Genomic DNA, 57671 nt, shown 5'->3' with positions numbered 1-57671 from the left:
TCCGCGTAAATGATCAAGGCGTGATTGAAGATGCTAAGTTCAAGACTTATGGCTGCGGCTCAGCAATTGCCTCTTCCTCACTGGTAACCGAGTGGGTTAAGGGTAAGACCTTGGATCAGGCTTTAGAGATCAAGAACTCTTTGATTGCTGAAGAGTTGGCTTTGCCACCCGTGAAGATTCACTGCTCTATCTTGGCTGAAGACGCTATCAAGGCAGCGGTTGCTGATTACAAAGAAAAGCATCCGGCTCAATAAAAACTATGGCAATTACCTTAACTGACAAAGCAGCTGCACACGTTAACCGCAATTTAGAAAAGCGCGGTAAGGGGTGTGGTTTGCGTTTGGGTGTGCGCACTACAGGTTGCTCTGGTTTGGCTTATCAATTGGAGTATGTCGATGAGCCTGCCGCTGAAGATCAAGTATTTGAGTCTAATGGCATCAAAGTATTTGTTGATCCAAAGAGCTTGGCGTATTTGGATGGGACAGAGCTAGACTTTGTACGTGAGGGTTTGAATGAAGGCTTTAAGTTTCAAAATCCTAACGTAAAAGATGAGTGTGGTTGTGGCGAATCTTTCCGCGTCTGACGATTACTTTCGCTTCTTTGGTCTAACTCAGCAATTCACAATCGATTTGCCTGCTTTGGATCAGGCTTATCTGGCAATTCAGAAAGAAGTTCATCCTGACCGCCATGCACGCGGTAGTGATTCAGAGCAGCGCTTGGCAATGCAAATGGCGACCTTGGCAAATACTGCTTTTCAAACTCTCAAGAACCCAGTGCAACGTGGCCTTTATATCTGTCAACTGAATGGTGTAGATGCCAAACTTGAAACGAATACCGCAATGCCGGCTGCCTTTCTGATGAAGCAGATGGAGTGGCGTGAGAATCTTGATGAGCAGGCCGAAGATTTGCAAGCCCTAGAGGAACTCATGGATGAGGTCCAATCTTCTAAGCAGGAAACCCTCTCTGAAATCGCACAAGCGATCGATGGCGCTAAAAATTACCAACGTGCAGCTGAACTTTTAAGAGGCCTACTCTTTATTGATAAGTTTGCTGTTGAGCTTGATGACGCTATTGCGGCTTGGCCTAGTTTGCACTCGCATTAAAATTGAACTTTTATGGCTTTATTACAAATCTCTGAACCCGGAAAATCGCTAGCGCCCCATCAGCGTAGGATTGCGGTTGGGATTGATTTGGGGACCACCAATTCACTCGTTGCTATCGTACGAGACGCTTTGCCTAAAGTGTTGCCTGATGCCCAAGGAAGAGAATTGCTTCCTTCGGTTGTGCGCTACCTACCAAATGGTAGAACAGAGGCTGGCTTCGAAGCGCTTGAGAGTGTCGTGATTGATCCAAAGAACACGATTGTTTCTGTAAAGCGTTTTATGGGGCGAGGCGTGCAAGATGTGGATCATATCGAGAGCACCCCTTATGATTTTGTTGACCAGCCCGGCATGCTCAAATTGAGAACTGCTGCTGGAGATAAAAGCCCCATCGAGGTTTCGGCAGAAATCTTGGCGCGTCTGCGTCAGCTAGCGGAAGATTCTGTATCTGATGAGATTGTTGGTGCGGTGATTACAGTACCTGCTTATTTTGATGACGCGCAACGCCAAGCTACTAAGGATGCGGCTAAGTTGGCGGGTATTGAAGTTCTGAGGTTGCTCAATGAGCCTACTGCTGCTGCCATTGCATATGGCTTGGATAATGCTTCTGAGGGTGTCTATGCTGTTTATGACTTAGGTGGCGGCACCTTTGATATCTCCATTCTGCGAATGAGTAGAGGAGTCTTTGAAGTTCTTTCGACTGGTGGCGATTCGGCTTTGGGGGGTGATGACTTTGATCACCGCTTGTATTGCTGGGTCATCGAGCAGGCAAAACTACCTCCACTCTCTATTCATGATCATCGCACTCTTTTGCAAGCGTGTAAGCATGCAAAAGAATTGCTGAGTCATAACCCCTTAGCCCGCGTTCATGAGACTTTGGCAGATGGTACGGTAGTCAATGTTGGTGTTAGTCAGGCGCAGTTCTTCGAAATCACCCAGAACCTCGTTGTGAAGACTTTAACGGCCTGTAAAAAAGCTTTACGTGATGCAGGCTTGAAAGCTGAAGATGTTAAAGGTGTGGTGATGGTGGGAGGCTCCACTCGCATGCCAAATGTGCAGCGTTCTGTCGGCGAGTTATTTGGTGCGCAACCACTCAACAATCTCAATCCTGATCAAGTAGTTGCGCTTGGTGCCGCCATGCAAGCTGACTTACTAGCGGGCAATCAAAGCAAAGACGATGAATGGCTCTTATTAGATGTCATTCCACTTTCCCTTGGTGTTGAAACTATGGGCGGTTTAGTTGAAAAAATTATTCCACGCAATACACCAATTCCAGTAGCTAGAGCCCAAGATTTCACCACCTTTAAAGATGGCCAAACTGCATTAGCAATTCAAGTAGTGCAGGGTGAGCGCGAGCTTGCCCAAGACTGTCGCTCATTAGGTAAGTTTGAATTACGTGGTATCCCAGCAATGGCTGCGGGTGCAGCACGTATACGGGTGACTTTCCAGGTGGATGCGGATGGCCTATTGTCTGTCAGCGCGATGGAGCAGGGCTCTGGCGTTCAGGCTTCAATCGATATTAAGCCTTCTTATGGCCTGACAGATTCTGAAATTACGCGTATGTTGCAAGATGGCTTTGCATCAGCTAAAGAAGACCTCTTGACTCGATCATTGCGTGAAGAGCAAGTGAATGCACAGCGTTTATTAGATGCAGTGCAAACAGCGCTTGATGCCGACCGCGCATTACTGAATAAAGAAGAGCAGGTTGTAATTGACCAAGAGATGGCAACTCTGCAAAAGATTTTGAACGAAGAAAAAGAGAGTGCAATTTTACGTAAGGCAGTTGATCATGCTGCTAAGGCTACCGATGAGTTTGCACAAATGCGTATGAATGCCAGCATTCAGAAAGCATTGTCTGGTAAGAATGTTGCAGAGATCTGAAACAATAAATACATAATCAACATCCTATAAATAGAAAAGAATCATGACTCAAATCGTTGTTTTACCTCATAGTGAGTATTGTCCAGAGGGTGCCGTTGTTGAAGTAGCGCCAGGCACATCGATTTGTGAAGCGCTATTAGAGAATGACATTCCAATTGAGCATGCTTGTGATATGGTCTGTGCTTGCACAACTTGTCATGTCATCGTTAAAGAGGGCTTTCAGAGTCTGAACTCACCAGATGAGAACGAAGAAGATATGCTTGATCGTGCTTGGGGCTTAAATCCCCAATCCCGTTTATCTTGCCAAGCCATTGTTGCTAAACAGGATCTCGTGATTGAGATACCGAAGTACTCAATTAATCATGCTAAAGAGAATCATTAATGCACCAAATTGGAGCAATATGGCTCTTAATGAGGCAATCAGTAGAAAGATGAGATTTTGAGAAGACTAATATTAACTTGTAGTTTGTTCTTTAAGTAGTACCTCCAAAATCTCTTTCAAGCCATCCTTCGGGGTGGCTTTTTCTTTAGGGCTTCAGTTTTTTTGACGTACCTAATAAAAAGTGTTGTTTGATAACTTGGGTGACGTTTTGACGTATGTGTTTTTTGCGCTCAAGAAGACCAACTTTCCTGTAGATGGTTTTTCCTGGGAGCTCCTGAATTCTGAGTTGCCGATCGTTGGCCCATGAAATATTGGCTAACTGAGGAACGATAGAATAGCCAAGACCTTGTCTAACGAGTTCAATAATAGCCTCTACAGAATTTAATTCCATGCCATCTTGAATGGATAGCTTATTGGACTTGATAGTTTGGTCGACAAGATGGCCGGTCCATGTATTTCTCTCAAAGCGAATAAATGGCAGATTAGGATCGATATTTTTAAGATCTTTTTTTCTGCTAGGCGTGGTGTTTGGATAAATCAAAATCATGGGCTCCTTGTAGAGCTCAGTCCATTGGAGGTTTTGGGGTAGGGTATAGGGTGATTCAGTCACAATTGCTGCATCAAGAGTGCCTTCAAGAAGCTGATCCAAGAAGTTGCTTGATAAGCCTGCAATTAATTTTATCTCTAGCTCTGGATAGTTGTGTTTTATCTCATTTAGAGTTTTTCCAAATGCGCCCATTAATGAAGAAACCAAAGCACCTAAGACAATGGTTCCGCTGAGATTAGATTGTATATTTGAGCGAAGAGCCTCATAACGAGCCACAATTTCTTGGATAGGCTCAATCAAAGATCTACCGTGAGTATTTAAGGCAAGAGAGCGTTTGGTTCGATCAAATAGCTCTAGCCCTATTTCTTTTTCTAGCTGTTGTATCTGCTGGCCTGCTGCAGCCGCGGTAAGCCCAATTTCTCGAGCAGCAGCTGCAACACTTTTATGACGAGTTATCGCCAAGAAGTTTTTGAGGGTTTTGATACTAGACATGAGTTTTATTATAAATAATTTCTTTATCTCAAAGAAAAATTAATTCGATTTATTTTTTACTATCTATCCATATAATGTGAATATGTCTAATACTGATCTAAAAGTACGGGTATGGCGCGGCTCCCAAGAAGGGGAGTTTGTTGAGTACTTAGTCCCACGTAACCCCAATCAAACAGTTTTGGATGTGGTGACTTATATCCAAAGAAAGCTGGACCCCACCCTGAGCTATCGCTTTGCTTGCCGAGTTGGCATGTGTGGTTCATGCGCAATGACTGTTAATGGAGTAGCTCGTTGGACTTGCCGTACTCACGTCTCGAAAATTCTTGAGGGAGATTCATTAGAAATTGCCCCTCTAAATAACTTACCTGTTATTAAAGATCTCGCAACGGATATGCGAGAGTTTTTTAATAAGTGGAAAGGGGCGGTTGGATTCTTTAAAGGAGACAAAACACGTCTTGACGATTTTGCAAAGGTAGAGCCAAGTTCAAAAGAGCGCCAACTAGCCAATGCTGGAATTGAGTGCATCGGTTGCGGTGTTTGTTATGCTTCTTGTGAGGTAGTTGAATCTAGACCAAATTATCTTGGACCAGCAGCGCTCAATCGTGCTTGGACCTTAACGAATGATGTGAGGGATATTCAACAGCTAGAGCGTATGAGTGCAGTAGCAGGGGATGCTGGTTGCCACGCATGTCATACGCAAGGATCTTGTACTGAGCGTTGCCCCAAGGCTATCGAGCCAACTGCAAGTATTGCTGGCTTGAAAAAGCTGGTTTCCAAGGCTGCAATACGTGGAAGTAAGTGGGGTAAGTTATGAGCGCTGGAGTATTGCAGGCAAAGCTTTGGTATGCACAGAGAATTAGCGCCATGGTGCTTGGGATTTGTGTTGCGATTCATTTGCTGATTATTTTTTATGCCATTAGAGGTGGCTTAAGCGCTCAGGAGATACTGGGTCGCACTCAAGGCAATGTACTATTTGCTATTTTTTATGAAGTGTTTGTCCTCGCATGTTTTGTCCATGCACCAATTGGTCTTGCCAATATATTGCAGGAGACCTTTCCAAAGAGTGGTTTGGCTAGACCTTTGTCTTGGATTTTGGCTTTGCTAATTTTGGTTCTAGGCACTATGGCTGTCATTGGTGTTTTTACAGGAGGTCAGGTATGAGCTCCAGACCAAAATTAGATTACCGCGCCAAAACCCACTTATCTTATTTTGCTTATGCATGCCATCGCTTTTCTGGCTTGTTATTGGCATGCTTTATTCCACTGCACTTTCTGATGCTTTCTCAATCCTTGCGAGGTGCAGAGGGCTTTGAGAAATCGCTTACTTTGACTGACATGTGGGTATTTAAGTTTGGCGAATGGGCCCTAGTGATTATGCTGGCCGTTCATTTGGCAGGCGGTATACGTTTGTTAATGATTGAGTTTGGACCATGGAAGGGTTTGCGTAAGGGCTGGATTCAGCTCTCTATTTTGTTCGCGATTACTTGCGGAATCCTATTTTTATATTTTGCTAATTGATTAGGTTGATATGCAATTACAAATGGATTTAGTCGAAGAGGCTTGTAAGGAGCTCTATATTCGAGCCTTGAAGGTTTTGCCTGATGACATTAAGGCCGGTATTGATAGACTGGATAAAGCTGAGACAGATGGACGTGCTCAGGTGGTTCTAAAGACAATGATCACTAATATCTCAGTGGCAGAGCGTGAAGATAATCTCCTTTGCCAAGATACAGGCCTGCCGATCTACAACGTGAAAATTGGTAGTAATGTGCAATTTGATGGCATGGCATTAAAGGCAGCTATTCGTAAAGGTTGCGAATGTGCCACTCGGGAGTATCCACTCAGATCCTCAGTCGTACATCCCATTACTCGCAAAAATAATCACACCTCTTGCGGCATTGATATGCCAGCAATTCACTTTGATTTTTTTGATAAAGCAGAATCAGTTGAAATTGAAATGGTGCCAAAGGGAAGTGGTTCGGAAAATAATTCCTTTTTAAAAATGGCAATACCTGCAGATGGCATTAATGGTATCAAGGCATTTGTGATTGAGAGTATTGTTTCTGCTGGAGGTAAGACATGCCCACCAACCATTGTCGGTGTTGGGATCGGGGGCACCTCTGATCAATGTGTAGCCATGGCAAAGCGCGCGGCAACTCGTGAGTTGGGTAGCGTGTGTAGCGATGAAGAAGGGGCTAAGCTGGAGAAGGAGCTCAGCATTGCTGTAAATCAACTCGGAATTGGTCCACAAGGTCTAGGTGGTGATGGAACTGCATTTGCAGTGCAGGTTGAGCTGGCTCATACGCACATTACATTGAATCCCGTGGCTGTCAATATGCAGTGCCATTCAGCACGCAGAGCACGTGCAACTTTTACGCCTGCTGGCGTTACCTACGGATTTTAGGAAAACGACGATGGCACACTACAACCTTGCAACGCCAGTGAGTGAAGCGGATATTCGTAAGCTTCGCATCAACGATACCGTGACTTTACAAAATACATTGTTTGGTATTCGTGATGCTACTCAAATTCATATGTTTGATCATGGGCGTAAGACGCGCTTTGATTTGAGTGGTCATGCAGTTATCCATACTGCACCGAATGTTCGCAAAGTACCCGTGAGTCATGAGTTTCCTGCGGGATATGAGCCTATTTGTATTGGTACAACCACTTCAGATCGTATGGAGCGTTTTACTCGCCCTTTGATGGCTGAGAATGGTGTTCGTATGATTGTGGGTAAAGGGGGTATGCGTGAGGGCTCGGCAGATGCATTCAAAGAGCTGGGCGGGGTTTATTTAGCGATTATTGGTGGTACCGCTGCCCTAGAAACAACTTGGATCGAGCAGATTGAAGATGTTGATATGGATGATCTTAATCCAGAGTCTTTATGGCGCTTCAAGATTGGGGATTTTGGCCCACTACTAGTTGCAATGGATAGTCATGGTGGCAGCATCTATCAGGAAGTAAAGAGTGATGTTGCTAGTAAAAAAGAAGCGGTACTTAAAAGCCTTGGAATTATTTCATGAGTACTATTCCAACAATCGATACGGATATTTTGATTCTGGGTTCTGGCGGTGCAGGTCTCTTTGCTGCCTTGCATGCTCATCAAGCAAACCCTAACCTAAATATCACGATTGCTGTCAAAGGTTTATTAGGTAAATGTGGTTGTACACGAATGGTGCAGGGTGGTTACAACGTCGCTTTGGCAGAAGGAGATTCCGTAGAGCGCCATTTTATGGACACGATCGAGGGCGGTAAATGGCTCTCTGACCAAGAGCTTGCGTGGACACTAGTCAGTAAAGCAGTTGAGCGAATTCATGAGCTAGAAAATGAACTCGGTTGTTTTTTTGATCGTAATCCGGATGGTACGGTTCATCAAAAGGCATTTGCTGGTCAAACATTTGATCGCACTGTTCACAAGGGTGACTTAACAGGTATTGAGATTATTAATCGCTTAGCTGAGCAAGTATGGGCTAGGGGAATCAACCGCCTTGAAGAGCATCGCGCAATTGAATTAATTCATAGCAAAGACGGCAAATCACTTGCAGGCGTTTTGATGCTTAATATGCAAACTGGTCAATTTGTATTAGTGCGGGCCAAAGCAGTTTTACTGGCTACGGGTGGCGGCCCCACAATGTACAAGTACCATACTCCATCAGGTGATAAGAGTTGCGATGGTTTAGCAATGGCGTTGCGTGCTGGGCTCATTTTGCGGGATATGGAGATGGTGCAATTTCATCCAACTGGCTTATTAGCTGGGCCTGGGACTCGTATGACGGGGACAGTCATAGAGGAGGGCTTGCGTGGAGCTGGTGGCTATTTACTGAATGGCAATCAAGAGCGCTTTATGGGCAACTATGATCCACGCAATGAACGCGCTACAAGAGATATTGTTTCTAGATCCATCAATTCAGAAATCCGCGCTGGACGTGCAACCCCCAATGGTGGTGTGTATATCCAAATGAGCCATTTAGGCCCAGAGAATGTGCGAAAACTATTTAAGGGCATGGTTGAACGTTGTGCCGATAGTGGTTTTGATCTGACCAAAGATTTGGTAGAGGTTGTGCCAACAGCCCATTACATGATGGGTGGTCTAGTTTTTAAGAAAGATTGCAGCACTGATCTTCCTGGTCTATTTGCGGCAGGCGAAGATACTGGTGGGGTGCATGGTGCTAATCGTTTGGGCGGTAATGGTGTTGCCAACTCAACAGTATTTGGTGGCATTGCAGGGGAGTCAATGGCCCATTGGGTTTCTTCACGGCAGCTGAGCGAATGTAATATGGATGAAGTAGCGGCAAGTATTCAAGAGCATGAAGCGCCATTGAAGAAGATACCCGGTGATATTGAGGCAATCCGAGATGAGCTCGCAGAGTGTATGTGGGATGATGTTGGCATCTCTAGAAACAAGGAAGGCTTATTGCGTGCGCGCCAAACTCTCAAGCAATTGGCTGCCAAATTAAACCAAATTGGAGTGGGCGATATCCAACGGGAATACAGTAATACTTGGCAAGATTGGATGAATTTACAAAATCTGATTCTGGTGAGTCAGGCCGTCACTGAGGCGGCTATAGCTCGCGAGAATTCTAGGGGCGCTCACTATCGCGATGATTTCCCGGAGCCGGGATCTCTTGAAGACTCTTATTACACAGCCGTTCATTTCAATCATCAAGACTTAAAAATTGAAAATCGTCCCGTGCAATTTACGATGATTAAGCCTGGCCAAACTATTCTTGTTGAGGCTTAGTTATTTTTGAGTTCATAGAACCGCTGCCATTTTTTTTAGCTGCAATAGTTATCTTTGGCGCATATTTTATTTTTGGAGTATCTGGGTTCGGATCATCTATTGTTGCAGTTCCTTTACTTGTCCAGATTTACCCACTAAAGTCCGTAGTGCCGATGATGGTCATGATTGATATTTGCGGCTCTTTATATCTAGGTAAGAAAAATTCAAGTAATGCGGATATGAAAGAATTGAAGTGGTTATTTCCCTTTACATTGATAGGTATTGTTGTGGGGGGTCTAGTTTTACTTCAAGCTCCGAGTGCTCCTCTATTAGTTACCCTTGGGGTCTTTGCGGCAATCAATGGTGCGCGAGTGCTTTGGCAAAGAAATCGAGAGTTACATAAAGCAATTAATAGATGGTGGGCCGCTCCATTTGGATTTTTTGGGGGGATATTTACAGCGCTTTTTGCAACAGGCGGAGCTATATACGCATCCTATCTTGGGCTTAGGATCGCCGATCCTAGAGCACTGAGGTCAACGATGGCATTTGCTATTTTTATTCTGACTTTTTTACGACTTTGTCTTATGGTCGCTACCGGGCTCTTATTAAGTTGGCCAGTATTTGGATTGGCAATCTGTTTGATGCCTGCAACTTTTTTAGGTATATGGGCTGGTTCTCATATGCATGCGAGATTAAGCAATTCAGCAATGCGAGTAGCTTATGGTTCCATACTACTTTTTTCAGGAACTACATTACTGATGCGTCAGCTAGTTTAGAGTGCGCTACCTAGGTTTAGGTGCAAAGTTAGGAACCCTCATTTAAAGGGCTCCTGAGCAAAACTTATTGGGCGGCAATATTACGAGCCTTGATCACTTTTTCCCAGGCTGCAGACTCATTTTTGATTTGAGCTTCTAACTCTTTAGGCGTATTTGCAATTGGAGTAAGACCATTAATGTCTAAGCTCTTACGCATTGCATCTGATTCAAGTGCTTTTTGAGTCGCAGCATAAATTTTATCTATGATAGCCTTCGGAGTCCCTGATGGTGCAGCTAATGCGTACCAGCCAACATTCACAAATCCAGGTATAGCTGCTTCAGAAACAGTTGGAACATCGGGTAACTGAACCACTCGTTTACTGCTTGTTATTGCCAAAGGCTTAATTTTTCCTGCTTTAGCAAATCCAGCTGCTGCCGGTAAGTTTCCAACCATGAAGTCAATTTGACCGGAGACCAAGTCATTGATGGCCGGAGCCTCGCCTTTGTATGGAACGTGCGTTGCAGCAATTCCAGCTGAGTATGTGAAATTTTCACCTGCCATATGGACTTGGCTGCCAATCCCTGCTGAGCCAAAGGTTAGATCTTTGGTTTTTGCTAATGCAATTAGCTCTTTTAAATTAGTTACTGGTAAATTTGGGCTAACTGATACCAGCATTGGTCCGCCTGCAACAGCAGTAATGTAGGTTAGATCAGTAGCATAATTTAAAGGAAGCTTTTTATATAAAAATGGATTTACAGTCGGCATGCTGCCAGATGAGAGCAACAGCGTATAGCCATTAGGAGGTGAGTTGGCAACTATTTCAGCACCAATATTGCCGCCTGCACCACCTTTATTTTCAACGATCACATTTTGACCGAGAATGGTAGTCATTTGCTGCGCCAAAATTCTTCCAAGAATATCGGTAGTGCCTCCAGGGGCAAAGGGAATAATTAATTTCACTGGTTTATCTGGCCAGCTCTGAGCTTGAGACGTTGAAGGGGAAATCAAACTTACCAATACCCCTGCGCCGATTAACAAGGACTTTATGGTGGTAATAAATTCTTTCTTAAACATCATGCTCCTCCTATTTTTATTCATGTTTTTTATCTTATCTCTTATTTCATTTTAAGGACATCATTTAAATGAAATAAGCCTATCTTTTTCTTAAAAATGGTACCGCTACTTGCAAGTGATCTAAATCATCTATATGATATGGATATGTCTACTATTTTGATCTCTGAGTTCATCACTAGTCAAGCCCTAGATACCCTGTGCTCTAGGCACGACGTCATTTACGAGCCTGACTTATATAAGGATAGGCCAGCTCTGATTGCTGCTGTGCAAAATATTGATGCGCTTGTAGTTCGCAATCTGACCCAGGTAAATGAGGAAGTCCTGAATGCATCTCCAGTATTGAAGGTTGTGGGACGTCTTGGAGTTGGACTAGAGAATATTGAACTGCCAGCTTGCGCCAAACGTAACATTAAAGTGATTCCTGCTACAGGCGCGAATGCTGAGTCGGTCGCTGAATACGTAGTTGGGGCTGCAGTCGCATTAACTCGTGGATTTATACCTGCAACGATGGCAACCCTTAAGGGCGAGTGGCCACGCCCTCGCTTTTCCGGATATCACGAATTTTTGGGTCAAACCTTAGGGATTGTCGGTTTTGGCAGTATTGGTAGGGTGGTAGCTAAAAAAGCACATGCCTTTGGTTTGCAATGTATCGCTTACGACCCGATGTTGTCTGACGATGCTGTAAAACTTGAGGAATATTCAGTACCCCTACTCACACTAAGTGAATTACTCTCTAGAAGTCATGCAGTTTCTTTACATCTTCCGTATTTACCTGAAACCAAGAATTTATTTAATGCGGTAACGCTTGATCAGATGAAAGAGGGTGCCTGTCTGATTAATACGGCTCGCGGTGGGATTGTTGATGAGTTGGCGCTTGCAGATCGACTTCGCTCAGGACGTATCGGCGGTGCGGCAATCGATGTTTTTTCTTCCGAGCCTGCTAAGGATTTAAGCCATTTCGAGGGAATTGAGAACCTCATTCTGACACCGCATATTGCGGGTGTAACGCATGAAAGTAATGAGCGTGTTAGCCAAATGATTGCCGATGAAGTGAATCGGTATTTAGGAGCTTTGAAATGAACTTGTCCTATGAAAAGATGGTTCAATTAGCGTCTTCAGGTCTACAAGCCGCTGGGATAGGGGGGAAAGCAGCATTTGAAACTGCACAGTTTTTAGCTCTTGCGGAATTAGATGGTTTGGCTTCCCATGGTTTAGCTCGAGTTTCTCAATACGCGGGACATGCAAAAAATCGTCGTGTAGAGCTTGATCCTAAAATTAAAGTGCGTCCTTTTAAGGCCTCTGCTGCGCTAGTGGATGCTTGTGATGGACTTGCATTTCCAGCCTTACGCTTTGCAACCGATTTATCAGTAAATCTAGCCTCTAAAACTGGTGTGGGCCTAGTTGCCGTAACCAATAGCCATCACTTTGGGGTTGCCGGGCATTTTGCCGAAGCTGCTGCTCGAGCAGGTTATATCTCGTTATTGTTTGGTAATACGCCTGCTGCCATGCCGATGGTTGGCGGAAGTAAGGCTTTGTTCGGCACGAATCCATTAGCGGCAGCTTTTCCGATTGACAATCAAGACCCCTTGGTAATTGATATGTCTTTGTCTGCGGTTGCTCGTGGAAAATTACTGGTTGCTGCCAAAAAAGGGGAGTCTATTCCTGAAGGCTGGGCTCTAAATGCTCAAGGCAAGCCGACTACTGATCCCAACGAAGGGCTGAAAGGTTTGATGGTTCCGCTTGGTGGTGATAAAGGGGCGCTATTGGCACTCATGATCGAATTATTAGTTGTTGGTTTGTCGGGCAGTAGATTTTCTTATGAGGCGGATTCATTTTTTGACGCCAAGGGAAATCGACCACGTATTGGCCAGCTCTTATTGACTTTTGATCCAGGATTAGCAGGTAGACAAGTATTTGCAAACAAGATACAAGGCTTTTTAAAAACTTTAGCGGCAGATGCTGGTACTCGTATCCCAGGACGTAGGCGTTTTAAGCAAAGGGCGGCGGGCTTTAAAGAGGGCGTCAATGTTTCTGATGTTGTTTTAGAAGAAATTCAGACTGGCATTCGTCAGTCATGGAATGGGTAGTATTCAAACAGGATTTTTAAGGAGAAAGAAATGATTCATTTTGTCGTGCATGAACCAGGAGACGTAGTTGGCGTTGTCGTGGTAGAGGGCGTAAAGGCTGGTACTGATTTAATTGGTTGGGTAATGGATGGTGATAGTACTGTCAATATCAAATCTGAGAGTGATATTCCAATTGGCCATAAGATTGCTCTGCAAGACATGAAAACCGGCGACACCATCATTAAGTATGGCGTAGATATCGGTAAGGTAGTTGCTCCTATCAAAAAAGGTGAGCATACCCATGTTCAAAATGTTAAGACTAAGCGTTGGTAATCGATACGAGTATTCACTACGATATTAAGAGAGATAAAAAATGATTAATTTAAAAGAAGCAACTTTTATGGGCTACCGCCGTGAAAATGGACGTATGGGTATTCGTAACCATGTCGTTATTTTGCCGTTGGATGACCTATCGAATGCAGCCTGCGAAGCAGTTGCTAATAATATTAAAGGCACCATTGCCATTCCACATCCTTACGGTCGCCTTCAGTTCGGTGCAGACTTAGAGCTTCACTTCAGAACCTTGATTGGCGCTGGCTGCAATCCTAACGTAGCTGGCGTAGTGGTGATTGGTATTGAGCCACAGTGGACCAAGATTGTGGTTGATGGTATTAAGGCTTCAGGTAAGCCAGTTGAAGGTTTCTGGATTGAGGGTAATGGCGATACAGCAACTATTGCTAGCGCTAGCAAAGCTGCTTACTCCATGATGAAGCATGCCTCTAAGCAACAGCGAGTCTCTGCTCCTTTATCAGAGCTATGGGTTTCTACTAAGTGCGGCGAATCTGACACTACTTCTGGTTGTGCATCCAATCCAACTGTAGGAAACGCTTTTGATAAGCTCTATGACATTGGTTCAACTTTGGTATTTGGTGAAACTACTGAGCTAACAGGTGGCGAACACTTAGTTGAGGCACGTTGCCGTACACCAGAGGTTAAGAAAAAATTCCGCGCCATGTTTGATCGCTATCAAGATGTTGTTGAGAAGAATAAAACGAGCGACTTATCCGATTCACAGCCAACTAAAGGCAATATTGCTGGTGGTCTTACCACCATCGAAGAGAAGGCATTGGGCAATATCCAGAAAATTGGTAAGAAATGTGTTGTGGATGGGGTGCTTGATAAGGCTGAAACTCCAACTATTCCTGGCTTGCATTTCATGGACTCATCTTCAGCAGCTGCTGAGATGGTGACTTTATGTGCTGCTGCAGGTTTTGCTGCTCACTTCTTCCCAACTGGGCAAGGTAACGTGATTGGTAATCCAATTCTTCCAGTGATCAAGTTGTGCGCTAATCCAAAAACTGTACGAACAATGTCTGAGCACATTGACGTTGATGTTTCTGGCATCTTGCGTCGCGAAGAAAACTTGGACACAGCAGGTGAGAAGCTTCTCGATGCACTGATCCGCACCGCAAACGGTGAATTGACGGCAGCTGAAATTTTGGGCCACCGTGAGTTTGTAATGACCCGTTTATACGAGTCTGCATAAGAAATAAAGTATGAAAACCCTGACCGCTTATGAAGAAGTTAAGCAAAAGATCACTGCAGATCTGGTCAGGGGGCGTTATCCGATGGGGCAGGCCCTGCCTGCCGAGAAGGATCTAGCCAAAGAGTTAGATGTATCTATAGGAACTCTGCGCAAAGCGGTAGATGAGTTAGTTGCAGAAGGAATTGTTGTTCGCCGTCAAGGTAGGGGAACCTATGTAGCTGAACATGATGCAAAACGCCTACTGTATTATTTTTTCCATGTAGTCCGTTGGGATGCTGATAAAAAAACATATCCTCGTGTTGAAACAGCCTCTTTTGGATCATCACAAGCAAGCAAGGAAGAGTCTCTTAAGTTAAGCCTTAAAGAAGGTGCCCCCGTTTGGCGAATTGTTACTCGCCTCTATTTAGAGGATGAATGCGTAATGATTGATCACATCACTTTAGATAAGAGGCGTTTTAAGAATCTTACCCGTCCTGATTTTGACAAGCGAGAAGGCAGTATTTATCAGCTTTATCAAGTCCGGTACGGTCAGTCGGTAGTTAAAACAAATGAAAGATTGCGGGCTGGGTTGGCTGGCAGACAAATGTCTACTTGGTTAAAGTTAAAGCCGGAGTCACCTGTGCTTCATATACGTAGAGTGGCCTTAGATATTCAAGATGAGCCGATTGAATGGCGTATTTCTACGCTTAATACTTCTCATCATGAATACTTCAATGAGCTAATTACTTAGCCTTTACGTTCTTTAATTCTTTAGCCCAATTCATTAGGTTTTCACTGAGATTGTGTATTTCATGATCCCAGCTTAAGCGGTTTGGAAAGTATGACCTTAATTCTTCCCCAATTCCGCAGCCCCATAGCTGAAGATTGGGCTGTTGCTCACACCAAGCAATGGCTTGTAAAAGATGATTCTTCAAAAATTCTTCCCCGTTCGCTTCAATGGTGGCCCGATCCATTGGGCAGCCATCAGAAAATAGAATCAGCGTCTTGTGGGTATATCGATTATCACTGCTATTTTGTAAACGTTCAGTCGCCCAAATGAGAGCCTCACCATCAATACTCTCTGTATAAATTTCAGGACGTAATAAAGCTGCTATGCCAGCTCTGGATCTTCTCCAACCGGTGTCGAAATCTTTAAAAATCCAATGAGCTCGTTCATTGAGGCGACCAGGGTTTGGGGGTTGCCCATTTTTACGCCACTCTTTAAAAGGTCGTCCACCCTGCCATGAACTGGTGCTGTAACCAAGCACCTCCGTTTTAATGCCCGCTTGCTCCAATATTCTCACCAAAGAATCTACACATACTGCAATTTTGACGCGTTGCTCTTTCATGGATCCAGAGCAGTCGATGAGAAGCGTTATTCTAGTATTGATTTTGCTGTTTGTTGCAAGTTGCTTGTAGAGAGGCGATTGGAGCGGGGAGGTCGCAGCACGCGTAAGATAACGACGATCCAGCAATCCCTCTGCCTCAGTGGTTTGCCAGCGTCTTGGTAGTTGGCTAGAAAAGATTTTCTGATAGATTCTAATGAGCTTAGCCCAAGGAATATTTTGTTTCGCGATTTCTTGATTTAACTCATCTTGATAGATCGCCAATTGCGCCGACCGAATTTTTACCTTTGCTTCGTCTTCAGTGTCATAGCTAGAGTTGTAGATATGATATTTTTCTAGTGATTTTTTCAGTAGATAACGCTGCTCACTTAAGTGATTTGCTGGACTCTTAAAATCGGTTGCAATTTTCCCGGCATGAGGGGGCACCCATTCAATTTTGAGATGAGTAGCGCTTTGATTTTTACGTTTAGTGCGGATACTCGGATTATTACGATATTCATCAGCAATCAATCCAGAAACTAGCTTAATGATCTCGTAGCTTACCTGCGCATACGCTTCTTGATTATTGCGGTTTGCTTTGAGTTTGACTAAAAGCGGGCCCATGTTTTCTGCTATACCGGCTCTCGTAGCCTCCACAATATCTTGCATTAGCTGTGGCATTGGTTGACTGTTGAGTTTCATCCACACGGTAGAGAAGATGGTGGCTAGTAGCAGGCCAATACTTCCTTCAACGCCACCACTAGCAATAAATTGCTGTATCCAAGCTATAAATTGAGTCTGAGTATTTTGGCGGCATCCCTTGAGCTCCTCAGGACAGTTACTTTCAACGCGGATTTGTTCTAGAACCTCAAATATCAGAGATTCAATCATTCCTTCCGGGGCGAGTGCAGCATGTAAGCTCGCATCTGAATTACGCAAACGCAATCCAATACCATCCAATATGCCTCGAGGATAAGCCCAGGATGCTTTTAGATTCTCAAGATTGAGGTGTGGAGCGATTGACTCGAGCGGTGCTGCATTGTGAAAGAGTTGCCAATCCCGAATCAGCGCACTTTTTTCTCTAGACAATGATCTAATCATTGCCCCATATTGCTGTTGTTGCTCGAAGTCTTGATGGGTTTGGGTTTTCAAGATAAGCTTGATTGCGCTAGTTTGATTTATTGCTGATTTCAAGCTCGCTAGCAAAGCAGCGTTGGTAGTATTCGGCCACCAAAGCTTTTTCCTCTGATTCACATTTATTCAAAAATGCAAGCGAGAATGCAATCTGCAAGTCTTTAAAGATGCGCCAGTTTTCTCCCCAGGTAATTAGTGTTCTAGTGGACATTAATGTAGAAATATCACCCGCAGCAAAACCATTTCTAGTGAGATTGGCAAGGCTAATCATTGCCATTGCCTGGGCATCAGAGAGTTCGGGTACTTTGGCGAGCAAAATCTTTTGCTCTTCCTGTGGTTCTAGGTAGTTCAATGCTGCAACGATATCCCAGCGATCCATTTGACCGTGATTTAGTAATTGTGTGCCTTGATATAGACCATTCCAGTTGCCTAGTCCAACGGTATTGCTGGTAGCAAAGATTCGAAAGGCTGGATTGGGATTGATCACTCTGTTTTGATCGAGTAGGGTGAGGCGACCTTCGCGCTCTAGCATTCTCTGAATAACAAACATTACATCTGGCTGGCCTGCATCATATTCATCGAGGATGAGTGCAACAGGGCGTTGCAAACTCCATGGAATGAGCCCCTCTTGAAAGCGGGTAATTTGTTTGCCATCTTCTAAGGCAATTACATCCTTGCCAATCAGATCCATCCGGGTGATTTGGCCATCTAAATTAATACGCAAGCAGGGCCAATTTAGGCGAGCAGCCACTTGCTCTATGTGGGTTGACTTGCCAGTGCCATGCATGCCTTGCAGCATGACTCTTCGATTGAAAGCAAACCCCGCCAGAATCGCTAATGTGGCCTCTGGATTCAATTGATAGCTTGGGTCAATGGTGGGCACTAGCTCTGTAGCTTCGATAAACGCAGGGATCTCAAAATCTGCAAAGCCACGACATTCCGGAAAGGCCGCATGTAAGGAAACCTGCTTTTCAGGCTGTAAACCCATTAAATCAATTGAAGAAGTGCTTTCAGCCATTTCCTTGCCTTTAAAAGTCTTAATACGTTGTCAAATATATTCCATATTGGGGTTTATATGCTTGACTTTACCAAAAATACGCGATTATTATTAATATTGTAGAACAAAATGTTCCGTTTAATTGAATACCTAGGAGAGCTTTATGTCTAAGTCTGGCGCTAATTTACCTACCGGCCCGCAAAAAATGACCCCTTCTGAAGCATTTGTGGAGACGATGGTCGCCAATAAGGTGAAGGATATATTTGGAATCATGGGCTCTGCATTTATGGATGCGATGGATATTTTTGCTCCAGCAGGTATTCGTTTGATCCCTGTTGTTCATGAACAAGGTGCGGCGCATATGGCTGATGGCTATGCTCGCGTTAGTGGTAATCATGGTGTTGTGATTGGACAAAATGGTCCCGGCATTAGCAACTGCGTTACAGCAATTGCGGCTGCTTATTGGGCACACAGCCCAGTAGTGATCATCACACCTGAAACAGGAACAATGGGCATGGGCTTAGGCGGGTTCCAAGAAGCCAATCAACTGCCAATGTTCGAAGAGTTCACAAAATATCAGGGCCATGTAAATAATCCTAAGCGCATGGCTGAATTTACTGGCCGCTGTTTTGATCGCGCTCTATCTGAAATGGGCCCAACCCAACTCAATATCCCGCGTGATTATTTCTATGGTGAAATTGAAGTAGAGATTCCGCAGCCGAATCGCCTCGATCGTGGTCCTGGTGGTGAAAAGAGTTTAGATGAGGCAGCTGAGCTCTTGGCTAACGCTAAGTTCCCAGTCATTATTTCTGGTGGCGGCGTAGTAATGGGTGATGCCGTTGAAGAGTGCAAGGCATTTGCTGAGCGCCTTGGTGCTCCAGTAGTGAATAGCTATCTACACAATGATTCTTTCCCGGCAAGCCACCCACTGTGGTGCGGCCCTCTCGGTTATCAGGGTTCTAAAGCTGCGATGAAGCTGATCTCGCAGGCAGACGTGGTGGTTGCACTTGGTTCACGCCTTGGGCCATTTGGTACATTGCCACAACACGGTATGGACTACTGGCCTAAAAATGCAAAGATTATTCAAATCGATGCCGACAACAAGATGCTCGGCTTAGTGAAGAAAATTTCTGTAGGAATTTGTGGTGATGCTAAGGCTGCTGCAGTTGCATTAACCAAGCGTCTGGAAGGTAAGACCTTAGCCTGTGATGCAAGCAAGGCTGAACGTGCAAAAACGATTGCAGCAGAAAAAGCAGCATGGGAAAAAGAGTTAGATGATTGGACTCATGAAAAAGACCCATTCAGCTTAGACATGATTGAAGAGCAGAAAAAAGAGGTGACTCCAACAGGAGGTCATTACTTGCACCCACGTCAAGTTTTACGCGAGCTTGAAAAAGCAATGCCTGCTGACGTAATGGTGTCCACTGATATTGGTAATATCAACTCCGTTGCCAATAGCTATCTGCGCTTTGAAAAACCACGTAGCTTCTTTGCTCCAATGAGTTTCGGTAACTGTGGTTATGCATTACCAACTATTATTGGGGCCAAAGCAGCGGCGCCTGATCGTCCCGCAATTGCTTATGCCGGAGATGGTGCATGGGCAATGAGTATGGTGGAGATTTTGACTGCTGTGCGACACGATATCCCAGTTACTGCGATTGTTTTCCATAATCGTCAGTGGGGCGCTGAGAAAAAGAACCAGGTAGATTTCTATAATCGCCGTTTTGTAGCGGGCGAGCTGGATAGCCCAAGTTTTGCGGGTATTGCGAAATCCATGGGCGCTGAAGGCATCATAGTGGATCAACTTGATCAGGTTGGTCCAGCCCTCAAGAAGGCAGTTGATATGCAGATGAAGGAAGGTAAGACTTGTGTCATCGAGATTATGTGTACTCGTGAACTGGGCGATCCATTCCGCCGCGATGCCTTATCTAAGCCAGTACGTTTCCTGGATAAATACAAAGATTACGTATAAGACGTTATGAGCATAAAGAGAGAGTCCGGTTTAACTGGACTTTTTCTTTTGCGCTAGACTATTTCTATCCATACTTTTCTAGGGTCAGACTGATGAATAACCTAATAATAAAAGTTTGTAAATGTTTCTTGGTATGTTTTGGATTAGTTTTGCTTTCAAGTAATGTAATGGCGCAGGCCTATCCGATTAAGCCGATTCGCTTAATCGTGCCATTTCCTCCGGGAGGTCCAACTGATATTGTTGCTCGACCACTAGCCTTATTGCTTGGTGAAAGTCTTAAGGAACAAGTAGTGATTGAGAATAAGGGCGGAGCTGGTGGGTCAATTGGTGCGGATCTCGTTGCTAAGTCTGCTCCCGATGGTTATACCTTGTTCATGGGCACTGTCGGTACAAATGCAATTAATGGCAGCCTTTACAAACAGTTGCCGTATGACATGACAAGAGATTTCACGCCTATCGCTTTAGTGGCGACCGCTCCTGTAGTGATTGTGGTGAATTCGAGTGATCGTATTAAGACGCTTGCTGAATTGATTGCAGAGGCTCGATCAAAGCCCGAGACAATTGCCTATGGAACTGCTGGAAATGGAACTCCAGGACATTTAACTGCAGCGCTATTTGAATCTACTACCCAGATTAAATTGAAGCATATTCCCTATAAAGGAAGCGCTCCTGCTGTAACTGACCTCATTGGTAATCAAATCCCATTGATGTTTGATCCAATTCAGTCTGTATTGCCGCATATCACCTCAGGCAAGTTGCGTGCCTTGGCAGTGACGAGTAAAACCCGTTCACCTTTGTTGCCAAATACGCCTACTGTAGCTGAGTTGGGTTATCCGCAATTTGAATCAACTGCATGGTGGGCTTTATTTGCTCCGGCTAAATTACCAGAGCCAATTACAAAAAAACTGAGAGCTGATACTGAGAAGATTGCACAATCAGCCGCATTCAAGGAGCGCCTGGGTAATTTAGGTGTTCAACCAAATACTGACTTTAAGGAAAGCTTAGCCAACTTCCAAACTAGTGAGATTGCTAAGTGGGCTAGAGTAGTTCGTGATTCTGGCGCTACTGTTGATTAATAGTAAATAAGAAAACAAATGAAACTGAATGCAGAAGAAAAGGCAATGCTTGCTGGTGAGTTTGGTCCAGTAAGGCAGATAGCAATTCAACATCAAATTAAGGTCGGTGAATTTTTTGGAGCCAATGACTTAGTTCCTGTATCTCAGGCTCACATCATGGCTGATACCGAGAGTTTGGGTGAGGCTGGTGTTGAGTGGTTAGAGGGCCTTGCAAAATATTCCACTGCAGATCGAATGGTTCGCATTCCAACCATCACCGATCCAAGAGGTACCGATTTCACTAAAGCAAAGCAATTGGGTCAAACTGAAAAAATGCTTGAGTTGGAGAGACGGGCGATCGATGCTTTTGTAAAAATGGGGGTATCAATGACGGATACCTGTATTAACTACCAAACAATTATGGCTCCAGTTTATGGTGAGCATTTAGCATTTGGCGATACAGGTGTTGTGATCTACTCAAATAGCGTTTGTGGTGCGCGCTCCAATTTTGAGGGTGGCCCTTCGGCATTAGCAGCAGGTCTTACCGGCAGAACTCCGCGTTATGGCTATCACCTAGATGAGCATCGCAAGCCAACTCATCGTTTCAAAACTTCATGGACCCCTCAGACTTTAAATGAATGGGGCGCACTGGGTGGATTGATTGGTAAAAAATCAGGTAACTATTGGTCAGTGCCTGTACTTGAAGGGATTGAAGGTCATCCTGGATCCGATGCCATGAAGCATTTTGGCGCAGCTATGGCTAGCTTTGGTTCTACAGCCTTATTTCATGTACTTGGCGTGACTCCTGAAGCCTTGCGCTCGCGCGATCTGGAATATTTACATCTCCCAGAGGCTCTCATTACTAAAGAAGAGGTAATGGGGCTGCAAAATTCATACAGGATTGCAGAGGAGATTGATGTAGTTGTATTTTCAGCTCCGCAATTAAGTTTGATGGAAATGAAGAGTATTGCTGAGTTATGTAATGGCAAGAAATTTATCAAGCCTTTACTTGCTATGACCAGTCCTCAGGTAAAGCCTGACTCTGATCGTATGGGCTATACCGAAATGATTGAGAATGCTGGTGGAACAGTATTTTCTGGCATGTGCTTCTATCAGTCTTACGCCAGAGAAATTGCCGAGACAAATGGATGGAAGGTGTTGGCAACGAATAGCGCAAAGATAGTTAATATTTTGGGCGGCTATGGCTATACACCAATGTTGGCATCGATGGAAGATTGTGTGCAAGCTGCCGTAACCGGGAGATTAAAGTGAGTGGAAAAATATATAAAGCGAAACACGCTCAAGGTCAGAGTATCGAAGGTGAGTGCCTCAGTGCATCTGATGGATTTTCAGCTCGTTACGATTTAGATCGTCTGAAGGGGGTATTTTCACGACCTGCTCATAAACTATTTGGCCAGTCCTATAAAGATAAAATTTTGGTGCTAGATGCCGCTAAAGGTGGCGTAGCAAGCGCCTGGATGCTTTATGAAATGAAGTCTAGAGATCTTTGCCCATCAGCGATTATTTTCAATGCTGTAAATCCAATCTTAGCTCAGGGCGCAGCCCATGCTGGCATCCCCATGTTAAGTGGTTTTGATTGTGATATTACACAGGCTATTGCTAGCGGAGCAAGATTGCGAATTGATACTAAGAACCAAACAGTCGAAGTACTCTGGAGTTCTTAAAAAATGGAGTGGTATTCAGATAAGCCTGGCCGGATTCGACCAGGCTTATTTTTTAATACAGTGCCAATCGTAATAAAGCAGATTGGTTCTTCGTCATTTGTAAGTTTAAATAGTGATCTAACTCGGTCACTTTGTAGAGCTCGGCCACTGGATAATCCGGAGCCAAATCCAAAAGCGTAAGCGCTCAATAGAATATTTTGAATAGCGCATCCAAGAGATATCAGCTTTTCTTGCTTGCTGATATCTTCATTACTTTCTTTGTAATTTGCTATGGCTAGCAAGAGCAGTGGGCCTCGAGAAGCTTTATCAAGCGCCTCTTGTTGTTGTGTTGGAGTAGCTGCTTGATCTCGGTCTAATAGACACTGACGGAAGACCTCCCCAAGTGCAGAACGACTACCCTCTTGAATCTCAATGAATCGCCATGGCACCATTCTGCCGTGATCAGGGGCCGCATTAGCCGCCAAGAGAATAGTCTCTTTTTGGGATGTACTGGGCCCAGGACTACCTAGTCTTTTAGGAGATACATGGGTTCTGCCATTGATGAGCTGTTCGGCAAATTGATCCATGAGCATCGGTTGTGCTTAAGAGACTCTTTGATAGTACAAATTTTGGGGATGATTTGCTTCTGCAAAAAACATCCATCTTTCGGCAAGTAAGCCCAGGTAGTTAATGAGCAATGCCAATGTAATCACTAAGAAATTAGGTGAGGTGATCGCATAGGCCATCAAGATCATGGGGATGACATAGGCACAAAGCAAAATAATCTTGCGTATATTGGCAATCACTTTATCTGTTTGATGATGAAAGAATTCGCGAGTGTTAAAACTGCCACCCATGAGTCCCATCGAAGTTTGGCGAATATTATTACCCTTAATTCCAGTCGCCGTCGCCAGGTTCGATTTTGGCTTCAGCTTACGATTGCGGCTCCAAATCCAAAGCTTCAGACTCAACGATAGAAACAACAATACAAAAGCAATGACAGAGAGTGGGGCATCAATCAATTGCGCTGAGGTATCGCCCCATAGCGCAATTAGTAGTTCTAACAAAATCCAGCCAGAAGTTGCGCCCAGCAGAATAAAGTTAGTTAAGGTGGAAGGATGCGACCACTCTTGAATGAAGCGAATACATTGATAGATTTTGGCGGTACATACCCAAAGGACTATCGTAGTAAATAGCAGGACAATCCATAGCCACTGTGGTACTTCGCCAAAGCCTGCATAAAGGAAAATTACCACCGTTACAGCCATGACTGCCGGTAGGGCGATCACCTCTCTTGATAGCCAAGAAGTTCTCCACATCATGGCAGCGCGCCATGCTCTCTCAGGGTGGCCCAGGTGAAAGAATGAGGCAATCAGACTTAAAGCTAGGATAGCAAAAGCAACTGGTAGAGCTAGATTGGTGAGAAATGCATTGGGAATAGATTGATTATGCAAGTTTGCTAGCGCTATAAAAAATAGCAGGCCTTGAGCCATTCCGACCAAGGTAGTAAAGAAAATAATTGAAAATTGTGGACGCATTATTTGTCATTCCTTGCTGCATCAATTGTTTCCATAATGGAACGCGGTAAATAATGATTGGCTGGTTGGGTTTCCCATTCAGGCATGAGTGCATAGCCGGAGCGCTCCTCGATCGCTTTACTGGCGTCAGATTCTGGATCATGGACATCGCCAAAAATACGTGCGCTAGTAGGGCAGGCTAGAACGCAGGCAGGCTTCTTCTCAGCCTCTGGCAAAGTCTCGCTATAGATTCGATCTACGCAGAGAGTGCACTTGGTCATCACTTGACGCTCTTCATCGAGCTCGCGAGCGCCGTAAGGGCAGGCCCAAGAGCAATAGCTGCAGCCGATACATTTCTCATAGTCCACCAGAACAATGCCATCCTCTTTGCGTTTATAGCTTGCACCTGTCGGGCAAACCGGAACGCAAGGAGGCTCTTCGCAATGTAGACAGGACTTTGGAAAGTGAACTGTTTGTGTGTTGGGGAAAGTGCCTGCTTCGAAAGTTTGTACTCGATTGAAGAAGGTTCCACTTGGACTGGCGCCATAGGCATTCAGATCAGTCAAAGGGCCTGCTGAGCCAGAAGTATTCCACTCCTTGCAAGAAGTAACGCAAGCATGGCATCCCACGCATACATTCAGGTCAATAACGAGAGCTAGCTGTTTATTTTTTTTACTCATTTTGTCTCTCCCGATTTTTTGAGAGCCATTCCGGGGACTTCAAATGCTTTTACTTGTGGCCAAGTTTCTTTTGGTTCATTTTCATCGGCTGGAGCCAGTCGCACACGGACGTCATACCATCCAGCCTGTCCAGTAATCGGATCGGAATTGCTTACAGTAAAGCCTCCCAATGGAAGCTCTTCTGAGATCAGGTGGTTTAGCAGAAATCCTTTTTTAGATTCATCTGCATCGTTGCTCAAGCTCCAAGCGGATTCTGCTTTACCAATCGCATTCCAGGTCCATACTGTTCCTGGGTCAACTGCCTCGGAATGTCTTGCCATGCAGCGAACTTTCCCCCATTGAGACTCAATCCACATCCAGGCGCCATCAGCGATACCACTCTTGAGTGCAGTAGCGGTGTTGACGTACAAATAGTTATGACTATGGATTTGTCTTAACCAGGCGTTTTGTGAGTCCCATGAGTGGTACATTGCCATTGGACGTTGGGTAATGGCATTGAGGGTAAATTTCGTGAGATCAGTAGCCTCATCTTCAAGTGGTGGATACCAGAAAGGTAGTGGATCAAAGTATTTATAGATACGCGCCTTCAGATGCTCTGGAGGTTGTGCGCCTGGACGTTTTCCGGTGGATGCCAATCTAAAGCGCTGCAGGATATCCGAGTAAATCGCAATCATGATTGGATCGTTCTTTTGGCGTAGGGCGTTCTCCTTTGAGAAGTCTAAATAGCCCTTGTTCCAGTTACGCATATATTGATGCTCGGGAGGCATGTGATATTGGTGAACGCAATTATTCTCAGCATATTTTTGCCACTGGTTTGGATTAGGTTCACCGCGTAGTGGTTTATCACCATCTTTGCCACGCCAACCACTTAAGAAGCCAATACCTGAGTCAGGAGTGGTTTGGAAGCGGGTAATAAAGTCTGGGTAATCTTTAAACTTGCGATCCCCCTCTGGGGTAGTGAATGCAGGAAACTTTAAGCGAGAAGCCAGCTCAATCAGTACTTCCTGAAATGGTTTGCACTCGCCTAGGGGTTCGAGAACGGGAATGCGAACAGAATCAACAGGACCATCAAATTCAGAGATTGGTCTATCTAGCATGCTCATCACATCATGGCGCTCAAGGTAGGTGGTGTCAGGTAGTACTAGGTCTGCAAAATCCACCATCTCTGATTGGAATGCATCGCACACAACGAGGAATGGAATCTTAAATTCGCCATCATCACCTTTTGCATTGAGATGTTCGCGAACCTCCATGGTATTCATGGTGGAATTCCAGGACATATTAGCCATGAAGATCATCAGCGTATCAATGGAATACGGATCACCTTTAACAGCGTTAGTAATCACGTTATGCATTAAACCGTGCGCAGCTAAGGGATGCTCCCAGGAATATGCTTTATCAATACGCAGTGGTTTGCCATCAGAGTCCAACGCTAAATCTTCTGGCTGTGTTGGCCATCCCAGCGGAGGTTTAGCCAGCGGGGTGTTTGGCTTGATATCATTTTCAGAAGAAGGCGGTTTCGCATTGGGCGGCACCTGTCTTGGGTAGGGAGCTTTGTGTCTAAAACCACCCGGACGATCAATGGTTCCTAAGAGTGACATCAGTACCGCTAGACCTCTAGTTGTCTGGAATCCATTGGAGTGAGCAGATAAGCCGCGCATGGCATGGAAAGCAACTGGCCTACCAGTTACAGAGTCATGCTTTTCACCCCAAGAATCAGTCCATTGAATAGGTAACTTAAACTCTTGACCGAATGCAGTGTCTGCCATTTCAAGGGCAAGCTTACGAATCCGTTCTGCTGGAATACTGGTAATGGCAGCAGCCCACTCTGGAGTAGTTTCGCAGACTTGTCTTTTTAGTAATTCAAATGCAGGAGCAACTTTTTTACCTTGATGTGGGCCTGGGCCCATCACATATTCACCAAGCAGGGTAGGTGAGCTTCCTGGTGCAAAGCAGGGTTTCGCACTTTGGGATTTTTCATCCCAGATATATTTGTTATGCGGTAAATCTGTATTCAGTGGATCAGAGTCAGGGTCGTACAGAAACAAACCTTCTTCCGGTCCCGAATCCATACACACTAATTGCGCTGAGTTACTAAAGCGCTTTAAGAATGGGGCGTCGTATTTTTCAAGGCGAATAAGCTCATGCATCAAGGCCATAAACAAAGCGCCATCAGTACCCGGTTTGATCGGAATCCATTCATCGGCAATAGCAGAATATCCAGTTCTCACTGGGTTGATTGAGATAAAGCGACCACCAGCCCGTTTGAATTTCGATAAAGCAATCTTCATTGGGTTGCTGTGATGATCTTCTGCCGTTCCAATCATGACAAACAATTTCGCTTGATCTAAATCTGGGCCGCCAAACTCCCAGAAGCTTCCGCCAATCGTATAGATCATGCCGGCCGCCATATTGACAGAGCAGAAGCCTCCATGAGCAGCATAGTTCGGCGTGCCAAACTGCCTTGCAAATAAACCGGTAAGAGCTTGCATCTGGTCGCGACCAGTAAAGAGGGCAAATTTCTTGGGATCAGTGGTGCGAATTTTGGCAAGACGCTCAGTCAGAATATCAAATGCTTTTTCCCAGCTAATTGGTTCAAACTCACCATCACCTCTTTCGCTGCCAGCCTTACGAAGTAGCGGCTGCGTGATGCGTGCAGGAGAATTCTGTTTCATGATTCCTGAGGCGCCCTTAGCACAGATAACGCCTTGATTTAAAGGGTGCTCAGGATTGCCATCGATATAAACTAATTTTCCATCTCGTAGATGCGCTCTAATTCCGCAACGACAGGCGCACATATAGCAGGTAGTTTTTTTGATCTCCGTTGCTGGTGCTTGCTTGTTAATTGGGTCATGCACGGGGTCGCTAGAAAATATTTTGAACATAGGCTTCTCAACTATTGAGGGTTTTTAGCAAGCAGAATGGCCATCGCTGTAGATGCCACTCTAGAAAAAACAGAATCAGACCTGGATGTCAGTGTGATTGGAACTTGTGCGCCAAGAATGGTTCCTGCGCATTCCGCCCCAGCCATATAGACAAAGGATTTATACAGAATATTCCCAACTTGTAAATCTGGCATCAACAAAAGATCGGGATCCCCAGCGACCTTTGAATAAATCCCTTTAGTTCTTGCTGACTGTGCTGAAATTGCATTATCAAATCCAAATGGACCTTCAATAATCGTATCCGGAAAAATCGGATGGGCAATATGCTCATCAACGATCTCTTTTGCATCAGTGGTGGAGGACATGGCTGGGTTGATTACTTCGGTAGCAGCGATAATTGCCACTTTGACATTACTAATACTTAACCTTTTTAGGGCATCCAAACTGTTGGCTAGTATTTCTCTTTTGAGTTGAGCATTTGGCGCAATGTTGATAACGGCATCAGTGACGCCAAGTAGCTTGTGGTAACGAGCTAGTTCAAATAAAAAAAGATGACTGACGCGTTTATCAGTGCGTAATCCATCTCGGTGCACAATTGGTCCCATCAGATCTTCAGTATGAAGAGATCCCTTCATCAGAACTGCTAGCTTTCCTTCTTTCACCATCTCAACTGCTTTCTTGGTTGCTAAGATGGGATCTTTCGGTGTATCGACAATCTGTATACCATCTAAAGAGAGTTCTTCAATGGCTGCAAGTTCTTCGATTTCTTTTTTCGGGCCTATCAGGATTGGAGTACATAATTGTCTTTTAATGAGATCAAAAACAGTTTCTAGTGCTGGCGCACTTAGAGGGTAGACCACCCCAAGCGGTAGATCGCTCTTAGCTTCCTCAATCATTTTTTCTAAGAGCGGATATTTCACGTTTAGGTTTGTCCTGAGGTGACTCTAATGCTGCGCTAATTAGGAGAGGGTTTGGGAAATACGCTCAGAAGCTTCTTTAAGCTTGGGAATATGTTCCATTGCCTGATTCAAAGGAAGTCTTGCTGTTGCTGCATGAACTGCTATCGCAGCTACTATCTCACCTAATGAGTCTCTGACTGGCACTGCTACACAAGAAACTCCCAATACATACTCTTCGTTATCTACCGCATAACCAGTGCTCACAATTCTCTCCATCTCCGATTCCAGTAGATGGCGATCAGTAATGGTTCTGTGGGTAAATTGTTGAAGTGGAAGATTTTCTAAAATCTTGGAGCGCTCATCTGCGGGCTTGTATGCGAGTAGTAGCTTTCCGCTGGCGCTGCAGTGTGGGGGCAGTACTGTGCCTGGTGGCAGGTGAAGACGCAAGGCCCAGTCAGCCTCGACTCTATCTAAATAAAACAGTTCGCCACGTCTCAATACAGCTAGGTTACAGGTTTCGCCCAGATCAGCCACTAAGCCACGCAGGATGGTATGACGAATAGCGGAAACGCTGTCATGTGTCAGGGTAGACATTGCTAGATGAGACAGTCGCTCACCTGGTGAATAAGTTCGCCCTCCGGGCTCTCTTGCCACTAAACCAGCCTCTTCAAAAATAGCTAATGTTCTATGTAAAGATGCTTTTGGCATTCCGGTAATTTGCATGAGTTGGGCTAGGGTGGCAGGTTGCTGCAACGCTGCCAGGGCCTCCAAAATCACCACGCCTTTGAGCATGGAAGAGTTTTCGCTAGAACTATCTCTTTTAGCGATATCTGGCTGTTCGATGTTGTCTAGTTCAAGCATGGGTCTTAAATCTCATGAAATGTTTCATTTTGTTCATTCTAATAGAACAAGGTTGAATTTTCCAGGGAAAATGTTAGTATTTTTACTTATACGAAACAACTTGTTCCGTTTAATAAGATCATTTATGCTGACTAGAATAGCCAATAAGAGCTAATATCAGTCTAAACAGTAGTTCTAAAACAGGAGATTGGGTATGCGTAGAAGCAATCTATTAGTTGCTGTTCTGTCAACAACCATTGCCTTTATGGGATCGCTTGGCTGGGGGCAATTTGCTCAAGCACAGTCATGGCCCAATAAGCCCATTAAATTTATTGTTCCCTACCCACCGGGTGGCGGTACTGATGTGATCGCACGTATTGTGCAGGAGCCATTAAGTCAGGCCCTTGGTCAGCAGGTCATTATTGACAATCGCGGCGGCGCTGGAGGTTCCATTGGAACGGACATTGCAGCCAAGGCGCCATCAGATGGTTACACCGTTTTATTTACCCTTTCATCTCACACTATTAATCCTGCAATTTATCCAAAGCTTGCTTTTGATACTGAGAAGGATTTTTTACCGGTATCTTTGGTTGCATCTTTGCCGCAAATCTTAGTAGCCAATCCAGATTTTCCTGCCAAGTCTGTCAAGGAAGTAATTGATATGGCGAAGGCAAAACCAGATTCCATTGCATATGCTTCAGTAGGCAATGGATCGCCTGGTCATTTGGCTGGCGCCATGATGGCTGGATCAGCCGGTGTTTCGATGATGCATATTCCTTATCGCGGGGGTGGGCCTGCTGTCACTGATGTTATGGCTGGTCAAGTGCCGCTTCTTTGGGTTTCTATTCCTGCTGCGGCTAACTATGTCAAGGCGGGCAAGCTGCGTGCATTGGCAGTGTCCACTGTGAAACGCTCCCCGGTTTTTCCAGATGTACCAACTATGGCTGAGTTAGGTTTTAAAGATTATGAAGTGGATTCTTGGTATGCCATGTTTGTTCCGGCTAAAACACCACAACCAATCATTGACGTCTTATACAAAGCCACAGTAAAGGTGTTGGCCGAGCCAGCAGTAAAAGATAAGCTCATTGCTCAAGGTGCCGAGGCAGTTGGTAGCACCCCTGCGCAATTGGGTGCAATCGTTAAAACTGAATTGGTTAAGTGGAAAAAAGTAACCAAGGATGCGGCGATTAAAGCTGAGTAAGCTTGAGAATTGCAGTAAATAAAAAACATAAGAGTATTGATGATGACGCCAGTAGAAGTAATTGTTGAACGTGGACGTGTAGCCCAAAAGATATTTGAGGGCTACACGCAAGCTCAGGTGAACTTGGTAGTTGAGGCGGTTGCCTGGTCGATTCTTGAGCCAAGTCGAAATCAAGAGTTGGCAGAGCTTGCCGTTCAAGATACTGGCTTAGGAGATGTAGCAGACAAGTTCAAAAAGAACTTCAGAAAAACCTTAGGCTTGGTGCGTGACTTAAGTTATGCCAAAACAGTAGGCGTTATTTCTGAAGATTTAAAGACCGGCTTGACTGAGTACGCAAGGCCTGTAGGCATAGTTGCGGCGATTACGCCATCAACGAACCCTGGCGCCACACCCATTAATAAGATCTTAAATGCTTTAAAGTGCCGTAATGCAGTAGTAGTCGCACCATCGCCTAAAGGTTATTCGACTTGCGCACGTTTGCTGGAGTTTGTGCATCAACAATTAGATCTAGTCAAAGCGCCGAGAGATTTAGTGCAGATGCTGCCATCACCGATTACCAAAGATTCCACTAATGAATTAATGCGTCTGGCAGATCTCGTTGTGGCGACGGGATCGCAAGCAAATATTCGGGCTGCTTATACCTGCGGCACTCCTGCCTTTGGTGTTGGAGCTGGTAATGTTCTAGTCATTATTGATGAGCATGCCGATTTCACTAGTGCCGCTAATAAAATATTGCAGTCTAAAACGTTTGATAACGCTACTAGTTGCTCTAGTGAAAATGGGGCAGTAATTTGCTCTCAAGTTTATGCCAAGGCTATTAGTGCGCTTGAAGCGGCAGGTGGCTTGATGCTAGATGCTGCAGATAAGAAGCGTCTTGAGAATGTGATGTTTCACAATGGTAAACTCACTTCAACATTGACCGCTCAGAGCCCAGCTGTGATTGCTGAGCGTGCGCAATTACAAAATCCAAAGGCAAAATCAACTAAATTCTTTATGGTTGAAGAGCAAGGATTTGGGCTATCGGTCCCTTTTTCTGGTGAGAAATTAAGCCCAGTCCTGACAATTTGGAAGGCTGCGGACTTTGAGGCTGCTAAGGAGTTGATTGCCAATGTATATGCTTATCAAGGAGCTGGACATTCCGTTGGCTTGCATACTGCGCAGAGTGGTGAAATCCTAGAATCAAGAGCTGCTGCCCTTGCGCAGCAATTGCCAGTCGCCAGAATTATTGTGAACCAGGCTCATGCGATTGCTACTGGTGGTAGCTTTGAGAATGGTCTACCGTTTTCTTTATCTATGGGTTGTGGAACATGGGGTAAGAATAATTTCTCAGAGAATATGAACTATCGCCACTACCTCAATATTACGAGAGTGGTTAGACCAATTCCGGAGCATGTTCCCAAGGTTGAGGATTTGTTGAAAGAGTATTTCAGTCGCTATCCACAGGCTTAAGCTGAATATGACTGCTTTAAGTAAGAGCTTGGGTGAGGTACTGTTGCATTGGGAAGCGGTTCAACCTGATAAAGCATTTCTATTTGCCCCAGAGATTAGTGCCGTCCTGACTTATGGACAGCTCGCAAAAGAAGCGCGCCATTTTTCAACATGGTTAGAGCAAGAGCAAATTAGTGCACAAGGTCACGTTGGCCTCTTCATGCAAAACGGGCGCCAAACGAGCACAGTTTTTTTGGCAACTATGGCATGTGGGCGCGTCATTACACCTTTAAATCTATTAGCGCCAACTGATCAACTGGCCTGGGTGTTAGATCACAGCGATATCGAGGTATTGTTTTACTCTCCTGACAAGAAGGTAGGTTTATTTCTAGCGCTTGAAAAGACTAAAAGAAAGTTCAAGGTTATTGAGCTCGATCCAGATTCGGCTGAAGGACCGTTTATGCAATGCGCTTCTGGAACATTGCCCTCAGTTCAATCTTCGCAAGCTGCGCTCTTGATGTATACCTCAGGTACAACGGGAACTCCCAAGGGGGTATTGCTTACTCATGCTAATTTATTACATGCTGCTCGCTCTATGGCAGCATGGCATTCATTAACGCAGTCAGACACAGTGTTGAGTTCGCTGCCGATTTATCATATCAATGGACAGGTGATTTCAACAATCACGCCATTTGTATCCGGTGGCTCGGTTGTAGCCCCGCACGCTTTCTCGGTGAAGAGCTGGTGGAATTTAGCGATTCAGTATCGCTGTACATGGATCAATATGGTCCCAACCATCATCGCCTATTTAATTAATGCTGCTAAGAGTGGTGGCGCTTTACCAAGCCGTCAAGAATTGCAGTCCATTCGATTTGGTCGATCTGCTTCCGCTCCTTTGCCCCCTGAGCATCATCGTGAGTTTGAAGCCTTATTTGGTATTACTGTCATTGAAGGCATGGGTATGACCGAATCGGCATCGATGGTCTTTTGTAACCCCCATGATGAGAGTAGACGCTATGGTAGTCCGGGGCAGCCTTGTGGGGTAGAAGCAAAAGTAATCGATCCAGAAGGAAATCCTCTGGGTAACAATGTTGTGGGTGAGATTTGTCTGCGTGGCGGTAATGTACTTAATGCTTATTACAAAGCGGAGTCAGAAACAGTCAAAGCTTTTGATAGTGAAGGCTGGCTAAAGACTGGCGATCTGGGTATGCGTGACGACGATGGTTTTTATTTCATCACCGGGCGTCTGAAAGAATTAATTATTAAGGGTGGGGAAAATATTGCGCCCCGCGAAATTGATGAAGCAGTTTTAAAACATCCTGCAGTATTGGATGCAGCTGCAGTGGGAATTCCGGATAGTAACTACGGACAAGAAATTATGGTCTGCATTGTTCTCAAGCCAGACGCCACATGCTCTGAAGATGAAATGCGCTCATTTTGCTTAAAAGAGTTGGGTAAATTTAGAACTCCCAAAGTTATTCTCTTCATGGAAGATCTGCCACGTGGACCGTCAGGCAAAGTACAACGCTTAAAGTTATTGGATTTACAAAAGGCGCACTAATTTTTCTAGGTCTTTTGACTCAAGTGTCTGATCAGTATGGAACTGACGATTCCAGAGAGTATTGCCCATTCCAGCGGGATGGTGATTGTGCCAATGCCGGTAATTAACATGGGTATCCACTCCCTTGCCCCCATCTGAAATTCATGGCGAATCTGTTTTATATCAATTAAGTTCCAGGCAACCACCAGTAATAGCGCTGCGATGACTACGTACGGGATATGTTTAGCTAATGGTGATAAAAAGGCGAGCAATATCAGGAGAAAAACTGCCGCGCAAATTGCTGAAAGGGGTGTTTTTGCTCCTGAAGCGAGATTGACGCCGGTGCGATTGAATGAGCCGCTGGCGGGGTAGGCAGAAAAAAATGATCCACATACATTGGCCAATCCTTGGCCAATAAATTCTTGGTTGGCATTAAATTGATCTTTTGTTTTTAATGCAATGGCTCGTGCAATTGCCATTGCTTCGGTCGATGCCAGCAGTGTCATGATGAGGGCTGCACTAAATAGCTTTTGTAAAGTGTCACCACTTAAATCTGGGCTAGAAATTGGTGGGAATGCGCCTGGTATATCTTGAACTTTTCTAAAGGTAGCAACACCGGGCATCAATTTTTCAAGTAAAACCGCTGCAATACTGCCCAGTACAACAGCGACAAGCATGGCAGGTAAAAAGCGATTTAGCGGTTTCCATAGTCGAATGGCAATTAAGGTAAAGAGTACTAAGGCTGGAGCTGCCATTTGTGATTGATTATTCAAGAGTGCAGATGTAACGGCGCTAAGCGTTTCTGGAACGCCCATTCCTTTCGGGATGCTGATGCCTAGAAGGGTACCTAGTTGACTATTGATAATCAGGATTGCTGCACCAACAGTGAAGCCAACAATCACAGAGTGAGGAATTTGCTCAACCCATTTTCCTGCCTTAGCAAATCCCAGGGTAAGTTGCAGAACACCCACCAAAAAGCTGAGTGTTAAAACATATCCAACATATTGACTTGATTCTGGGAGCGCTAACGGAGAAATCAAAGCCATTGTTGTTAGGGAAATCGCATTAGCAGGACCGGTCACCATTAAGCGACTTGAGCCAAATAGTGCCGCCACAAGACAAGGGATCATGGCTGCGTATAGACCATAGTGAGGCGGCATACCCGCTAGCAATGCAAACGCAATACCTTGAGGCATGACAACGATTGCGCCAGTCAGTCCTGCAAAAATATCTGCCCGTATTGTTCCTGGTGTCTGATATTCAGGAAGCCACTTGCTAAATGGTAGTTGCCAGCGCATGGAGATTAAATGCGTCCCAAGATAAGGTCAGCAGCTCTTTCTGCAAGCATCACAGCAGGCCAATTGGTATTGCCTGATGGCAATGTCGGCATTGCTGAGCAATCAACCACTCTGAGACCTTGCACGCCCCTTACTCTTAACGAAGAATCAAGTACTGCCATCGGGTCGCTATCTGGACCCATTTGGCAGGTGCCAGTTGGATGGAAAATCGTGGCGCCATTATTGCGGCAAAACTCCAAAATTTCTTCATCTGACTGCGGGTTATTTGGCTTTACCTCTCGAGTGATGAGAGATCGCAGTGGTTCAGTCTGCGCAATTTTTCTAGCGTACTTAACGGCGGCAATACTAATTTCGCGGTCGTAAGGTGTCGACATATAGTTGGCAAACATTTTAGGAGGCACGAGTGGATCAGCTGACTGAATGCGAACATGGCCCCGAGACTCAGGACGTAGTTGGCACACAGACATGGTGAATCCAGAGAAAGGGTGAACCTTGCCTCCAGCCATTTCTGCGGAGAGTGTTGCCAGGTGAAATTGGATATCAGGCGTTTTGGAGTCCTTCATCACGCGGGTAAAAAGACCGCCTTGATTAATGCCAATTGATAATGGGCCGCCGCGGAAGAGCAACCAATCTAAGCCCATTTTGAGTTGCCCAAACCAAGATGAGAGTTGATCATTGGTTGAGATGGGTTGGTTTAATTCATAAATAAGCCGGTGCTGCAGATGGTCTTGCAGATTTTCACCGACACCTGGCAAATCATGCACAAGGGGGATGTTAAATTCTTGTAAGAGTTTGGCTGGGCCCACGCCTGATAGTTGTAATAACTGCGGACTCTGAATTGCGCCTGTACTCAGGATGACTTCTTTATTGGCGCGTAATATGCTCTTGCTACCATTGCGAAAAATCTCAATTCCTACAGCCTTTTTATTTTCAAAGATAACCCTGCAGGCCTGACTATCTGTCAGGATTTCCAAATTATTTCGTTTCTTAGCAGGCTTTAAATAAGCAACCGCAGTGCTGCAACGAAAACCTTTATGGGTGGTTAACTGATAGTAGCCAACACCTTCTTGAGTTAAGTTGTTGAAATCTTCTGTTTCTGGGACTCCCAAGGCATTGGCTGTCTTCTTGAATGCTTCAACCAGTGGATGCTTTTTTGGAATGGATGATGCTTTCAAGGGGCCCTTTTGCGAATGCAATGGTTCGCTGAGGCGATCATTTCCTTCTGCTTTTTTAAAGTAGGGCAGCACATCATCCCAACCCCAGCCGAGGTTTCCGAGATCGCGCCAGGTGTCGTAATCTTCCTTTTGTCCACGGATAAAAATTAAGCCATTGATTGAACTAGAGCCACCTAATGTTTTTCCTCTGGGCCAATAAATCTGTCGATTATTTACACCAGGATCAGGTTCAGTTTGAAATTTCCAATTGATCTTGGGATCCCACATAGTTTTGGCATAACCAATCGGCAGATGAATCCAAGGGGAGTGATCTTTGGGTCCAGCCTCAATCAGACAAACAGAATTCTTAGGGTCCTCAGATAGGCGGCTGGCTAAAACACAACCAGAGGAGCCTCCGCCTACAACAATGTAATCGAAAGATGTATTTGACATGCTGATTAATGCTTTCTTAATCCTAGAATTTCACGCGCCTGCGCTGGGGTTGCCACTGTTCGGTTATAGGAAGGCGCAATCTCAGCAAGCCGTGCTACTAGTTCAGCATTATCTTTTGCAGCCCGTGTTTTATCAAAGCGCGTATTGTCTTCAAGACCAGTTCGCACATGGCCACCCAATTCGAGGGTCCATTCGTTTACAGGGAGTTGATAGCGCGCAATTCCAGCTGCACACCAGGTGGCATCAGGCATGACTGCCTTTAATTCTGAAATGAGGAATTCTAGAATCGAGCGTCTTGCGGGCATAGCATTGGGAATACCCATGACAAATTGCACATGGGCTGGGGCTTTGAGGAGGCCACGCTCAATCAAATTTGCCGCGTTATAGAGCATGGCAAGGTCAAAGATTTCTATTTCCGGCTTAATTTCATACTTCAACATCTCGCTTGCAAGCCCATCAACAAATTCTGGTGGATTTTCGTATATACCATTAGGAAAGTTCACAGAACCAGTTGCCAGAGAGGCCATATCAGGACGATGAAATAACATTCCGCCGCGAGCAGTTTGATCGCGTCCACGACCACCAGTTGAAAATTGAATAATCATTCCTGGGCAATGTTTTTGAATACCTTCTTGCACAGCCGCATACAAACTAGGATCTGAACTCGGTGTTTCATCTGCGTTGCGGACATGAATATGCGCAAGCGTGGCTCCCGCTTCAAATGCTTTGTGAGTTTCTTCAATCTGTTCGCTAGTGGTTACTGGTAGTCCTGGACAATCTTTCTTACGAGGAATTGCGCCAGTCATTGCTACTGTGATGATTACAGGAGTTGTCATAAGTTTCCAATCAATTAATTACTAGTTTCGGAGAGGCTGCTTTGAATATCATTTGCAGCGTGCTTTAGTGGTTTGACATAAAAATCAATCGATTTTTCTTGCATACGCGATGCGGGGCCATGTGCCGTAATCGTGGCAAATGTTTTATCTTTTGAATTGATTACGGGCACAGCAATTCCAATGAATCCCTCTAGGAAGGCTGATTCATCAAGGGCGTAGCCGTCATGACGAATTTTTTCTAGTTCAGAAAATAGCTTGTTGTAGCTTGTGATTGTTTTTGGCGTATAGGTCTCGAATGGCTCATTTCCTAGTGAGCGCCGAACCTGTAATTCAGTCATACCAGAGAGAAATAATTTTCCACTGGCAGTGCAGTGCAGGGGTACGCGCATACCAAGATCTACGTGAAGACGAATAGGTGCACTTGTTTCGACGCGGTCGAGGTACATCACTTTATTGCCATCCAAGATATTGAAGTTGCAGGTTTCACCAATTTCCTCAACTAGACGTTTCATGACTGCTACACGCTGTGATCGGACGGAATCTACAGAAAGAATGTTCATTCCCATAATTCTCAGTTTTGCGCTCGGCTGAAAACGTCTGCCATTCGGGTCGCGTTCGATAAATCCTTGGGCAACCAATGTATTGAGTAATCTAAATGCAGTGGGTTTGGCTAAGCCTGTGCCGGTAGAAATTGTCTCTAGGGTGAGCGGGAACTCCGATTGGGCAATGGTCTCCAGAATGAGTAATACCTTTTCCGCCATGCTGGATTTGGCGGATTCTTCCAGGATTTCAGCTGGAGGGGTGATGCGGGAGAGCTTTTCTTGCATTTATTAGGGAATATTTGAAGATATTTGCATTTTTAAGTGTTTACCCTTAAAGCATTTCACCTGATGATACTTTAAATTTCATTAGAGAAAATATTAACTAAAAATACGAGACAGTGCAAACAAAAAAGAAAGTCGCCTCTAAAGCGAAAGTAAAGACCAAGCCTTCCAAAAAAGTTCCAGTCAAAAAAGCTGCAACTAAAGTTAAGGTGCCACCTGAATTCACAATGAAGCAGGTGAAGGAAATTGTTGCCCTCATTAAGGATGCGGGCACGTTCAATACCTTTGGTTATAAGACCGATGAATTTGAAATTGAGATTTCAGTAGGAGCACAAACCGCATTTACTCCAAGTACTTATGTTGCTCCACAAGTAGTGACGCCTACGTCCGCTAGTGCTCCTGCTCCGGCTGCACCCACATCCTCATTGGCACTCTCATCATCAGAGCGTGCCATTACAAGCCCAATGATTGGTACTTTCTATCGTCGTCCTAGCCCCAGCTCTGCACCATTTGTTGAGGTGGGGGATAGTGTGTTGCCCACTACGGATGTCTGCATCGTTGAGGTAATGAAATTGCTCAATACCATTCCTGCAGAATGTACCGGGAAGGTTATTCGTATCTTGGTTGACGATGGAGCAACGATTGAAGTTGGTCAACCCCTCATGGTGATTGAGCTTACTTAATGGCCACCAAAAAACCATTCGAAATGATTGATGTCACTCTGCGCGATGCGCATCAGTGCCTTTGGTCTACGCGGATGACTACGCCTCATATGTATCCAGCCCTAGCCGATATAGATCGGGCTGGGTACGGCTATATCAATATTTTAGGCGGTGCTGTATTTGACGTGATGGTGCGCTTCTTGCGCGAAGATCCTTGGAAGCGTATAGAGTTTTTAAGTAAGCAACTAAGCACTCCCACGGATGCATTAACACGTGGCCAAAGTATTTATACGTTTGAGCTATTTCCAGATGATGTTGTTGCCCTGAATGTCGAGCTCTTGGCTCAGTCTGGCGTAAGGGTACTCACTGTCTATGATGCCCTTAATGACAACCGTAATATTGAATCTTCGGTAGCAGCGGGCAAGAAAAATGGCATGTTAATTAATGCCATGTTGACCTATGCCTTAAGCCCAGTGCATGACGATGCTTACTTTATTGCGCGTACACGGGAGTTAGTGAAACTAGGCGTCGACTTTATTTCAGTGAAAGACCCAACTGGTCTACTGACTCCTGGGCGAGCCGCCACTCTTTTTCCTGCTGTAGTTTCTGCAGCAGCTGGTATCCCCATTAAATTACACTCTCATTGCCAGTCTGGCTTAGCGCCGTTGGTATATGAGGAGGCTATTAAGGCCGGGTTTGCTTATGGTTACGTAGCAACAGATTGTCTAGCGAATGGTGCCTCACTACCTTCAGTATTAGATATGTATGCCAGTGCGCAGAAATTTGGCCGAGCTCCAAAGATGGACCATTCTGCTTTGCAAAAAGTTGATGAATACTTTGATTGGATTTGTACGCGAGATAACTTTGCTCGTGGAGAGAAGGCGACTTACGATCCGGCGCTATATGAACACCAAATTCCGGGTGGAATGATCTCCAATTTACGCGCTCAATTAGCAACCATGGGCATTTCCCACCGAGAGGCAGAAATTCTTGAGGAAACTGCTCGGGTCCGTGAAGACTTAGGCTATCCCATATTGGTGAGCCCATTTGCGCAATATATTGTGACTCAAGCAGTTCTGAATGTAATGCAGGGTGAGCGCTATAAAACGATTCCCGATGAGATTAAGCTTTATCTCAAAGGACATTATGGAAGGTTAGCTGGCACACCGAGTGCAAAAGTAATGGATCGTGCTAATGTTGATTACGACGCCTCTCGCAGACCTGGTGAATTAATTGAGCCTGCGTTGCCTGGCTTAAGAAAAAAATGGGGTCGCTCAATTAGTAAAGAGCAATTGAGTCTTCATACTTTTTATCCTGAGAATCTGGCTTTAGGATTGCGGGATGGTGCTTTAGAAGCTGCAAAGCAAGGACCTGCTTTACAGCCCTTTACTGAGTTGGTGAAGTATTTGGTTATGAAAAAAGAATATAGAAGAATTAGGACTAAATTAGGCGGTATAGAGTTAAGCTTCAGTAGTTAGTATTAGATGTTCGCGGTTTGGTATCAGTGCAGGTAATTCCAATATTAAGGAGATCGTAATGAAAGAATTTAACGTATCACGTCGTATTTTTTCAGTGCTGGCTGTTGCCATGCTCTCGGGTGCACCAATGTTATCAATGGCGCAAGATGCCACTAAATTTACCAACTATGGCTGGCCGGAAAATGCATATGAAAAAATTTCCCCTAAGTCCGTTGCTTGGCTAAAAGAAAAGGGCTGGTGGCCACTCCAGGTTGCTTTCCAGCCGCCATGGTCAGGTCAAAATACAATCAATTTAGTCATGGATAAAACAGGACTTTTATCTAAAAGAGGTATTGAGGCTAAGTTTCAGGCTTTCCCATCCGGACCTGCGATTAACGAGGTGATTATTTCTGGCCGGTTCCAGTTTGGTAATGGTGGAAACTTCCCATTCACTACATTAATCGATAAAAACGTCCCTGTTAAAACCATCGCGATCATCAACGTCAATTTGATGCACGCTATGCTAGTACCGCTCGACTCAAAAATTAAGTCGATTGACGATTTCAAAAATCGTAAAGAACCAGCAACCATTGGATTGGTTACAGGCTCTTCTGCTGAGTTCTATATACAGGCAGCAGCCAAAGCTCACGGACTTGTCATTGGCAAAGATATTATTCTGAAGAATATGCCTCCAGGCGAGCAAATGGCAATGCCAAAAGGTATTGATGCAGTCGTGCCATGGGATCCAACGCCAACCATTATGGTGAAAGAGCGTAAAAATGCGCGCATCATCAACGATAGCTACCCATACAACATCTACGGCTCCTCATTTTACGTACGTCAAGAAGTCATTGATAATGCGCCAGACGTAGTGCAGGCATTTACCGATGCAATTGTTGAAGCGACTCTTTGGATACGAAAAAATCCGGATGATGCTGTGAAGGCGATGCAAGAAGATCCGAACCTGAAAAATTTCTCAGCTGCAATTCTGCGCGAACAAATCAACATGTACAACAATCTGGATAAGCCAACCTACCTTTACCCGATTCCTTTGTTCTGGGGGCGTGCAAATGAGCCAATTTATGAGTGGCTATATGAAAATAAACGTATCCAAAATAAAACCTCAGCATCTACATTTATTACTGCAGTAGATGCGCGTTTTATGGACAATACTTTCTCAAAGCTTGGCTGGACGGTTCCAAAACTTCCTCCATTCCTGCCTGCCAACTGGTCAGCACCTATGGATAAGATTCCGTATCCAAAGTATTCAACTCCGTTGAACACTACTAAGCCTCAGCCATTCCCGGAAAAAGGTGACTTAACCAAAGATTGGTCATTCGACAATAAGGTGTATAAAAAATAATGAATTACCTCCGCTCTATGTTCCAACTTCGGCGTTTGGTTTTGCTTGCGATATTACTGGCTAGCTGGGAGTTAGCTAGCCGGTTTATCTTGGATAAAACTCAGGCAACGCTACTGCCGCCGCCTTCGGGTGTTTTAAATGGTGCCATAGAGTTAAGTTCGTCCGGTGAACTTTGGAAGCACGTACTCGATAGCTTAAGGCGAGAATTTATCGCCTTTTGCTATGCGAGCGTGGCCATCCCACTGGGAATAATGATGGGCTGCTTTAAATGGCTCAATGAACAAGTAGATCCAATTATTGAAATTTTGAGACCTATTCCACCAATTGCATGGATTCCACTGAGTATCTTGTGGTTTGGTGTAGGTAATACACAAAATCAATTCATTATCTTTTTAGGAATCTTTTTTCCTATATTGCTCAATACCATTGATGCAGTAAAGAATGTGGAGCCAAGTCTGATACGCGCTGCACGCTGTTTAGGGGCTGGTGATTGGAACGTCATTACTCGCGTTATCCTAAGGGCTGCTCTACCGCAGATTACTACTGGTATTCGTATTGGTCTTGGGGTTGGTTGGATGGCCTTAGTGGCAGCAGAATTGGTGGGCGCAAATTCCGGCCTTGGATTTCTCATCAATGATGCTAGAACAGTTTTGCGTACTGACTTTATTCTGACTGGAATGTTAGCGATTGGTCTAATTGGTCTTTGTATTGATCGCATTATTCGCTATAGCGCTAAGACTCTCATGCCTTGGGCTAGATCCTTAAACTCGTAGTTGATCATCTAATCAAAAATATAAAATGCTTGCACTAAAAGTAGAAAAAGTAAAAAAGATTTTTCCATCTCTTAATTCAAAGGGGCAAGAAGTACTTGCCCTCGACGATATTTCTTTAGAGGTGAATAAGAACGAGTTTTACTCAATACTGGGTCATAGCGGCTGTGGCAAAACGACTTTGCTCAACTTGATTGCGGGTTTCGAGGTTCCTACCTCAGGTCGAATCGAATGCGCTGGAAATTTAGTAAATGGCCCTGGTGCAGATCGCTCGATGGTGTTTCAGGACTATGCGCTATTCCCATGGTTAACCGTGTACGACAACATTGCTTTTGGTTTAAAAATTAAAGGAATGGGCTCGAGCGAGATTGAGAAGGTGGTTACTCGCTTTGCCGCTTTAGTTGGCTTAAGCCAATTCACGGGACACTATCCTCATCAACTATCTGGCGGTATGCGTCAACGGGTATCTATTGCTAGAGCTCTTGTAGTTGACCCTACCGTTTTGTTAATGGATGAACCATTTGCTGCTCTAGATGCACAAAATCGCGGAATGATGCAAGCTGAAATGATCCGTATTTTGAATGAAGAGTCTAAGACGGTTGTATTGGTGACCCACAGTATTGAAGAGGCGATCAATCTTTCAGACGTCATTGTTGTGATGACGCGTCGGCCTGGAAGGGTGAAAGAAATTATTCGTGTTCCAGAGCCACGCAGAATGGTCGAGGACACCCCTGCCTATTTAGAGATTCGTCGGCAAATTCGGGATCTCATTGCTGGCGAACATGATGTCAGTGAGGCTGTTTGATTTTTGAAAACCTAGCCGCGATTTGCCTATTGATATTTGCGGCATTTTTTGGCGGTTTCATTAGAAGGCTAAGTGGGTTTGGTGGGGCGCTCATTATGACGCCCCTTTTAATGTGGGTATTCCCAATCCCATTTTTGATTCCGATCGTGATGTGCGCTGAAGTATTTGGGGGAGCTTTACTTTCTAGACACTGGAAACTACATCTAGAAGACCGATCTCGTCTTTGGAATATGTTAATTTTTTCAGCCATTTTTCTTCCTCTGGGTATTTGGTTGAGCAGATTTATACCGCTTGTTGTGCTCAAGTCCGCTACGAGTGGAGTCATCCTCTTTTTTGCTAGCTATCTACTCCTTAAGCCGCATATTCAATTAAACGCCTCTAGATTTTTGGATGGTCTGGCAGGGGGCTTGTCTGGATTGTTGTTGGGTTCATGTGGAATAGGAGGGCCACCAGCAGCCCTTTATCTCAATTCAACTAATCAAGCATTTGATAGAACGCGATCTTTGTTGTCCCAATTTGTTTCTGGCATTTCTGTCTTTGCGATTGCTGCCGCCAGTTTGATGGGGGGCGGAATAGACTGGCTCATCTACCTCCTACCGGCTATCCCTGTGTACTGGTTGGGAATGAGATTGGCTAATGGTGTTTTGGAGGCCCATGCTGTATCTGATAGAGATTTAAAGCGACTTTGCTTATTCCTTCTCATTGCGAATGCAGGCTTTAATTTGCTACTTTTGTTTATATTTAAATAGATATAAGCTAATGAAATCTATATTCTTTTCAGATATATAAAAGAACTCTATTCTCTAAGTTCATTGAATGAAGATGCCGACTTAGATTAAATGAAGGGGTTCTAAATGGGTCACACAACAGAAAACACACAGGATGCTGTGGTCGAATCAGTTTTGCCGACTACAGAAAAAGTATTTATCGCAGCTGAGAGTGCGAATTGCCCTGACAACAGTCAAGCCGCTGAAATGGTTTACTTTCAAATAGAAGACTAAGCATTTGGAATTTCATATAACTTGATTGAGTGTTGTTGAGAAAAATAAAAACCGCCACTGAGGCGGTTTTTTTATATCTATCTTTGACTTAAACCATCAGGAGAAGGAAGCTTCAAACTCCTCAGTTTTAATGGCATTCATTAAGAAAAGAATTTGCCTCTGAAAACTTTTTCTTTCGGCAACCTGATCATGAGGTAAGCGATCATGCTCCCGTAGCAGACTCTGTATAGCTGGGTTGTAATGCTCTCTGACGGGTGACATCTTGGCTCCTTGCATCTGTATTGGTTAGTAATACTGTAACAAGGCTGCTATATATTCGCAAAGAATATATGGCGATAACTAAACTACTTTTGAATCTATAAAGTCTGGGCCTTACTTTTCTACAAAGGCGCGTTCAAATACGTAGTCGCCAAGCTGGCCAAGGCTTGGGGAGACCTTAAAGCCCTTGGCATCTAGCATTTCAGCGGTTTCTTTGAGCATCGATGGGCTGCCACAAATCATTGCTCTATCTACTGCTGGATCCAAAGGAGGCAGGCCGATATCTTTAAAGAGCTGACCAGATTCAATAGCAGTAGTAAGCCGCCCGGTGTGTTTAAACGCCTCTCTCGTTACCGTTGGGTAGTAGATCAGTTTTTCACGAATTAATTCACCCAGGTATTCATCTTGAGTCAGTTCATTTTTGATGTAGTCGCCGTAGGCTAGTTCACTGACAAGACGAACACCATGAATTAAAACCACTTTCTCAAACTTCTCATAAGTATCAGGGTCACGAATGATGCTCATGAATGGCGCAAGACCAGTGCCCGTGCTGAATAGATAAAGATGCTTTCCGGGGTTTAAATCATCGATCACTAATGTGCCGACTGATTTTTCACTGACAAGAATAGGATCTCCCACCTGAATCTTTTGTAAGCGTGAGGTAAGTGGACCATCCTGGACTTTAATACTTAAAAATTCCAGATGCTCTTCATAGTTTGGGCTGGCAACGCTGTAAGCCCTAACTAAAGGCTTACCTTCAACCTCAAGGCCAATCATCAAAAAGTGGCCACTGCGAAAGCGCAGACCCTTATTGCGAGTGGTGGTAAAGCTAAAGAGCGTGTCATTCCAATGGTGAACGGTCAGAACGGTTTCGGTGTTGTAGGCTGCCATAAAAGCTTGATTTTAATTATCTAAAAACCTAATTATCCTCAATCTTGGAGTGATTCAGGTGCTATCCAGCGCCCAATCACCAATTTACTTCTTATAAGTTATCTACTTTTGCTTATAAAACCCCGTTTAAGGCTTAGGGAGGGGCGATCTCGCTATCATCTAGGGATGATTCTTGCCCAATATCGATCGATTTCCTTATTTAGCCTCAGTTTGGTGTTTTTTGCTATAGCGCTTGAGCAGTCTGAGTTTTAATTTATTTGTTTCATCAAACACACTATCTATTCTTATGGCAATTCTGACTGTTAATGCAGGCTCCTCCTCTCTCAAGTTTTCAATCTATCCTACGCAGCAAGGATCTGTCCTGCCATCAATCCTCTCCGGGAGTTTCGAGGGTCTAGAGCCCGGTGGAAAAACAGAACTGCGTTATGCCTACGAAGGTGTGCAGCACGCTGAGTATTTTGAGGATGTGGATCAGGATCCCTTTATCGCTGCCTTAATGCATCTCAAAGAGTTATTACTTGAAATTAAAGGATTGCCTCCAATCAGAGCCGTTTCTCATCGGATTGTTCATGGAGGCTCAGAGTTTTTTCAGCCGGTTGTTTCTACAGAGACCATTCTAGAAAAATTATCGGCTATGAGTGCCTTGGCACCACTCCATCAGCCTCATAGCTTGGATGGTGTGAAAGCTTTTTCCCAAGTATTTCCAGGTATTCCGCAAGTACTCTGTTTTGATACGGCATTTCATAAAACAATGAGTCCACTTGAAACCTCTCTAGCTTTACCCAAGGAGATTACGGATCAGGGCGTAAGACGCTATGGGTTTCATGGAATTTCTTATCAGTACATTGTTGGGGAGTTGCTTGAGAGCTCCAGTAGATCTAGAGATAGAGTGTTGATGGCGCACCTTGGTAATGGCGCCAGTTTGTGTGCTGCGATTGATGGAAAAAGTATTGCCACAACAATGGGCTTCTCTGCCTTGGATGGCCTCATGATGGGTACTCGCAGCGGCTCACTAGATGCTGGCGTATTGATGTATTTGGTAGAGCGGGGCTATACCCATGATCAGTTGCAAGATCTTCTCTACAGAAAGAGCGGCTTACTTGGGGTGTCTACCATCTCAGCTGATATGCGCAAATTAAAGAGTGACCCTAATCCTCTGGCTAAAGAAGCAATTGAGCTTTTTATCTACAAAATTATGCGTGAGGGTGGCGCAATGATTGCCTGCCTTGGCGGTCTTGATTTAATTTCATTTAGCGGAGGTATTGGTGAACATGATCCAGCCCTAAGATCTTCAGTGTGTAAGAAATTTGCATGGCTAGGCATTGAGTTAGATGAAGCGCTAAATCAGGCGGCCACCAAGGAACTTACTTTGAAAATTAGTACACCACAAAGTTCTGTTGAGGTTTGGGTTGTTCCTACTGACGAAGGCGTGATGACCGCGCAGGAGGCTCTCAACTTGCTGCATCTTTAATCTAGGCAAGCCTAATAAAGACCCTACTCTTCCTCGCGACGCAAATGAGGAAAGAGAATCACATCACGAATGTTTGGTGCATCTGTCAGTAGCATTACTAGACGGTCAATGCCGATACCGCAACCACCAGTTGGAGGCATACCGTACTCTAGGGCACGGATGAAGTCATGGTCAAAGTACATCGCTTCTTCATCACCAGCTTCTTTTTGCTCTACTTGTTTGCGGAAGCGATTGGCTTGATCTTCAGCATCATTCAGTTCCGAGAAACCATTAGCGATTTCGCGTCCGGTGATAAAAAGCTCAAAGCGCTCAGTGATGCCAGGGCGGGTATCAGATTCTCTGGCGAGTGGACTGACTTCGATTGGGTAATCAATGATGTAGGTTGGCTCCCAGAGATGCTCTTCAGCAACCAACTCAAACAGGGCTAACTGCAAGGCACCAATGCCAGCATTCTTAAGGGTAGGGGCATCTGGATTCTCGCCACCCTTTTTCAATTCAGTGCGAATGAAGTTGATGTCTTCAAGTTGGGCTGCTTCATAGCTCTTACCCGATTGACCACAATACTTCAGAATTGCTTCAGTGATTGTGAGCCGCTGGAATGGCTTGCTCAAATCTAACTCGCGACCTTGGTGGGTCAATACTGCGGTACCTTGAGCATCCATTGCTGCCGAACGAATCAAGCCTTCAGTGAAGTCCATTAGCCAACGGTAATCGGTATACGCTGCGTAGAACTCCATCATCGTAAATTCGGGATTGTGACGTGGACTTACGCCTTCATTACGGAAGTTGCGATTGATTTCAAATACGCGCTCAAATCCCCCAACTACCAATCTCTTGAGGTAAAGCTCAGGAGCGATACGCAAGAACATTTGCATATCGAGTGCGTTATGGTGCGTAATGAAGGGTTTCGCTGCTGCACCACCGGGAATCGGATGCAGCATAGGTGTTTCTACTTCCATAAAGTCGGCATCAAGCATGTGGCGACGTAATGAGGCAATTGCATTACTACGCGCTTTAAACGTATTACGACTCTCTGGATTAACAATAAGATCTACATAACGCTGACGATATTTAGTCTCTAGATCTGAGAGGCCATGGAATTTATCTGGTAATGGACGCAAAGACTTACTCAATAAGCGCAAATTACCGCACTCCACTGAGAGCTCACCTTTATTGGTCTTAAAGAGGTTTCCTTCGGCAGAGATAAAGTCACCCATATCCCAATGCTTAAAGGCGCCATGAGTATCGGCACCACTGAGTTCATCGCTGATATAGAACTGAATCTGACCACTACGATCCTGAATGGTTGCGAAACTCACTTTACCCATCACCCGCTTGAGCACCATACGACCAGCAATCTTGACATGAACCCTCTTTGCAGCAAGCTCTTCTTTAGTGAGGCTATCGTAGTGAGTATGCAAATCAGCAGCTAAATGGGTGGGAACAAAATCATTCGGAAAGGCAATACCACTCTCGCGCAGCTTGGCGAGTTTTTCACGGCGCTCCGCAATGATGTGGTTCTCATCAACCGCTTCGGTAATTGGTGGATTAGTTTTGTCGTTCATATTTGTCGTTAATTAAACGCCTTGCTTCAGGCTGGCTTCAATAAAGGCATCAAGATCCCCATCCAGAACTTTTTGAGTATTGGAGATCTCAACGTTAGTACGTAAATCTTTAATGCGGCTTTGATCCAAAACATAAGAGCGGATCTGGTGACCCCAGCCCACATCAGTTTTACTTGCTTCTAACTTGTCTTGTTCGGCGCGACGCTTTTGCATCTCATGTTCGTACAAGCGTGACTTTAGCATCGTCATTGCTTCTGCGCGATTGCGGTGTTGACTGCGATCGTTCTGGCATTGCACCACAATTCCTGTTGGGATATGCGTGAGACGCACTGCGGAGTCAGTTTTATTAATATGCTGACCACCCGCACCAGAAGCGCGGTAGGTATCTGTACGAATATCTGCAGGATTCACTTCAATCTCAATAGAGTCATCAATCTCTGGGTAGACATAGATGGATGCAAAGGAGGTATGGCGCCCATTGGAGGAGTCAAACGGTGACTTACGTACCAAACGATGCACGCCAGTTTCGGAGCGGAGGTGGCCATAGGCATACTCGCCATCAACTTTGATCGTTGCGCTCTTAATGCCAGCAACGTCGCCATCGGATTCTTCTAGAATTTCTGTTTTGTAGCCCTTGCGTTCACAATACTTGAGATACTGGCGATAAAGCATGCTCGCCCAGTCGCACGCCTCAGTACCACCTGCACCTGCCTGAATATCAATAAAGCAATTGCATGAGTCCATCTCGTTGTGGAACATGCGGCGGAACTCCAGATCACCAATGATCTTGCTGTAAGTCTCAACATCTTGCTCAATAGCAGCAATCGTATCGAAATCATTCTCCTCTTTGGCCATATCAAAGAGTTCAAGAGCACTTGTGATGTTGGTATTTAAATCGGTGAGAGTAGCAACCACGCCATCGAGCAATTTCTTTTCTTTGCCCAGTGCCTGGGCTTTCTTTTGGTCATCCCAAATGGTGGGATCTTCCAGGATCGAGTTAACTTCAGTAAGGCGGCGTGACTTTACTTCGAAGTCAAAGATACCCCCGAAGAGCTTGCTCACGGGTGAGCAGATCGGACAAGGTATTTGAAATAGTGTTTAGTTGTTCAGCTTCCATCCCCCAATTATAAGGGGGTTATTGCACTTGACCTTTAGGTCCCAGCGCTCTCGTCATGTGCCTCAACCATGAGCTGGACACGAGCTTGTCCTTGATAGCGGTCGGTGACTAGCCGGTAGGCCAATTTAGCTTTGGCTGGGAGGCTTTGGGTGCGGTTGAACCAAACGGCAGTAATTGGCTTATTACCAGGAGCTGAGCCAATGGGACGCAGCATCAAGCGCAGGTGTTTTTCTTTCATGAGGCTTTGCTGGGCAACCTCAAACTCCCCATAAAAGACGGGTTGAGGAAAGCCTTGACCCCAGATTTCTTCGGCAAGCAGGTCGCCGATTTCGGGGGTGAATTCTGAGGGTTGTAGAGAACCATCGTGAGGGTGTCGGCGCTCCAGGATTTCATCATTTAATAAGCTATTCGCTACCTCCTGAAAGCAGGCATCAAATTTTTCAAAATCATCTTTACGAATCGTTAGACCAGCTGCCATCGCATGGCCGCCAAACTTGAGGATGAGTCCAGGCTCGCGTTTAGATACTAAATCTAGAGCATCTCTTAAATGAAATCCTGTCAATGATCTACCGGATCCACGTAACTCTTCTCCAGTATTGCCATCGGGAGCAAAAACAATGGCTGGGCGATTAAAGCGTTCCTTCAGGCGAGAGGCCACAATTCCGACGACGCCTTGGTGCCACTCCGGATTCCAAAGACAGATGCTGGTACGTTGCGCCATTGTTCCGGCCAGCTGATCTTCTGCAAGATGTGCGAGTGCCGCTTCTTGCATGCCGGTTTCTATTACGCGACGTTCGCGATTAATGCGATCAAGTTCTTGCGCAAGCGTCATGGCTTCATCTGTACTATCAGTAAGTAGCAAGCGAATGCCTAAAGTCATATCAGCTAAGCGCCCAGCCGCATTGAGGCGGGGGCCAATAGCAAAGCCTAAGTCAAAGGTATTCGCTTTACGGGGATCTCGTCCTGCCGCTTGAAACAAAGCTTGTATTCCAGGTTGAGAAATGCCGGTCCGAATACGTTTTAAGCCATTAGAAACAAGTACGCGATTATTACGATCAAGTTGCGCTACATCGGCAACAGTGCCTAGAGCAACAAGATCTAATAGATTCTCCACTTTAGGTTGTGTCTCATTCGTAAATTTTCCACGATGACGTAACTCTGCACGCAGGGCTACTAATAGGTAAAACATCACTCCAACTCCCGCAAGCGCTTTGCTAGGAAAACTGCAGCCAGGCTGATTGGGATTAACAATAGCAGTTGCTTTAGGAAGTTGATCGCCAGGCAAATGATGATCAGTAACAATGACCTCCATGCCTAGTTCGCGGGCACGATCTACTCCAGATTCACTTGCGATACCGTTATCAACCGTAATGAGATATTTAGGTTTAGGATTTTGTGCGGCCGCAAGCTCAACTACCTCGGGCGTCAGACCATATCCCATAGTAAAGCGATTGGGCACCAGAAACTGAATGGGAGTCTCTGAACCACCCAACATCCGTAAGCCCCGCAGGCCGACAGCACAAGCGGTAGCACCATCGCAGTCGTAGTCTGCAACGATGAGGATGGCTTCTTTTCTTTCAAGAATGTCTGCTAGTAGTAACGCTGTACTAATGCAATTTTTGAGTTCTGTTGGCGAGAGCAATTGCTTTAAGTCAAGCGATAGCTCTTCAGGAGACTCGAGACCTCGTGCTGCATATAGTCTCGCCAGCAAGGGATGTAGGCCACTTTGCTGTAACCAGGTAGCGGTGCGCTCAGAGAAAGGGCGTTGAGAAAAGAGGCTCATGAGGAAATGATTTCTTGCCAGGTCAGTGGCTCTACTTTTTTCCAGAATGCCCAAGATCTTTTAGAAAGATCTTTAGCTTGATAGAGACGTTCACGAGTTTTGCCTTTGGGAAAGTCAATGATCAGTACTTCATCTAATGCTTGATTGTTTAATGCCGTACTCAATATTGGCCATATCGATTCAGGATGATCTAGCCATGCAAAAGATCCTGGCCCCGGAGTATTCAATTCCTCCGAATGGGAAATGTTGTATAGCTTTGCTAATCCGGCCAGTAGAGGATGTGCTCCATAGAGATGATTTGATTGTTGAACTGCTAATGGCGCTTTCACATCACTCAATTTACCTACTCCACTAATCCATAAAGAGTTGATACTCGGCATACCGCGTTGCTCTCGTGCCTCATTAACAGAGCCAATATGCCAGAGCATCTGAATTTCATTTTGGAGCTTGCGCCAGCGTTTTGCGATACCTTCTTCGTTAGTGTCGCGTGGCATCCACCAATCAATATTACGTCCGTGTGCTTGATCAATGCTATAGCTAGCTAGGCTTGCAAATGGACCTGCTGGAATAAACCAATAATGCTGTCCCTGAAACTGAATTGGGTTTTGAAAATCTTCCTCAATGTATGGCAGAGCAGTTTTTAGGAGTTCGGTAGATTCAGTTTGCGTCAGATCAATCTGGTTTTGCCCCATCAAAATAAGATGGTCACGTGTGGCGTGAAGATGGACTGGCTGAAGGCAGGCGATGACTTCTGATGGGTTCACTGCTTGTGATGTTTGGCCTAAAAGCAAGACTGGGGCAAGTGGTACCAGCTTGCCCAGTAAATAACACTCATGCGGCAGCCCTTTTACCGGGCGATCAACCATTGCACACTCTTCCTCAGAGTCAAAAGCGTCCTCACCTGACAGCATCAGGGTAAAGCGCCGTAGCTTGGTTTGTGCGGCTGGGGAGGTAGCAGAATTTACAGTCATTCCCCTGATTTTAGGTGGCATTTAGATATTCCATTGGTTTGCCTTGGTAATTCACTAAACTGTGGCTATGTTGAGACTTCCTATAGAGCTAGAAATTGGCCTACGCTACACCCGATCCAAGCGTCGCAAGACGGTTGGCAAGCGCGATGGCTTTTTATCCTTTATCTCCGGAATTTCGACCGCCGGTATCGCCTTAGGCGTTGCCTCCTTGATTGTGGTGCTTTCGGTCATGAATGGTTTCCAAAAGGAAGTTCGTGATCGCATGCTGTCGGTTCTTTCTCATGTAGAAATTACTGCGCCAGAAGGGTTGGCAAACTGGGAGCCACTTGCGCTTAAAGTGGCTGAGCAACCGCATATCGTAGGTGTTGCCCCCATGGTCAGTTCTCAAGGCTTGCTCAGTCGCGAGAATGTCATGCGTGGTGTCGCCATTCGGGGAATCTCACCAAGCGAAGAGGGAAAGGTTTCTGATCTGCCAAAGCAATTTGTTGCTGGCAGTATTAATGATCTCAAGCCTGGCGGCTTTGGTGTTGCCTTGGGTGCGCAACTAGCGGCACTTGTTGGCGCACATGTGGGTGATCGTATTAATTTAATCGTTCCTGAAAGTGATTTAACGCCAGCTGGTGCAATGCCAAGGATGCGCACTCTTCAAGTGGTTGGTATTGTGGATAGCGGTCATTATGAATACGACAGCTCTTTAGCCATCATGCATTGGAAAGACGCTGCGGCTTTACTACGCCTCAGAGATCCATCAGGCTTGCGTGTCAAGGTGGATGATATGCAGCGCGCACCAGCAATAGCTAATCAGTTAGCCGCTGTTGTGCCTCAAGCCATGTGGGTAACTGATTGGTCCCGCTCAAATCGCAATTGGTTCGCTGCAGTTCAAACTGAAAAGAAGATGATGTTCATCATTCTGACTTTGATTATTGCGGTAGCCGCATTCAACCTTGTGTCTACATTGGTGATGACTGTAAACGAGAAGCAAGCTGATATTGCAATATTGAGAACGATGGGCGCGAGTCCCGGCTTAATTCAAAGAATATTTTTAATTCAAGGTCTGGCCATTGGCATACTCGGTTCTCTATCTGGCGTGGGCTTGGGTTTGTTGATTGCACTTAATATTGATGTCATCGTTCCCGCTATTGAAGCGATTTTCCGTGTACGCTTCTTGCCTCGCGAGATCTACTTTATTAGTGAATTGCCTTCGGACGTTAGATTGAGTGATGTAGTTACAGTCGGATTAATGGCTTTTGGATTGTCTGTACTTGCAACTCTCTATCCAAGTCGACGTGCTGCCAAAGTGCAACCTGCGGAGGCCTTACGATATGAATGAGGCTATGAGTAATCAGGGCGCTTTAGTTTTAATGGCGCGCGGTTTGGCTAAGACCTATGGTCAAGGCCCAACAGCGGTAGAGGTACTTAAGGCAATTGACTTGGATGTCACACCTTCAGAGAAGGTTGCGATTGTGGGTTCATCTGGCTCCGGAAAGAGTACCTTATTACATCTCTTGGGTGGTCTGGATACCCCGAGTGCCGGCTCAGTAGTTCTGGCTGGCTCTAATCTGAATCAGCTATCTGTCAAAAAATTAGATCAATTACGCAATCAAAGCCTTGGTTTTATTTATCAGTTCCATCATCTCTTAGATGAATTTAGCGCTGTTGAGAACGTTGCCTTACCTTTGCGTATTCGTGGCTTAGGCAATGATGAGTCAATGGAGCGTGCCAGCAAGATGCTCAAAGCAGTTGGCTTATCTGCACGTGAATTACATACCCCGGGTGAATTATCTGGTGGTGAGCGCCAACGGGTAGCGGTTGCAAGAGCTTTAGTAGGAAACCCTGCATGTGTATTGGCTGATGAGCCAACGGGTAACTTAGATACTGAAACTGCAGATGGTGTTTTTGATTTGATGTTAAATATTGCTCGCGATCAGGGCACTGCTTTTGTGATTGTGACCCATGATCCGGTCCGGGCAAAACGTTGTGATCGTATTTTGCATTTAGAGCGCGGAGTATTAAAGATTTTTTCACAATGAGCGATCGCCCTATGTGGATCGATACCCATTGCCATCTGGATGCGCCAGAGTTTGCAAAGAATTTACCTGAGGTCATTCGGAGTGCGCTTGATAACAATGTTCAGGCAATTTTATTGCCGGCCGTCAAAGCAGCTGATTGCGAAGCAGTTCGCGCACTTGCAAATCAATATGGTCAACAGATTCCAGGCTTAGTCTATACGCTTGGCATTCATCCTCTATATACCAATCAAGCGCAGGAGGGTGATATCTCCATTCTTGAAAAAGAAATTACCCAATCCCTTTCTGATCCCAGATTTGTTGGTATTGGTGAGATTGGCCTCGATTATTTTGTAGAGGGCTTAGACCCACATAAGCAAGAATATTTTTTTAATACGCAATTAGATCTAGCGCAACAGTTTCAGCTACCAGTCATTTTGCATGTGCGTCGATCACAGGACGCTATATTAAAATCCCTGCGTCGTCGTAAGATTCCTAGTGGGATTGCTCATGCTTTTAATGGTAGCTTTCAGCAAGCCGAGCAGTTTATTGAACTAGGATTTAAGTTGGGTTTTGGAGGTGCCGCTACTTATGAACGCGCTTTGCAAATTCGCAGACTCTTAACTGAATTACCGCTTGATAGCATCGTCACAGAAACTGATGCGCCCGATATCCCTCCAGCATGGGGGAGGGGGGAGGGCATTGCATTTAATGAGCCTGGGTTCTTACCTCGGATAGCTAGGATGCTAGCGTCTATCCGTGGAATCAATGAGGCTGATTTTTCAGCTGCAGTATGGCGCAATGCCATGCAAGTATTACCCCGTTGGTCAGCACTCTGTGCTGATTCTGCAAACTCCAAACTAGCTTCTTAGACTCTTGCGCTTAGCAATTACGGCGTTCATCGCCGGGGGATCGCTCCTTTTATTTTTACAAAAGATTCCTATCCATTGGGTTGCTGGATGTTTTTTGATCGGAGCGATGTGCTGTCTCTTTATCTGTATCAAACAGTCATCCAGCCTCCCTCACCAATTGGCAATTCTTTCCTTAATGTTTGTGCTTGGCTTCGCTTGGAACGCACGCTATGCCGAGAATCGATTGAGTAATCTTCTGTCGTCAGAAATGGAGGGAAAAGACTTAACGATAGAAGGGCGTATAGTTGCGCTGCCTCAGGGTAACTCTGCGGGCGCTAAATTTGCATTTGAAATTGATGAGTCTGTAAATCATCTTCCTAAACGTATTTATTTGAGTTGGCAACCAGCCTGGAGAAATCCGCAGGTAATTCCCGAGGTCGTTCCGGGTCAGCGTTGGAGGTTTAAGGTAAAGCTGAAACGACCTTATGGGTCTCTCAACCCATATACATTTGATTTTGAGCGTTGGTCCTTTCATCAAGACTTTGGAGCCAGTGGCTCGATAAGGTCAGGAGAGCTCTTACTTTCAAAAGACATTGGGTTAACTGAATTTGAGTTACGTATGGAGTTAGCGCGCTGGAGCCTGCGTAAAAAGATTCAAAAGCTGTTACCAGAAGACGCTCGTTATGCGGGAGTAATTATTGCCTTGGTAATGGGCGATCAAAATGCGATTGATCAAGAGGACTGGCAGATATTTAATGCTACAGGTATCGGACATTTAATTTCAATATCAGGACTACATGTGACGATGTTGGCAGGAGTTGGAGCCTCTATAGCTGCCTTTATATGGCGACGTCGTTCATGGCCTCTCCTAATCCCCGTCGGAAAAGTGGCCGCAAGTGCTGGGTTTTTGACTGCATTTGTCTACGCATGGTTAGCGGGTTTTCAGATTCCAGCACAGAGAACCATGTATATGGTTGGGGTCGTTGCATTTGCACTTTGGTCTGGTAGAAATCCTAGATCATTCGATATTTGGTGGTGGGCATTAGCATTGGTTTTGCTAATAGATCCTATGGCACCCTATACCCCAGGTTTTTGGCTATCGTTTGGCGCTGTTGCAGCCATCCTTTATGCCATGAGTGATTCCAGTGGCCTATTAGGAATTCCTACCGGAAAAGAGTTAGAGATTCACTGGACTGATCGTCTGCTACAAGCTTTGCGGGAAGCTTGTAGAGTACAAGCGGTTGTCACTATCGCATTACTTCCGTTTACTTTGTATTGGTTTTATCAAGTATCCGTAGTGTCACCCTTGGCTAATGCCTTTGCAATTCCTTTGGTGAGCTATGTTGTGACTCCTCTAGCGATCGCAGGAGCATTGTTACCTGAGTTTATTGGCAGGTGGCTGTTATTGCCTGCGCATATGGCGATGGAGTATTTAGCAGTTGTATTAGATTGGATGGCTAGCTGGAATTGGTCGATCATTTGGGCTAAACAACCAGAGTGGTGGGGTTTGCTGTTATCTGGCATTGGGATTATCTATGCCATCCGCCCAGGAGAATTGAAGCATCACTGGAAATCACGTGCCTTAGCTCTGTCTCTATCGATGCCTATGTTTGTCCCGCAGTGGAACTATTTGAATCACTCCCCTTTAGCTGCTGGTGAATTTAGGGCAACCGTTCTGGACATTGGTCAAGGCACAGCGGTCTTGCTGGAGACTGCCAATAGGAACCTACTCTATGACACCGGACCCATTCAAGGAAAGAGGGATGATGCCGGGCAGCGCGTGATTCTGCCTTATTTGCGCGGAAGGGGTATTGATCAAATAGATCGCATGGTAATTAGTCATAGCGATAGTGATCATATCGGTGGAGCTGCTACGCTACTAAAGCAAATACAGTTTGATTCAATGATGGGTTCTCTACCGAGTAATAATCCGCTGCTTCAAAACCTCCAAGTTAGAAAAATCCCAAGTATTCCTTGTCGGTTTGGACAGCGCTGGATTTGGAATGATGTGGAGTTCATAGTGTGGCATCCGGATGAAGAAACGCTTTTTGAGGGGGAGTACCCTAGAAAGCCAAATGAAATGAGTTGTGTTCTTGAAGTGCGTAATCAGAAAAATTCTTTTTGGTTAACCGGTGATGTTGAAAAACAGGGCGAAGCTGATATGGTGGAGCGACTTAATCAACTTAGGCTTGAAGAGTTATCCGATAAGCGACTTATTTTTATGGCACCACACCATGGAAGTAAGACCTCTTCATCACTTGAACTGCTCAAAAATTTGGAGCCTGACCAAGCTTTTGCACAAAATGGCTACCGCAATCGTTATGGTCATCCACATCCGACGGTTAGTGCTCGCTATCGAGATTTAAAAATTCTCTTTCATCAAACGCCAATCACCGGTGCACAAGTCTGGACCTTTAAAAATAATGCTCAGTTTTCGACACAATTTTGGCGGC

General features: G+C 45.1%; 56 protein-coding genes (2 of these 56 running past the window's edge). 36 read left to right on the top strand and 20 right to left on the bottom strand.

Annotated elements, in window-relative coordinates; all coding sequences use genetic code 11:
• The 5 genes in view from iscU to fdx are tightly spaced (at most 43 nt apart) and all read left to right on the top strand, a layout consistent with a single transcriptional unit that may run on beyond the window.
• Positions 1-254, top strand: partial view of a Fe-S cluster assembly scaffold IscU gene (gene iscU / locus ICN17_RS00560; RefSeq protein WP_216235621.1) — the 3' portion only. The gene continues 133 nt to the left of window position 1, outside the view; the window shows 254 of its 387 coding nt (coding positions 134-387); the start codon falls outside the window, past its left edge; it ends in the stop codon at positions 252-254.
• A gap of 5 nt (positions 255-259) precedes the next feature.
• Entirely contained in the window at positions 260-583 is a 324-nt protein-coding gene (gene iscA, locus ICN17_RS00555; RefSeq protein WP_012357505.1) for an iron-sulfur cluster assembly protein IscA, read from the top strand.
• Positions 549-1103, top strand: a complete 555-nt coding sequence (gene hscB / locus ICN17_RS00550; protein ID WP_216235619.1) for a Fe-S protein assembly co-chaperone HscB — start codon at positions 549-551, stop codon at positions 1101-1103. The genes iscA and hscB overlap by 35 nt, the downstream gene beginning before the upstream one ends.
• A gap of 12 nt (positions 1104-1115) precedes the next feature.
• Positions 1116-2981 (top strand): Fe-S protein assembly chaperone HscA, encoded by a 1866-nt coding sequence (gene hscA / locus ICN17_RS00545; protein ID WP_216235617.1) that lies wholly within the window; start codon positions 1116-1118, stop codon positions 2979-2981.
• A 43-nt stretch (positions 2982-3024) separates the two neighbouring features.
• Positions 3025-3363 carry an ISC system 2Fe-2S type ferredoxin gene (gene fdx / locus ICN17_RS00540; protein ID WP_087909153.1) on the top strand — a complete coding sequence of 113 codons (339 nt, stop codon included), beginning with the start codon at positions 3025-3027 and terminating at the stop codon, positions 3361-3363.
• Between the two features lie 145 nt (positions 3364-3508).
• On the opposite strand, the gene ICN17_RS00535 is transcribed toward fdx, so the two are convergent.
• Complete coding sequence (locus tag ICN17_RS00535; RefSeq protein ID WP_216235615.1) at positions 3509-4402, bottom strand: LysR family transcriptional regulator; 894 nt, start codon at positions 4400-4402, stop codon at positions 3509-3511.
• 82 nt (positions 4403-4484) lie between these two features.
• Here ICN17_RS00535 and ICN17_RS00530 point away from each other — a divergent pair, with 82 nt between their 5' ends.
• The 7 genes from ICN17_RS00530 to ICN17_RS00500 are packed head-to-tail and all read left to right on the top strand — an operon-like array spanning position 4485 to position 9900.
• A complete protein-coding gene (locus ICN17_RS00530) occupies positions 4485-5216 on the top strand; it encodes a succinate dehydrogenase/fumarate reductase iron-sulfur subunit (protein ID WP_216235614.1) in 732 nt (243 codons plus the stop codon).
• Positions 5213-5563, top strand: a complete 351-nt coding sequence (locus ICN17_RS00525) for a succinate dehydrogenase (RefSeq protein WP_216235612.1) — start codon at positions 5213-5215, stop codon at positions 5561-5563. The genes ICN17_RS00530 and ICN17_RS00525 overlap by 4 nt, the downstream gene beginning before the upstream one ends.
• Complete coding sequence (gene sdhC, locus ICN17_RS00520) at positions 5560-5919, top strand: succinate dehydrogenase, cytochrome b556 subunit (protein WP_216235610.1); 360 nt, start codon at positions 5560-5562, stop codon at positions 5917-5919. Before ICN17_RS00525 ends, sdhC begins: the two co-directional genes overlap by 4 nt.
• 10 nt (positions 5920-5929) lie before the next feature.
• The gene (locus ICN17_RS00515; RefSeq protein ID WP_216235608.1) at positions 5930-6805 is read left to right on the top strand and encodes a fumarate hydratase; all 876 of its coding nucleotides are present in this window, start codon (positions 5930-5932) and stop codon (positions 6803-6805) included.
• 10 nt (positions 6806-6815) lie between these two features.
• Entirely contained in the window at positions 6816-7427 is a 612-nt protein-coding gene (locus ICN17_RS00510) for a fumarate hydratase C-terminal domain-containing protein (protein ID WP_216235606.1), read from the top strand.
• Complete coding sequence (locus ICN17_RS00505; protein ID WP_216235604.1) at positions 7424-9145, top strand: L-aspartate oxidase; 1722 nt, start codon at positions 7424-7426, stop codon at positions 9143-9145. Before ICN17_RS00510 ends, ICN17_RS00505 begins: the two co-directional genes overlap by 4 nt.
• Before the next feature lie 2 nt (positions 9146-9147).
• Positions 9148-9900 carry a TSUP family transporter gene (locus tag ICN17_RS00500; RefSeq protein WP_216236600.1) on the top strand — a complete coding sequence of 251 codons (753 nt, stop codon included), beginning with the start codon at positions 9148-9150 and terminating at the stop codon, positions 9898-9900.
• A 64-nt stretch (positions 9901-9964) separates the two neighbouring features.
• Here the strand turns inward: ICN17_RS00500 and ICN17_RS00495 are convergent, their stop codons facing one another.
• Complete coding sequence (locus ICN17_RS00495; protein ID WP_255538217.1) at positions 9965-10978, bottom strand: tripartite tricarboxylate transporter substrate binding protein; 1014 nt, start codon at positions 10976-10978, stop codon at positions 9965-9967.
• Positions 10979-11098: 120 nt separating this feature from the next.
• Here ICN17_RS00495 and ICN17_RS00490 point away from each other — a divergent pair, with 120 nt between their 5' ends.
• Genes ICN17_RS00490 through ICN17_RS00470 form a run of 5 tightly spaced genes read left to right on the top strand, consistent with a single transcriptional unit; the run spans position 11099 to position 15296 of the window.
• Positions 11099-12034, top strand: coding sequence for a hydroxyacid dehydrogenase (locus tag ICN17_RS00490; RefSeq protein WP_216235603.1), 936 nt, complete (start codon positions 11099-11101; stop codon positions 12032-12034).
• Entirely contained in the window at positions 12031-13041 is a 1011-nt protein-coding gene (locus ICN17_RS00485; protein WP_216235602.1) for an Ldh family oxidoreductase, read from the top strand. The genes ICN17_RS00490 and ICN17_RS00485 overlap by 4 nt, the downstream gene beginning before the upstream one ends.
• A 30-nt stretch (positions 13042-13071) precedes the next feature.
• The gene (locus ICN17_RS00480) at positions 13072-13353 is read left to right on the top strand and encodes a UxaA family hydrolase (RefSeq protein WP_028818665.1); all 282 of its coding nucleotides are present in this window, start codon (positions 13072-13074) and stop codon (positions 13351-13353) included.
• Between the two features lie 40 nt (positions 13354-13393).
• On the top strand, positions 13394-14566 hold the full coding sequence (locus ICN17_RS00475) for a UxaA family hydrolase (RefSeq protein WP_216861781.1): 1173 nt from the start codon (positions 13394-13396) through the stop codon (positions 14564-14566).
• Between the two features lie 10 nt (positions 14567-14576).
• Positions 14577-15296 (top strand): GntR family transcriptional regulator, encoded by a 720-nt coding sequence (locus ICN17_RS00470; RefSeq protein ID WP_216235601.1) that lies wholly within the window; start codon positions 14577-14579, stop codon positions 15294-15296.
• Here the strand turns inward: ICN17_RS00470 and ICN17_RS00465 are convergent.
• Together ICN17_RS00465 and ICN17_RS00460 are read right to left on the bottom strand one after the other, a co-directional pair.
• Positions 15289-17022 (bottom strand): hypothetical protein, encoded by a 1734-nt coding sequence (locus ICN17_RS00465; RefSeq protein WP_216235600.1) that lies wholly within the window; start codon positions 17020-17022, stop codon positions 15289-15291. The genes ICN17_RS00470 and ICN17_RS00465 overlap by 8 nt on opposite strands.
• A gap of 16 nt (positions 17023-17038) precedes the next feature.
• Positions 17039-18022 carry an AAA family ATPase gene (locus ICN17_RS00460; RefSeq protein ID WP_255538216.1) on the bottom strand — a complete coding sequence of 328 codons (984 nt, stop codon included), beginning with the start codon at positions 18020-18022 and terminating at the stop codon, positions 17039-17041.
• 142 nt (positions 18023-18164) lie between these two features.
• Here ICN17_RS00460 and xsc point away from each other — a divergent pair, with 142 nt between their 5' ends.
• The 4 genes from xsc to ICN17_RS00440 all read left to right on the top strand — a co-directional run bounded on the left by xsc (position 18165) and on the right by ICN17_RS00440 (position 22713).
• Entirely contained in the window at positions 18165-19973 is a 1809-nt protein-coding gene (gene xsc, locus ICN17_RS00455; protein WP_087909167.1) for a sulfoacetaldehyde acetyltransferase, read from the top strand.
• 92 nt (positions 19974-20065) lie between these two features.
• Positions 20066-21049, top strand: coding sequence for a tripartite tricarboxylate transporter substrate binding protein (locus ICN17_RS00450; protein ID WP_216235599.1), 984 nt, complete (start codon positions 20066-20068; stop codon positions 21047-21049).
• 18 nt (positions 21050-21067) lie between these two features.
• Positions 21068-22300 carry an aconitase X catalytic domain-containing protein gene (locus tag ICN17_RS00445; RefSeq protein ID WP_216235598.1) on the top strand — a complete coding sequence of 411 codons (1233 nt, stop codon included), beginning with the start codon at positions 21068-21070 and terminating at the stop codon, positions 22298-22300.
• The gene (locus ICN17_RS00440) at positions 22297-22713 is read left to right on the top strand and encodes an aconitase X swivel domain-containing protein (RefSeq protein WP_216235596.1); all 417 of its coding nucleotides are present in this window, start codon (positions 22297-22299) and stop codon (positions 22711-22713) included. Before ICN17_RS00445 ends, ICN17_RS00440 begins: the two co-directional genes overlap by 4 nt.
• Here ICN17_RS00440 and ICN17_RS00435 read toward each other — a convergent pair.
• The 6 genes from ICN17_RS00435 to ICN17_RS00410 are packed head-to-tail and all read right to left on the bottom strand — an operon-like array spanning position 22710 to position 29534.
• Complete coding sequence (locus ICN17_RS00435) at positions 22710-23279, bottom strand: nitroreductase (protein WP_216235592.1); 570 nt, start codon at positions 23277-23279, stop codon at positions 22710-22712. The two genes, ICN17_RS00440 and ICN17_RS00435, sit on opposite strands and share 4 nt — an antisense overlap.
• Positions 23280-23294: 15 nt before the next feature.
• Positions 23295-24230 carry a DmsC/YnfH family molybdoenzyme membrane anchor subunit gene (locus ICN17_RS00430; RefSeq protein WP_216235589.1) on the bottom strand — a complete coding sequence of 312 codons (936 nt, stop codon included), beginning with the start codon at positions 24228-24230 and terminating at the stop codon, positions 23295-23297.
• The gene (locus ICN17_RS00425) at positions 24230-24889 is read right to left on the bottom strand and encodes a 4Fe-4S dicluster domain-containing protein (protein WP_216235588.1); all 660 of its coding nucleotides are present in this window, start codon (positions 24887-24889) and stop codon (positions 24230-24232) included. The genes ICN17_RS00430 and ICN17_RS00425 overlap by 1 nt, the downstream gene beginning before the upstream one ends.
• Entirely contained in the window at positions 24886-27774 is a 2889-nt protein-coding gene (locus ICN17_RS00420; RefSeq protein WP_216235587.1) for a molybdopterin oxidoreductase family protein, read from the bottom strand. The genes ICN17_RS00425 and ICN17_RS00420 overlap by 4 nt, the downstream gene beginning before the upstream one ends.
• Positions 27775-27785: 11 nt before the next feature.
• A complete protein-coding gene (locus ICN17_RS00415; RefSeq protein ID WP_370625924.1) occupies positions 27786-28694 on the bottom strand; it encodes a bifunctional enoyl-CoA hydratase/phosphate acetyltransferase in 909 nt (302 codons plus the stop codon).
• A 39-nt stretch (positions 28695-28733) separates the two neighbouring features.
• Positions 28734-29534: an IclR family transcriptional regulator gene (locus ICN17_RS00410; RefSeq protein WP_255538213.1), complete on the bottom strand. Its 801-nt coding sequence runs from the start codon at positions 29532-29534 to the stop codon at positions 28734-28736.
• Between the two features lie 193 nt (positions 29535-29727).
• Between ICN17_RS00410 and ICN17_RS00405 the strand changes: the two genes are divergently transcribed.
• From ICN17_RS00405 to ICN17_RS00395, 3 genes are read left to right on the top strand one after another with little or no spacing between them, the layout of a single operon-like run.
• On the top strand, positions 29728-30714 hold the full coding sequence (locus ICN17_RS00405; protein WP_216235585.1) for a tripartite tricarboxylate transporter substrate binding protein: 987 nt from the start codon (positions 29728-29730) through the stop codon (positions 30712-30714).
• Between the two features lie 39 nt (positions 30715-30753).
• Positions 30754-32163, top strand: coding sequence for an aldehyde dehydrogenase family protein (locus tag ICN17_RS00400; RefSeq protein ID WP_216235583.1), 1410 nt, complete (start codon positions 30754-30756; stop codon positions 32161-32163).
• Between the two features lie 7 nt (positions 32164-32170).
• Positions 32171-33703 carry an AMP-binding protein gene (locus ICN17_RS00395; protein WP_216235580.1) on the top strand — a complete coding sequence of 511 codons (1533 nt, stop codon included), beginning with the start codon at positions 32171-32173 and terminating at the stop codon, positions 33701-33703.
• Positions 33704-33708: 5 nt separating this feature from the next.
• Here ICN17_RS00395 and ICN17_RS00390 read toward each other — a convergent pair whose 3' ends face one another.
• The 4 genes from ICN17_RS00390 to ICN17_RS00375 are packed head-to-tail and all read right to left on the bottom strand — an operon-like array spanning position 33709 to position 38250.
• Positions 33709-34980 carry a SulP family inorganic anion transporter gene (locus ICN17_RS00390; protein WP_216235579.1) on the bottom strand — a complete coding sequence of 424 codons (1272 nt, stop codon included), beginning with the start codon at positions 34978-34980 and terminating at the stop codon, positions 33709-33711.
• A gap of 5 nt (positions 34981-34985) precedes the next feature.
• Complete coding sequence (locus ICN17_RS00385) at positions 34986-36587, bottom strand: GMC family oxidoreductase (protein WP_216235577.1); 1602 nt, start codon at positions 36585-36587, stop codon at positions 34986-34988.
• Between the two features lie 5 nt (positions 36588-36592).
• Positions 36593-37423 (bottom strand): 3-keto-5-aminohexanoate cleavage protein, encoded by an 831-nt coding sequence (locus tag ICN17_RS00380; protein WP_216235575.1) that lies wholly within the window; start codon positions 37421-37423, stop codon positions 36593-36595.
• Between the two features lie 14 nt (positions 37424-37437).
• Complete coding sequence (locus ICN17_RS00375; protein ID WP_216235574.1) at positions 37438-38250, bottom strand: IclR family transcriptional regulator; 813 nt, start codon at positions 38248-38250, stop codon at positions 37438-37440.
• Between the two features lie 113 nt (positions 38251-38363).
• Here ICN17_RS00375 and accB point away from each other — a divergent pair, with 113 nt between their 5' ends.
• The 7 genes from accB (at position 38364) to ICN17_RS00340 (ending at position 44305) form a co-directional block, all read left to right on the top strand.
• Entirely contained in the window at positions 38364-38930 is a 567-nt protein-coding gene (gene accB / locus ICN17_RS00370) for an acetyl-CoA carboxylase biotin carboxyl carrier protein (RefSeq protein WP_216235573.1), read from the top strand.
• The gene (locus ICN17_RS00365) at positions 38930-40387 is read left to right on the top strand and encodes a pyruvate carboxylase subunit B (protein WP_216235572.1); all 1458 of its coding nucleotides are present in this window, start codon (positions 38930-38932) and stop codon (positions 40385-40387) included. The genes accB and ICN17_RS00365 overlap by 1 nt, the downstream gene beginning before the upstream one ends.
• 58 nt (positions 40388-40445) lie before the next feature.
• Positions 40446-41729: an ABC transporter substrate-binding protein gene (locus ICN17_RS00360; RefSeq protein WP_216235571.1), complete on the top strand. Its 1284-nt coding sequence runs from the start codon at positions 40446-40448 to the stop codon at positions 41727-41729.
• Positions 41729-42502 (top strand): ABC transporter permease, encoded by a 774-nt coding sequence (locus ICN17_RS00355; protein ID WP_087909186.1) that lies wholly within the window; start codon positions 41729-41731, stop codon positions 42500-42502. The genes ICN17_RS00360 and ICN17_RS00355 overlap by 1 nt, the downstream gene beginning before the upstream one ends.
• Positions 42503-42527: 25 nt before the next feature.
• The gene (locus tag ICN17_RS00350) at positions 42528-43304 is read left to right on the top strand and encodes an ABC transporter ATP-binding protein (protein ID WP_216235570.1); all 777 of its coding nucleotides are present in this window, start codon (positions 42528-42530) and stop codon (positions 43302-43304) included.
• A complete protein-coding gene (locus ICN17_RS00345; protein ID WP_216235569.1) occupies positions 43301-44053 on the top strand; it encodes a sulfite exporter TauE/SafE family protein in 753 nt (250 codons plus the stop codon). Before ICN17_RS00350 ends, ICN17_RS00345 begins: the two co-directional genes overlap by 4 nt.
• A 105-nt stretch (positions 44054-44158) precedes the next feature.
• Entirely contained in the window at positions 44159-44305 is a 147-nt protein-coding gene (locus ICN17_RS00340; protein ID WP_216235568.1) for a hypothetical protein, read from the top strand.
• Between the two features lie 96 nt (positions 44306-44401).
• Here ICN17_RS00340 and ICN17_RS00335 read toward each other — a convergent pair whose 3' ends face one another.
• Positions 44402-44566 (bottom strand): hypothetical protein, encoded by a 165-nt coding sequence (locus ICN17_RS00335; RefSeq protein ID WP_201721531.1) that lies wholly within the window; start codon positions 44564-44566, stop codon positions 44402-44404.
• Between the two features lie 111 nt (positions 44567-44677).
• Positions 44678-45454: a ferredoxin--NADP reductase gene (locus tag ICN17_RS00330; protein ID WP_216235567.1), complete on the bottom strand. Its 777-nt coding sequence runs from the start codon at positions 45452-45454 to the stop codon at positions 44678-44680.
• Positions 45455-45740: 286 nt separating this feature from the next.
• Here ICN17_RS00330 and ICN17_RS00325 point away from each other — a divergent pair, with 286 nt between their 5' ends.
• The gene (locus ICN17_RS00325) at positions 45741-46925 is read left to right on the top strand and encodes an acetate/propionate family kinase (RefSeq protein WP_216235566.1); all 1185 of its coding nucleotides are present in this window, start codon (positions 45741-45743) and stop codon (positions 46923-46925) included.
• A 23-nt stretch (positions 46926-46948) separates the two neighbouring features.
• On the opposite strand, the gene lysS is transcribed toward ICN17_RS00325, so the two are convergent.
• From lysS to ICN17_RS00305, 4 genes are all read right to left on the bottom strand, one after another.
• A complete protein-coding gene (gene lysS, locus ICN17_RS00320) occupies positions 46949-48490 on the bottom strand; it encodes a lysine--tRNA ligase (protein ID WP_216235565.1) in 1542 nt (513 codons plus the stop codon).
• A gap of 12 nt (positions 48491-48502) precedes the next feature.
• Positions 48503-49607 (bottom strand): peptide chain release factor 2 gene (gene prfB, locus ICN17_RS00315; RefSeq protein WP_216235564.1). Its coding sequence is split into 2 segments (ribosomal slippage): positions 48503-49534 and positions 49536-49607, totalling 1104 coding nucleotides; the frame shifts between segments, so codons are not numbered across the junction.
• 34 nt (positions 49608-49641) lie between these two features.
• A complete protein-coding gene (recJ, locus tag ICN17_RS00310; RefSeq protein WP_216235563.1) occupies positions 49642-51390 on the bottom strand; it encodes a single-stranded-DNA-specific exonuclease RecJ in 1749 nt (582 codons plus the stop codon).
• Positions 51387-52361: a hypothetical protein gene (locus ICN17_RS00305; RefSeq protein ID WP_255538212.1), complete on the bottom strand. Its 975-nt coding sequence runs from the start codon at positions 52359-52361 to the stop codon at positions 51387-51389. The genes recJ and ICN17_RS00305 overlap by 4 nt, the downstream gene beginning before the upstream one ends.
• Before the next feature lie 67 nt (positions 52362-52428).
• On the opposite strand from ICN17_RS00305, the gene ICN17_RS00300 reads away from it, so the two are divergent.
• The 4 genes from ICN17_RS00300 to ICN17_RS00285 form a co-directional block, all read left to right on the top strand.
• Positions 52429-53691: a lipoprotein-releasing ABC transporter permease subunit gene (locus tag ICN17_RS00300; protein WP_216235560.1), complete on the top strand. Its 1263-nt coding sequence runs from the start codon at positions 52429-52431 to the stop codon at positions 53689-53691.
• Positions 53692-53695: 4 nt separating this feature from the next.
• Positions 53696-54391: an ABC transporter ATP-binding protein gene (locus ICN17_RS00295; protein WP_216235557.1), complete on the top strand. Its 696-nt coding sequence runs from the start codon at positions 53696-53698 to the stop codon at positions 54389-54391.
• A gap of 11 nt (positions 54392-54402) precedes the next feature.
• A complete protein-coding gene (locus tag ICN17_RS00290) occupies positions 54403-55239 on the top strand; it encodes a TatD family hydrolase (RefSeq protein ID WP_216236594.1) in 837 nt (278 codons plus the stop codon).
• Positions 55240-55345: 106 nt separating this feature from the next.
• A protein-coding gene (locus ICN17_RS00285) for a DNA internalization-related competence protein ComEC/Rec2 (RefSeq protein WP_216236593.1) crosses the window boundary here: on the top strand, positions 55346-57671 show its 5' portion. It continues 41 nt past the right edge of the window; the window shows 2326 of its 2367 coding nt (coding positions 1-2326); its start codon is at positions 55346-55348; its stop codon lies off the right edge, out of view.

The organism is Polynucleobacter sp. 73C-SIWE (assembly GCF_018882465.1).
Classification (GTDB): Bacteria; Pseudomonadota; Gammaproteobacteria; order Burkholderiales; family Burkholderiaceae; genus Polynucleobacter.
Note: the sequence above shows the minus strand (reverse complement) of the source record. Positions and strands in the feature narration are given on the sequence as shown.

Excerpts from the sequence above, each read along its gene's own strand:
- ICN17_RS00445 (WP_216235598.1), top strand. The coding sequence starts at position 21,068 with ATGAAACTGAATGCAGAAGAAAAGGCAATGCTTGCTGGTGAGTTTGGT.
- ICN17_RS00300 (WP_216235560.1), top strand. The coding sequence starts at position 52,429 with ATGTTGAGACTTCCTATAGAGCTAGAAATTGGCCTACGCTACACCCGA.
- ICN17_RS00380 (WP_216235575.1), bottom strand. The coding sequence starts at position 37,423 with ATGACAACTCCTGTAATCATCACAGTAGCAATGACTGGCGCAATTCCT.
- ICN17_RS00490 (WP_216235603.1), top strand. The coding sequence starts at position 11,099 with ATGTCTACTATTTTGATCTCTGAGTTCATCACTAGTCAAGCCCTAGAT.
- sdhC (WP_216235610.1), top strand. The coding sequence starts at position 5,560 with ATGAGCTCCAGACCAAAATTAGATTACCGCGCCAAAACCCACTTATCT.
- ICN17_RS00390 (WP_216235579.1), bottom strand. The coding sequence starts at position 34,980 with ATGCGCTGGCAACTACCATTTAGCAAGTGGCTTCCTGAATATCAGACA.
- ICN17_RS00340 (WP_216235568.1), top strand. The coding sequence starts at position 44,159 with ATGGGTCACACAACAGAAAACACACAGGATGCTGTGGTCGAATCAGTT.
- ICN17_RS00295 (WP_216235557.1), top strand. The coding sequence starts at position 53,696 with ATGAGTAATCAGGGCGCTTTAGTTTTAATGGCGCGCGGTTTGGCTAAG.
- ICN17_RS00510 (WP_216235606.1), top strand. The coding sequence starts at position 6,816 with ATGGCACACTACAACCTTGCAACGCCAGTGAGTGAAGCGGATATTCGT.
- ICN17_RS00475 (WP_216861781.1), top strand. The coding sequence starts at position 13,394 with ATGATTAATTTAAAAGAAGCAACTTTTATGGGCTACCGCCGTGAAAAT.
- lysS (WP_216235565.1), bottom strand. The coding sequence starts at position 48,490 with ATGAACGACAAAACTAATCCACCAATTACCGAAGCGGTTGATGAGAAC.
- ICN17_RS00410 (WP_255538213.1), bottom strand. The coding sequence starts at position 29,534 with ATGCTTGAACTAGACAACATCGAACAGCCAGATATCGCTAAAAGAGAT.
- recJ (WP_216235563.1), bottom strand. The coding sequence starts at position 51,390 with ATGAGCCTCTTTTCTCAACGCCCTTTCTCTGAGCGCACCGCTACCTGG.
- fdx (WP_087909153.1), top strand. The coding sequence starts at position 3,025 with ATGACTCAAATCGTTGTTTTACCTCATAGTGAGTATTGTCCAGAGGGT.
- ICN17_RS00335 (WP_201721531.1), bottom strand. The coding sequence starts at position 44,566 with ATGTCACCCGTCAGAGAGCATTACAACCCAGCTATACAGAGTCTGCTA.
- ICN17_RS00470 (WP_216235601.1), top strand. The coding sequence starts at position 14,577 with ATGAAAACCCTGACCGCTTATGAAGAAGTTAAGCAAAAGATCACTGCA.
- ICN17_RS00480 (WP_028818665.1), top strand. The coding sequence starts at position 13,072 with ATGATTCATTTTGTCGTGCATGAACCAGGAGACGTAGTTGGCGTTGTC.
- ICN17_RS00375 (WP_216235574.1), bottom strand. The coding sequence starts at position 38,250 with ATGCAAGAAAAGCTCTCCCGCATCACCCCTCCAGCTGAAATCCTGGAA.
- ICN17_RS00360 (WP_216235571.1), top strand. The coding sequence starts at position 40,446 with ATGAAAGAATTTAACGTATCACGTCGTATTTTTTCAGTGCTGGCTGTT.
- ICN17_RS00330 (WP_216235567.1), bottom strand. The coding sequence starts at position 45,454 with ATGGCAGCCTACAACACCGAAACCGTTCTGACCGTTCACCATTGGAAT.
- iscA (WP_012357505.1), top strand. The coding sequence starts at position 260 with ATGGCAATTACCTTAACTGACAAAGCAGCTGCACACGTTAACCGCAAT.
- hscB (WP_216235619.1), top strand. The coding sequence starts at position 549 with ATGAGTGTGGTTGTGGCGAATCTTTCCGCGTCTGACGATTACTTTCGC.
- ICN17_RS00420 (WP_216235587.1), bottom strand. The coding sequence starts at position 27,774 with ATGTTCAAAATATTTTCTAGCGACCCCGTGCATGACCCAATTAACAAG.
- ICN17_RS00495 (WP_255538217.1), bottom strand. The coding sequence starts at position 10,978 with ATGAATAAAAATAGGAGGAGCATGATGTTTAAGAAAGAATTTATTACC.
- ICN17_RS00525 (WP_216235612.1), top strand. The coding sequence starts at position 5,213 with ATGAGCGCTGGAGTATTGCAGGCAAAGCTTTGGTATGCACAGAGAATT.
- ICN17_RS00395 (WP_216235580.1), top strand. The coding sequence starts at position 32,171 with ATGACTGCTTTAAGTAAGAGCTTGGGTGAGGTACTGTTGCATTGGGAA.
- ICN17_RS00430 (WP_216235589.1), bottom strand. The coding sequence starts at position 24,230 with ATGCGTCCACAATTTTCAATTATTTTCTTTACTACCTTGGTCGGAATG.
- ICN17_RS00435 (WP_216235592.1), bottom strand. The coding sequence starts at position 23,279 with ATGGATCAATTTGCCGAACAGCTCATCAATGGCAGAACCCATGTATCT.
- ICN17_RS00405 (WP_216235585.1), top strand. The coding sequence starts at position 29,728 with ATGCGTAGAAGCAATCTATTAGTTGCTGTTCTGTCAACAACCATTGCC.
- ICN17_RS00505 (WP_216235604.1), top strand. The coding sequence starts at position 7,424 with ATGAGTACTATTCCAACAATCGATACGGATATTTTGATTCTGGGTTCT.
- ICN17_RS00515 (WP_216235608.1), top strand. The coding sequence starts at position 5,930 with ATGCAATTACAAATGGATTTAGTCGAAGAGGCTTGTAAGGAGCTCTAT.
- xsc (WP_087909167.1), top strand. The coding sequence starts at position 18,165 with ATGTCTAAGTCTGGCGCTAATTTACCTACCGGCCCGCAAAAAATGACC.
- ICN17_RS00325 (WP_216235566.1), top strand. The coding sequence starts at position 45,741 with ATGGCAATTCTGACTGTTAATGCAGGCTCCTCCTCTCTCAAGTTTTCA.
- ICN17_RS00460 (WP_255538216.1), bottom strand. The coding sequence starts at position 18,022 with ATGGCTGAAAGCACTTCTTCAATTGATTTAATGGGTTTACAGCCTGAA.
- ICN17_RS00350 (WP_216235570.1), top strand. The coding sequence starts at position 42,528 with ATGCTTGCACTAAAAGTAGAAAAAGTAAAAAAGATTTTTCCATCTCTT.
- ICN17_RS00385 (WP_216235577.1), bottom strand. The coding sequence starts at position 36,587 with ATGTCAAATACATCTTTCGATTACATTGTTGTAGGCGGAGGCTCCTCT.
- ICN17_RS00365 (WP_216235572.1), top strand. The coding sequence starts at position 38,930 with ATGGCCACCAAAAAACCATTCGAAATGATTGATGTCACTCTGCGCGAT.
- ICN17_RS00530 (WP_216235614.1), top strand. The coding sequence starts at position 4,485 with ATGTCTAATACTGATCTAAAAGTACGGGTATGGCGCGGCTCCCAAGAA.
- ICN17_RS00485 (WP_216235602.1), top strand. The coding sequence starts at position 12,031 with ATGAACTTGTCCTATGAAAAGATGGTTCAATTAGCGTCTTCAGGTCTA.
- ICN17_RS00305 (WP_255538212.1), bottom strand. The coding sequence starts at position 52,361 with ATGACTGTAAATTCTGCTACCTCCCCAGCCGCACAAACCAAGCTACGG.
- ICN17_RS00450 (WP_216235599.1), top strand. The coding sequence starts at position 20,066 with ATGAATAACCTAATAATAAAAGTTTGTAAATGTTTCTTGGTATGTTTT.
- ICN17_RS00535 (WP_216235615.1), bottom strand. The coding sequence starts at position 4,402 with ATGTCTAGTATCAAAACCCTCAAAAACTTCTTGGCGATAACTCGTCAT.
- ICN17_RS00400 (WP_216235583.1), top strand. The coding sequence starts at position 30,754 with ATGATGACGCCAGTAGAAGTAATTGTTGAACGTGGACGTGTAGCCCAA.
- ICN17_RS00290 (WP_216236594.1), top strand. The coding sequence starts at position 54,403 with ATGTGGATCGATACCCATTGCCATCTGGATGCGCCAGAGTTTGCAAAG.
- ICN17_RS00355 (WP_087909186.1), top strand. The coding sequence starts at position 41,729 with ATGAATTACCTCCGCTCTATGTTCCAACTTCGGCGTTTGGTTTTGCTT.
- hscA (WP_216235617.1), top strand. The coding sequence starts at position 1,116 with ATGGCTTTATTACAAATCTCTGAACCCGGAAAATCGCTAGCGCCCCAT.
- ICN17_RS00425 (WP_216235588.1), bottom strand. The coding sequence starts at position 24,889 with ATGAGTAAAAAAAATAAACAGCTAGCTCTCGTTATTGACCTGAATGTA.